This is a genomic window from Cobetia sp. MM1IDA2H-1 (assembly GCF_002916775.2).
Lineage (GTDB): Bacteria > Pseudomonadota > Gammaproteobacteria > Pseudomonadales > Halomonadaceae > Cobetia > Cobetia marina.
Genome location: NZ_CM133225.1, coordinates 1,321,867 through 1,378,041 on the forward strand (window position 1 = coordinate 1,321,867; position 56,175 = coordinate 1,378,041).

A 56,175-nucleotide genomic window follows, 5' to 3' on the forward strand; every position below is an offset into this window, starting at 1 on the left:
AGCGCCTGCGCGGCCTGACGCCGAGCTGACCCCCTGTCCTTGAATGCTGAGTGCTGAGTGTTAGGTGCTTGGTAGCGGTAAGAAATGTGAGTCGTGTGAAACGCCCGTGCCCCCGCAGAGTCTGTCTGCGGGGGCACGGGCGTTTCAGGGCCGGGGCTTGAGGAGAAGCCTGCTGCGTCAGGCCGCGCCGAGTCGCTTGTAGAGCGTGGTGCGACTGATGCCCAGCTCCCGAGCGAGACGCGAGACGTTGCCGCCCAGCGCGTCCAGCGCGCTCTGCAGCTCCTCGGCACTGGAGAGGTCATGCAGCGGGGGCAGGGGAGGCTTCTCGGGCGGCAGCATGGCGCAATGTTGTGCATGCGATGCGCTGCTGAATTCGCCCGACAGCATCACGTGGCACGCTTCAAGAGACGGCCCATCGCACAGCGCCAGTGCCAGACGCAACACATTGTCCAGCTCACGCACGTTGCCCGGCCAATCATGCTGCATGAGACGGTTCAGGAAATCAGGGGTGATGCGTGGCAGCTCGCGTTGCTGCTCCCGGCACAGCCGTGTCAGCAGGGCATGGCTCAATCCAGCCATGTCCTGGCGATCGCGCAGTGGCGGCAGGGCGATGCTGGCGCCACACAGTCGGTAGTAGAGGTCCGCCCGGAAGTGACCTGCCTTGACCAGCTCGCTGAGAGGCTGATGGGTGGCGGCCACCAGTTCGAAGTCGACTCGCTGCGGCTTGCCGCCGCCCAGCGGGGTGACTTCACGCTCCTGCAGCACGCGCAGCAGACGCGCCTGGACATGCAGTGGCATATCGCCGATCTCATCCAGAAACAGGCGTCCGCCATTGGCCTCGATCAGTCGGCCCTCGCGCCCCGCAGGGTCGGCACCGGTAAAGGCGCCGCGCCGATACCCGAACAGCTCAGCCTCGACCAGCTCATCGGGCAATGCCGCGCAATTGATGGCGACCAGCGGCTGATGGGCGCGATGACTGGCCTGATGCAGCGCCTTGACCACCTCTTCCTTGCCGACACCTGTCTCGCCCTGCAGCAGCAGTGGCAGCCGAGCGTTCACCAGCCGTGCCAGCAGCTCGCAGACTCGGGCCCAGCCGGCATCGCCATGATGCAGGCGCGCAAGGCTCGGATGGCAGGCAGCGGCCTGAGTGGCCAGCGGGCCAGTTCGCTCATCGGTGGGGTGAGTGGCTGGCGCGCGTGCCTGAATGCGTGGCCTGGGCAGGACACCGCACAAGGCGTAGCCCGTGAAATGCGGGTGTTGCGTGAGCGTCAGGCACTCCGCGTCGTCAAGCTGGGCCAGCGGTGCCCAGTCCAGCTGCCAGCGAGCCAGGGGCTGGCCCAGCAACAGATGGAGGTCATCGCGCGTGGCGCAGCTGTCGTTGTCCGCCGGGTGTTCCGCGCAATCTGGCGATGGCGTGAGCTCAAGGTGCGCTGCCAGAAGTTGCAGTCCTCTGCGACTGGCGGCCGCGACCTGGCCCTGCGGCGTGATGGCCAGCAGGGCGGCGCTGGGCGAGTCCAGCTGAGAACGGTTGAGATGCAGGCGCAACAGATGATGATCATGCCCGAGCGCCTCGCCCAGACGGCGTTGTTCGATGTCATCCGCCAGTACGCCGAGCATGCCGAGACTGTACTGGCGGACGCGATAGGGATCACAGATCAGTCCCAGGCAGCCCTCGCAGGCACCGGGGGTCAGCCCGCGGCGGCTGCTCCAGCTCGCGGGCGCCAGCAGGGCGGCACTGGCACTGGCCAGCCCCTTGAGGCATTCGGCGTCATGCGCGTCGAGCGCGATGCGTGCCAGGCGATTGGCGCGCGGCGCATTCAGCGTCTCGGCGATGGCGTTATGCCCCAGCGATTCCTCGCGCCAGCGCGCGCCAGGGCGCAGCAGGGTGGCGTCATTGCCCAGCAGCTGTTGATGGCCGTAGCTTGCCAGCACCACGCCGTCGCGGTCGGTCAGCACCAGACACGCCTGCCAGTGATCGAGCAGGTTAAGGGTATGACCGGCCACCGCTGACGCCACCGTCGCCATCAGGCTGGCGGCCTGACGCTGACGCCAGACGAGCTCTTCCGGCGGACACACCAGTGAGGAATGCTGAAGTGCCACGGGAGCAACGGCGGGATGGGGCGTGGAGTGAGCTGGGGTGGCGGCGGTGTGGTTATCGACGTGGTTATCGACGTGGCTGGCGGAATGATGGCGTGCTGTCATGAGACATCCCTTGTGCGGCGGGCCTTTCAGGCCTCTGTTGTTATTGATGCTGTTATCGGTACTGTTATCGGTGCTGTCATCGATGCTGTTTTCGGTCTTGGGGAGTGTTCACGGCAATGTTCACTTGTGCGTGGCGAGTGTTCAGTTCCGAGGACTCCAGTGTTCAGACACTGTTCATCAGAGTAGCGGCAGACGGGGTGGTTGACGGGCTAGACCATGGTCTGCCCCTGCCTTGGTCGCATCTGGCAAGTGACTGAATGATCAACGAAAGAGGGCGATCTGGCGGTATGCGAGGGCTGGCAGAGGGTGTCGGTGGGCACGGGGTTGCGCGCGGCTGGCACAGGGTTCGCTAGATGAGAGTCACCAGGTGGGTATGAACACTCGGCAGTGGTTGGCCGTGTCCCTGCCCCGATGACTTTCACCAGACGAGACAGCGCCATGTCCTTGAGCCTTGAGGCGGTCACCCGCCGGGTTGGCCGCGAGACCCATATCGACAGGGTGGACCTGACCTTCGAGCCCGGCTCCTTCAATGTGCTGCTGGGACGCACCTTGTCCGGCAAGACCTCACTGATGCGCCTGATGGCAGGCCTCGATGCGCCCAGTGATGGGCGAATCGTGATGAACGGCGAGGACGTGACCGGCCGCCCGGTGCGCGAGCGCAACATCTCGATGGTCTATCAGCAGTTCATCAACTACCCGAGTCTGAGCGTCTACGACAACATCGCCTCGCCGCTGAAGCTGGCGCGCATGGCGCCGGAGGAAATCCGTCGCCGCGTGCACGAGATCGCCGAGATGCTGCATATCGAGCAGTTCCTCGCGCGTCAGCCGGCGGAGCTCTCCGGCGGTCAGCAGCAGCGTACGGCCATGGCGCGGGCGCTGGTCAAGGATGCTGACCTGGTGCTGTTCGATGAGCCGCTGGTCAATCTTGATTACAAGCTGCGCGAAGAGCTGCGCCACGAGATGCGCAGCCTGTTCGCGACCCGCAACACCATCGCCGTCTACGCCACCACCGAACCCGGTGAGGCGCTGGCGCTCGGTGGCACCACCACCCTGATGCATGAAGGGCGGGTGTTGCAGTCCGGGCCTACCGAGGCCGTCTACCATCATCCGGTGAGTGTCGAGGCGGCGAAGCTCTACTCTGAGCCGCAGATCAATCTGTTCGAGGCCGAGGTGCGTGGGCGTGAACTGGCGTTCTCCGGTGCCGCCAGTGCCGGCGAGCAGGGCAGCCGGTTCGTGCTGCCCACACCACTGGTGGGGCTCGAGAGCGGGGCCTATCGCTTCGGTATCCGTCCCAGTCATCTGGGGTTGGCGCCGCTGGCCGACGATGATCTCGAGTTCGCCGTCACGGTGGATATCGCCGAGATCTCCGGCTCCGAAACCTTCCTGCATGTCAGCAATGACGATCACTCCCTGGTGCTGCACCTGTCCGGTATCCACGACTTCGCCGTGGATGATGCCATCCGGGTCTATGCCCCCGCGCACAAGTTGTTCGTCTTCGCGGATGACAAGGGCCGCGCTGGCGGTGAAGTGGCAGGCCCGGGCGGCGACGGGGCACTGATCCGCTCGCCCGAGCGATCCACCACGACTGGCGGAGGGCTGGCCTGATGGCGGAAATACACCTCAATGATCTGGCGCACAGCTACCTGGCGGCGCCTGCGGCTGACAGTGACTACGCCATCCGGCGCATGAACCATGTCTGGCAGCAGGGCGGTGCCTATGCACTGCTCGGCCCGTCGGGCTGTGGCAAGAGCACGCTGCTCAACATCATCTCCGGGCTGCTGGCCCCCTCCGAGGGCGAGGTGCGCTTCGATGATCGCGTGGTCAATCGGCTGCCGCCGGAAGAGCGCAACATCGCTCAGGTGTTCCAGTTCCCGGTGGTCTACGACACCATGACGGTCTTCGACAATCTGGCCTTTCCGCTGCGCAATCAGCGCCAGCCGGAGCACAAGGTGCAGTCTCGGGTACGTGAGATCGCCCAGGTGCTGGAGCTGGAAGACCTGCTGACGCGGCGTGCCAGCAACCTGACGGCTGACGAGAAGCAGAAGGTCTCGATGGGCCGCGGGCTGGTCCGCGATGACGTGGCCGCCATCCTGTTCGATGAACCGCTGACGGTCATCGACCCCCACCTCAAGTGGAAGCTGCGGCGCAAGCTCAAGCAGATCCATGAGCAGTTCAACATCACCATGGTCTACGTCACCCATGATCAGCTGGAGGCCTCGACCTTCGCCGACAAGATCGCGGTGATGTATGAAGGCCGCATCGTGCAGTTCGGTACCCCGCGCGAGCTGTTCGAGGACCCCGCTCACACCTTCGTGGGCTACTTCATCGGCTCGCCGGGCATGAATCTGGCCAGCATCACGCTGGAATCAGAGGGCGTGCGGCTCGGGACGGGGGAGGACGCGCCCTTGCTGCACCTTCCACGGGCGCTGCTGGCGACGCTTGAGGAGCGCAAGGGCGAGCTGAAGCTGGGCATTCGCCCCGAATTCATCGAGCTCGAGGCCAGCGACAGCTCACCCGCTGCGGCGGTTTCCGACATCCGCGAGCATTGGCTCAGTGGTCAGGTCACGCTGGTGCAGGATCTTGGCACCTACAAGGTGGTGGATCTCGACATCGGCGGTGGCTGCATCTTCAAGGCACGTATCGAGGAAGATGCGCCTATCCCTGTCGGGGGTGTGCGGCTGCGGCTACCGGCCCGCTGGCAGCGCTTCTATCTCGATGAGCATCTGCTGGACCTGTCACAGGCCGGCGCGCCCGACAGCGGCGAGGCGGACAGCTTTGCCAGAGGGGAAAGTGGAGAGCAGCCGGGAGGAAACGCCTGATGCAACGCACACACAACAATCGCGCCTGGTGGCTGGTGCTGCCGGTGGTCATCGTGGTGGCGTTCTCGGCCATCATCCCGATGATGACGGTGGTCAACTACTCGGTGCAGGACATCTTCGATCCCTCCACACGCTTCTTCGTGGGGACCGAATGGTATCGCGAGATCCTGCGCGACGAGCGCCTGCACGACTCGCTGGTTCGCCAGTTCGTCTATTCCTTCGCGGTTCTCGCCATCGAGATTCCGCTGGGGATCGCCGTGGCGCTCTCGATGCCGCGCAAGGGCTTCATGGTCTCGCTGTGCATGATCCTGCTGGCCCTGCCGCTGCTGATTCCCTGGAACGTGGTCGGCACCATCTGGCAGATTATCGGGCGTGAGGACATCGGGCTCTACGGCTGGGCGCTGGGGCAACTGGGCATCGATTACAACTACGCCTCCAATCCGGCCGACGCCTGGGTGACGGTGCTGGTAATGGATGTCTGGCACTGGACGTCGCTGGTGGCACTGCTGTGCTACTCGGGGCTGCGCGCCATTCCCGATGTCTACTATCAGGCCGCGCGCATCGACCGTGCCTCACCCTGGGCCGTGTTCCGCTACATCCAGCTGCCCAAGCTCAAGAGCGTGCTGCTGATCGGCATCATGCTGCGCTTCATGGACAGTTTCATGATCTACACCGAGCCCTTCGTCCTCACCGGTGGCGGGCCGGGGACCACCACGACCTTCCTGTCCCAGACCTTGACCCAGATGGCGATCGGCCAGTTCGATCTCGGACGCGCCGCTGCCTTCTCGCTGATCTACTTCCTCATCATCCTGCTGGTCTCGTGGCTGTTCTATACCGCCATGACCCATCAGGACAGTGACGACGCCTGAGGAGACGAGTGATGAAAACACGCAAGCGTCTGGTAATGACGATCTACCTGCTGTTCCTGCTGGTGCCGATCTACTGGCTGTTGATCATGTCGTTCAAGTCGAATCAGGAGATTCTCGGCGGCCTGACCCTGTGGCCCGAGAACTTCACCTTCGACAACTACCGGGTGATCTTCACTGACCCCAGCTGGTACATGGGCTATGTGAACTCGATGAGCTATGTGGTGCTCAACATGGCCATCTCGCTGACGGTGGCACTGCCGGCGGCCTATGCCTTCTCGCGCTATCGCTTCCTGGGTGACAAGCATCTGTTCTTCTGGCTCTTGACCAATCGCATGGCACCGCCGGCGGTCTTCCTGCTGCCGTTCTTCCAGCTCTACTCCTCGGTGGGACTGTTCGATACTCCGCTGGCGGTGGCACTCGCGCACTGTCTGTTCAACGTGCCGCTGGCGGTCTGGATTCTGGAAGGCTTCATGTCCGGCGTGCCCAAGGAGATCGATGAGACGGCCTATATCGATGGCTACAGTTTTCCGCGCTTCTTCCTGACGCTGTTCATTCCGATGATTCGCCCGGGCATCGGGGTGACCGCCTTCTTCTGCTTCATGTTCTCGTGGGTGGAGCTGTTGCTGGCGCGAACCCTGACCTCGACGGAGGCGAAGCCGATCGCGGCGGTGATGACGCGAACGGTCTCGGCCTCGGGCATCGACTGGGGCGTGCTGGCCGCCGCCGGCGCCCTGACGCTGATTCCCGGCATCCTGGTGATCTACTTCGTGCGCAATCACGTCGCCAAGGGCTTCGCCCTGGGTCGGGTGTGAGCGGCGGCCAGACGAGCGCCGCTGTCATTGCCGCCAGCGAGTCGCTGCTGACGGCCTACAAGAGGACATGATGATGGAATGGATGGCCTGGACACTGCCCACGTCACTCTTCTTTGCCGGTATCGGCACCTTGCTGCTGGGCATGACCGCCTGGCAGTTCGTGACCCCGACGCTGAGTCGTCAGGGCTTTCTGCCCATCGCGACCACGCGTGGCGACAGACTGTTCATCGGCCTGCTCTCCAGCGGCTGGCTGCATCTGCTGTGGCTGGGCTTCACTGATCAGGTGCTGTGGATGATCAGCATCGTCTGTGTCGTCTGGATGCTGGTGTTGATGAAGTGGGGATGAAGTGGGGATGAGGTGAGGGTGAAGTGAGGGGGATGTGGGGATGAGAAGAAGCGAGAAGTGAAGAAACGAGAGGTGAAGTGAGATGTGGGAATGGGGTGTGAGCGTTGACGACGGGCAGCGTCGCCTTGTGGCAACAGGGAACCCGAGGTGCTGACAGGAGTCCCAAGCGGTTCTGACTGGCCAAGCCAGTGTCATCTGTCATCGCTCTGGAACCCTGCTGCATGTCGTCTACCGAATCCTCGCGTCATTCGTCTACCACTGACTCTGTTTCTTCCGGCAGGAAAAGCCGTCGTGTCATTCGTGCCGGGCTGACAGGACTGGGCCTCGTCTGTGTCGTTGCCATCGGCTGGTGGGTCACGACCCCCGTGTCGGTAGAGGATCAGCAGGGCGGGGCTGGCGAGGGCCATTCTTCAGAGGGCCATTCTGCAAGTGGCGGGCAGCAGGACAAAGGGCAACCCCCCTTGTGGCAGGCGTATCAGCGGGTGTGGCAGGCCAATCAGGCGCTGCCGGCAGACAAGCGCGAGCCGCTGCCCTTGCCGGACTTCTCGCAAGCTGGCTATCACCAGGGAGAGGCTCTCCCGGCGGCGTTGGCGACGGGAGCCAATGCACAAGAGGCGCGGAAGCGGGAATCAGAGTCTCGCAGCGTCAGGCGCTTCGATGTCACGGATTATGGCGCTGATGGCACGGACGACGTGAGTGACCGAGAGGCGGTACTGCGCGCCCATGCCGCGATGCGTCGTTGGCAGCAGCAGGGGGAGCATGATGGGGACAGCCCTCAGCGGCACGGGGTGCTCTATTTTCCTGCCGGTGACTATGTGTTGTTCGGCCCCGCGGAGCGCGACTGGTTCTATGCACGGATGATCGCGCTCAAGGCGGCAGTCCCGGATGAGGCGCGCCAGCAGACGCTGCGCGAGGCATTGCTCAAGATGCAGGGGCTGAGCCTGGCCGGCAGTCATTGGACACTGGCGGGAGACGGAAGCGACAGGACCCGTCTCAAGCAGACCCGGCCGATGCTGCCGTTGCACGCCAGCTGGTACTGGAGCACGCCCTGGTTGCTGCATCTTGGCAATCTGGAGGAAGGCAGGACGCTGGCCGAGGGCGGGAGTCAGGAAGCCTGGCAGCCCATCGCCGCGACGGCTCGCGTGCAGCCTGCCGATACGCAGGACACGGTGACACTGGCGGGCGTGGCACAGGCGTCATCGCTCAAGGCGGGGGATGAGGTATTGCTGGAGAGCATCGACAAGCGCCCGCAAGCGGTAGCACGTGCTCTGGTACCCTATCAGATGGAAAAGGAGGCCAGAACCGGCAAGTCGCGCTGGCTGATCGAGCGGGATGGGGTGGTCAAGCGCGCTCGCTACCGTGTGCTGGCACGAGAAGGCAATCGGCTGACCTTGTCGCTGCCGGTGGTGCACGAGCGCTTCCCCGGTGAGCAGTGGCGTATCGCGCGCATCCATCCGGCGCATGAGGTCGGGGTCGAAGGCATCACGCTCAAGGGCAACTGGCGAGGGCACTTCAAGCATCATCGCAGCGCCGAGGACGACAGCGGCTTCGGCCTGCTGGATCTCGATGGCATCACCGATGGCTGGGTGCGTGATGTCCGGCTCGACAGTTTCAATCAGGGAGTGAAGGTGCGCCACAGCTCCCAGGTGACGCTCGAGGACGTGAGGATGACCGGCAAGCCGGGGCATATCGCGATGACGATCAGTGACAGCAATCAGGTGCTGGCAAGGCAGGTGGTCGACCAAAGTCATGCATGGCATGCGCCCGGCGTGGCCCGCTACGCGACCCATAACGTCTACCTTGAACTGGAGCATGGCGGTGACAGTGGGATCGAACTGCATGGTCAGCAGCCGCGGGACAATCTCTTCGACCGCAAGCGAGGCGGCCATGTACGCGACCGCTGGGGCGCCAGTGTCGGCCATCAGCCCAATCATCTGCGCGGGCTGGTGCTGTGGAATCCGGTCAATACCGGCAAGCCGCACGATGCCTGGCCCTTCATGCGCGCCGACTCACACTTCGGCAAGGTGATCATGCCGACGGTAGTGGGCGCCACCGGCCGCGCGCTGGGCATCGCCAGTCGCCATGATTACGAGCGGGTGATGAACGCCAAGGGCGTGACGGACTACCCGCAGCTTGAGGCGCTGGACAAGCTGCAGGCGCGAGTGGAATCCCCCGGCGAGGCCGTTGAGCCAGCTTCGCTCTATCGTGCTCAACGCGCGCTGCTTCGCGAGACGCACCCGTGACCCGGAAAGCTTGAATCCGTCGGGCATCTGGCAGACGGACTGACAGTCAGATGCCCGGCCAGCCGAGCAGCAACGCAGCAAAGGCAAGACAGCGTACCCGGAACGACAGGAGGACAAGCAGTACCGGCAGGAGACACGCGCGGCATATCGCGCCGCGTGATACGTGATTGACGGAAGTGGTTGTTGGACGACGCGACACAACAATAACGCCAATGAAGGGACATCCCATGAGTCAGCACATCATTCGACCCGCACGCCTGCGTTACGCCATCGCCTTCGCCACGGCGGCGGGGCTCGCGGGTCTTTCCAGTCAGGCCATGGCCGATCAGTATCAGGATGCGGCAAGGAAGTGGATCGACCAGGAATTCTCACCCTCCACGCTGAGCAAGGACGAGCAGATGTCCGAGCTCGAGTGGTTCATCAAGGCCGCCGAGCCGCTGCGCGGCATGGAAATCAAGGTGGCCTCGGAAACCCTGACCACCCATGAATACGAGTCCAAGGTGCTGGCCAAGGCCTTCAGCGAGATCACCGGCATCAAGCTGACCCACGACTTGATCCAGGAAGGCGATGTCATCGAGAAACTGCAGACCCAGATGCAGTCCGGGCGCAACATCTACGATGGCTACGTCAATGACTCCGACCTGATCGGCACGCACTTCCGCTATGGCAAGGTCGTGCCGATCAGCGACATGATGGAAGGCGACGGCAAGGCCTTCACCTCGCCGACCCTGGATCTGGATGACTTCATCGGACTGGATTTCACCACCGGCCCGGATGACAAGCTCTATCAGCTGCCGGACCAGCAGTTTGCCAACCTGTACTGGTTCCGCGCCGACTGGTTCGAGCGTGAAGACTTGAAGAAGCAGTTCAAGGACAAGTACGGCTACGAGCTGGGCGTACCGGTCAACTGGTCAGCCTATGAAGACATCGCCGATTTCTTCACCAATGACGTCAAGGAAATCGACGGCAAGCGGGTCTATGGCCACATGGATTACGGCAAGAAGGACCCGTCACTCGGCTGGCGCTTCACCGATGCCTGGTTCTCCATGGCGGGTGCCGGCGACAAGGGCTTGCCCAACGGCCTGCCGGTGGATGAGTGGGGCATTCGTGTCGAGGAATGTCAGCCGGTGGGCTCCTCGGTGACGCGTGGCGGCGCGGCCAATGGCCCGGCGGCCGTCTATGCCACCACCAAGTATGTCGACTGGTTGGGCAAGTACGCACCGCCGGAAGCTCAGGGCATGACCTTCTCCGAGTCCGGCCCGGTGCCGTCCCAGGGCAACATCGCCCAGCAGATCTTCTGGTACACCGCCTTCACGGCTGACATGACGCGGGATGGCCTGCCGGTGGTCAACGACGACGGCACGCCTAAGTGGCGCATGGCGCCGTCACCGCATGGCCCGTACTGGGAAGAGGGCATGAAGCTTGGCTATCAGGACGTGGGTGCCTGGACCTTCTTCGACTCCACGCCGGAGAAGAATCGTCACGCCGCCTGGCTGTATGCGCAGTTCGTGACCGCCAAGACCGTCTCGCTCAAGAAGACCCTGGAAGGCCTGACGCCGATCCGCGAGTCGGATATCCAGTCCCAGGCGATGACCGATGCCGCGCCGAAGCTGGGCGGTCTGGTCGAGTTCTATCGCAGCCCGGCGCGGGTGCAGTGGTCGCCGACCGGCACCAACGTGCCGGATTATCCGAAACTGGCCCAGCTGTGGTGGCAGTACATCTCCCAGGCTGCCAGTGGTGAAGCCACGCCGCAGGAAGCGCTTGATGGCCTGGCCAAGGCGCAGGACCGCATTCTCGAGCGTCTCGAGCGCGCCAAGGTGATGGACAACTGTGGGCCGAAGCTCAACGAGGAACGTGATGCGGAGTACTGGTTCGCCCAGCCGGGTGCGCCGAAGGCCAAGCTGGACAACGAGAAGCCCAAGGGCGAGACCATCGCCTATGACGAGCTGCTCAAGAGCTGGAAGGAGTGATCTCGGCTGGCGCGTCATTGCGCCACTGAGCAGGCTCCTGAATGACCGCTGCAACGACAACGCCCCTGCCGGTTACCCGGCAGGGGCGTTTTTTTGCCAGAGCGATCAGCGACAGCGTTTCATCACTGCCTCATTGCTGGCTCTCAATCGAGACTCTCAATCGCGGTAGAGGTCGATGCTCGGGCAGGAGCAGATCAACTGGCGATCGCCGTGCACGTTGTCGACCCGGTTGACGGCCGGCCACTGCTTGGCCGCCTTGACGTGTTCACTCGGGAAGGCACCGATCTCGCGGGAATACCCACGATTCCATTCGGCGTCCATCAGGTCCGCCTGGGTGTGCGGCGCGTGCACCAGCGGATTGTCTTCCAGGGTCCACTCGCCTTGCTCGACACGGGCGATCTCGGCGCGAATCGCGATCATCGCCTCACAGAAACGGTCGATCTCGTAGAGCGACTCGGACTCGGTGGGCTCGACCATCAGCGTGCCCGCCACCGGGAACGACATGGTCGGGGCGTGGAAGCCGTAGTCGATCAGGCGCTTGGCGATGTCTTCCTCGCTGATGCCGGAAGCGGCCTTCAGCGGGCGGATATCGATGATGCACTCATGCGCCACGGTGCCGTTCTTGCCGCGATAGAGCACCGGATAGTGCCCATCGAGACGCGTGGCGATGTAGTTGGCGTTGAGGATCGCAAGCTCGGTGGCCTCACGCAGCCCCTGCGCACCCATCATCTTGATGTAGGCCCAGGAGATCGGCAGGATCGCCGCGGAACCGAAGGCGGCGGCGGAGACGGCGGTACATTCCGGCTTCACGCCTTCCAGCGGGGTGACCACGTGGTTGGAGACGAAGGGTGCCAGGTGTGACTTGACGCCGATGGGGCCCATGCCCGGTCCGCCGCCACCGTGGGGAATGCAGAAGGTCTTGTGCAGGTTGAGGTGAGAAACGTCGCCGCCGAAGTCACCCGGACGGCAGATACCGACCTGGGCGTTCATGTTGGCGCCGTCGATGTAGACCTGACCGCCGTGATCGTGGACGACCTGACAGGCCTCACGCACGGTTTCCTCGAACACGCCGTGGGTGGACGGGTAGGTGATCATGATCGCGGACAGCTTGTCGCTGTGCTGCTCGGCCTTGGCGCGCAGGTCATTGATGTCGATGTTGCCGCTGGCATCACACTCGACCACCACCACCTTCATGGCGGCCATCGCGGCGGAGGCCGGATTGGTGCCGTGGGCGGAGCTGGGGATCAGGCAGATGTCGCGCGCGCCCTCGCCGATGGAGGCCTGGTAGCGACGGATCGCGACCAGTCCCGCATATTCCCCCTGAGCGCCGGAGTTCGGCTGCATGGAGATGGCGTCGTAGCCGGTGATCTCGACCAGGAAGGCCGACAGCTCGTCGATCATCTGCTTGTAGCCGACCACCTGATCCGAGGGCGCAAACGGGTGGACGTTGGCGAATTCGGGCCAGGTGACCGGAATCATCTCGGTGGTGGCGTTGAGTTTCATGGTGCAGCTGCCCAGCGGAATCATCGCGTGGGTCAGCGACAGGTCCTTGTTCTCCAGGCGCTTCAGGTAGCGCAGCATCTCGGTTTCCGAGTGATAGCGGCTGAAGGTCGGGTGAGTCAGGAAGTCGCTGTCACGCTGACAGGCCGCCGGGATCGCGCTTGCGCCCTTGGCCAGCAGGTCCTGGTCCAGCGCGGCGACGGACAGGCCGTGCTCCTCGCCGAGCAGCACGTCGAACAGCACGCCGACGTCAGCGGCGGTAGTGGTCTCGTCGAGATTGATGGTGATGCGGCCGTCGCCGTGGTGGCGCAGGTTGATCTCGTGGGTCAGCTCGCGACCATGGATCTTGCCGGCATCCACGCCGGTGACGGTGATGGCATCGAACCAGCTGTCGTGGGCCAGTGTCATGCCGCAGCGCGTGACGCCCTCGGCGAGAATGCTGGTCAGGCGATGCACCCGGGTGGCGATGCGCTTGAGGCCCTCGGCACCGTGATAGACGGCGTAGAAGCCGGCTATGTTGGCCAGCAGCGCCTGGGCGGTGCAGATGTTGGAGGTCGCCTTCTCGCGGCGGATGTGCTGCTCGCGGGTCTGCATCGCCATGCGCAGCGCCGGATTGCCGCGCGAGTCCTTGGAGACCCCGATGATGCGGCCCGGAATCGAGCGCTTGAGCTTGTCGGTGGTGGCGAAGAAGGCGGCGTGCGGGCCGCCGAAGCCCATCGGCACGCCGAAGCGCTGGGAGGTGCCGACGACGATGTCGGCGCCGAGGCTGCCCGGCGACTTGAGCAGCACCAGGCTCAGCAGGTCGGCGGCCACCACGGTCATCGCGCCATTGGCGCCTGCCGCGTCCAGCAGCGGTGCGAGATCGCGCACCTGACCGGTATTGCCCGGATACTGGAACAGGGCGCCGAAGATGTCGTGCTCACCGACCTTCTCGGCAGCATCGATGACCAGCTCGAAGCCGAAGTAATCGGCACGCGTGCGCATGACGTCCAGCGTCTGGGGCAGGACATCGTCGGCGATGAAGAAGCGATTGCTCTTGTTCTTCTTGTTGCCACGCTGACACAGCGCCATGGCTTCGGCCGCGGCGGTGGCCTCATCCAGCAGGCTGGCATTGGCCAGTTCCATGCCGGTCAGGTCCATCACCGCCTGCTGGAAGTTGAGCAGCCCTTCGAGACGGCCCTGGGCGATTTCCGGCTGGTACGGCGTATACGCGGTATACCAGCCCGGATTCTCCAGCACGTTGCGCTGGATGACCGCCGGCAGGTGGGTGTTGTGATATCCCTGGCCGATATAGGTCTTGAATACCTTGTTCTGACGCGCCAGGCGCTTGAGATAGTCCAGTGCCTCGGATTCCGTGCGCGGCCCTTCGAGGTCCAGCTCGCGTCCCAGACGAATGGCCGCCGGCACGGTGCGGTCAATCAGCGTCTCGATGCTGTCTTCACCCAGTGTCGCCAGCATGCGCGTGACATTGGCGGCAGTCGGGCCATTGTGACGGGAAATGAAATCATCGTGCCCGGCCAGCTGGGCCAGGGTAAGCGTCTCGTGAGCCATGCAAGGAATCCTGTGCTGCAACGGGAACTGCAAGTGACAGTCCGCGGGAGGAACATCGCCTTGCCGGCGCAGGAGGGCGGGCAGGGCGTCGGGAATCGTGAAGCCTCGGCTGGGGGCGCCGAGCCAGCGTACTACCGGGTGAGACGGGCAAGCGGCCTCCAGCCATGTGACAGCGCTGTCTCGGACAGCGGCTGGAGGCCAACTGTGATCAGGCTTCGCTTTCCACCAGCTGGGTGTAGGCGTCCGCGTCGAGCAGCTTTTCCAGCTCGGCGCTGTCAGCGACCTTCATCTTCAGAATCCAGGCATCGTCATAGGGGCTTTCGTTGACGGATTCCGGCGCGTCTTCGAGGCTCTCGTTGACGGCGATGACTTCGCCGGCCAGCGGCGCGTACAGATCAGAGGCCGCCTTGACGGACTCGATGACACCGAACTCTTCTTCCAGCGCCAGTTCGCGACCGATTTCCGGCAATTCGACGAAGACGACGTCGCCCAGCGCTTCCTGAGCGTGGTCGGTGATGCCGATGGTCACGGTACCGTCACCGTTGTCCTGAACCCACTCGTGACTCTCGGTGTACTTAAGCGTGGCAGGAATGTTGCTCATGAGTGTTTTCCTATGTGAAAAGATTTTCTGATTCAGGGAATCGTTGCGCCATTATGCACGAAGGTCTCGACACGTGGCAGTAGCTGAGCGCGGCGTGCCTCTACGACTTTTGGCGAGTGGCAAGCGAGTTGCCCTCTTCATCGTGGTCCGTCGTGCTCCGGGCGTCCAGTGTCTCGCCTTGCCACGCCCGGTCTATCTACGCCATGGCGCGAAGGTATCAGCGCACAAGGCCCATGAGTGCAGGGTACTGACCGTTTTTTCACCGCTGGAAGTCAGTTCTCCAGGTCCTCATCCTCTGATGGGAGGTGGGTTTCCAGCGAGAATCCGATGCCACTTTCCTGCGCTTGCGAGCCCTGTTGAGTCGAGGTAGAGTGTCGCCTGTTTCGTATTGGAAACTTGTTTCCCATGTTGTGTCCAGATTCACGTGCTGTCAATGGTGTCGCAGGCAGCGACACCCATATTCGCTGAGGGAAGCTCCTTCACGCTCTGATGATCAGGCGTGTCCTGATGGCAGGTATCCCCGAGGAGAGCCCGCCGGAGCCTGCCTGTCGTCACGGGACTGCCCGCGAGAGGTGTGGGGGAAGACGCGGGAGAGGCTCAGGTTGCCGGCACAAGGGAAAGAGATATCCACTGAGTGACGCCCATCAACGGGCTGAATCCCTCAGGCGATTGACACATTTTCATGATTTTTGCGTGACGTTTTGCTCACATTCCAGCGTAAAGCCCTGTTGGGGTAGTGAAGACTGGAAGCTTCCGCTAATGTGAGCTGTCCGTTTGGCGTGCTGGCCGGTTGACCGGCTGGCCAGACGGGATTTCCGATGTGTCTCTCCTCGCATCGAGTCATAACAACAATTCAGCGGAGGAAATCTGCGTGGAAATGATCAGTTCTCTCTTTACCGCCATCAATGGCGTGGTGTGGGGCCCGGTGATGTTGATCCTGCTGCTCGGGGTCGGCTTCTATCTTCAGGCGGGCCTCAAGGGCATGCCGATCCGCAAGTTGGGTACCGGCTTCAAGCTGCTGTGGAGCGGGCGCGCGCCCGGCAAGGATGGCGATGGTGAAATGTCGCCGTTCAATGCCCTCATGACATCACTCTCCGCTACCATCGGTACCGGCAACATCGCGGGTGTGGCGACGGCGATCGCGCTGGGTGGACCGGGGGCGATCTTCTGGATGTGGATCACGGCGCTGGTCGGCATGGCGACCAAGTACGCCGAGGCCGTCTGTGCGGTGCGTTATCGCGAAGTGGATGACAACGGCAACCACGTCGGTGGTCCGATGTACTACATCCGCAACGGACTGGGGGCCAAGTGGGGATGGCTGGGGGGCGCCTTTGCCTTCTTCGGCTGCTTCGCGGCCTTTGGCATCGGCAATACCGTGCAGTCCAACTCCGTGGCGGATGCCCTGGAAACCTCGTTTGCCATTCCGCACTGGGCCTCCGGTGTCGTGATGATGGTGCTGGCAGGTGCGGTCATTCTGGGTGGCATCAAGCGCATCTCCAGCGTGGCGGGCAAGCTGGTGCCGTTCATGGCGATTGCCTACTTCCTGTCGGGCATCGTCATTCTGGTGATCAATGCTGACCAGATCGGTCACGCCTTCGGCCTCATCTTCACCTACGCCTTCAATCCAGTCGCGGCGACTGGCGGCTTTGCCGGTGCGGCGGTGATGGCGGCCATCCGTTTCGGTGTGGCGCGCGGTATCTTCTCCAATGAAGCCGGCCTGGGCAGTGCGCCCATCGCCCACGCTGCCGCGCAGACCAAGAACCCGGTACGTCAGGGGCTGGTCGCCATGCTGGGCACCTTCATCGATACCATCGTCATCTGCACCATCACCGCGCTGGCCATCATCACCTCCGGCCTGTGGTCTTCTGGTGAGACGGGGGCGGCGCTGACCTCCATGTCCTTTGATCAGGCCCTGCCGGGTGTCGGCAACCATCTGGTCGCGATCGCGCTGGCCGTGTTTGCCTTCACCACCATCCTTGGCTGGTCCTTCTATGGCGAGAAGTGCTTCCAGTACCTGTTCGGTACGCGCGCCATCATGCTGTATCGCATCGTGTTCGTGATCGCGATTCCGGTGGGCGCGATGGCCAAGCTGGATCTCATCTGGCTGATGGCGGATACCTTCAATGCCTTGATGGCGATTCCGAACCTGATTGGTCTGGCGCTGCTGTCGCCCGTGGTCTTCAAGCTGACCCGCGACTACTTTGACGGCAAGGAAGTGCTGGCGGGCGAAGACCGCTGATCGCATCAGGAGTCCCCCGTCGCTGGCAGGCGCGGCGGGGTGAGCCCCCTCAGATTGTCCTATCTCGATCACTAGCCTCCGGCAGCACAGGGCCAGATTCACCTGGCTGTCGGAGAGATGTTGCATGCCACTCTGGAGAATGATGATGTCCGATTCCGCCGCTGTCACCGGTCTCAAGCAGACCGCGCTTCATGACCTGCACGTCGAGCAGGGAGCGAAGATGGTCGAGTTTGCAGGCTATTCCATGCCCGTCCAGTATCCGCTGGGCGTCAAGAAGGAGCACGAGCATACGCGTGCCAAGGCGGGGCTGTTCGATGTCTCGCACATGGGGCAGCTGATCCTGCGCGGAGAGAACGTGCAGGCGGCGCTGGAGACGCTGGTACCGACGGACATCGTCGATCTTCCGGTGGGCATGCAGCGTTACGGACTCTTTACCAGTGATACCGGCGGTATCCTCGATGACCTGATGATCGTCAATGGTGGCGATCACCTCTATGTGGTGGTGAATGCTGCCTGCAAGGATCAGGACGTCGCGCATCTGCGTGTGGGGCTGCCGATGGAGATCGAGCTTGAGGTGCTGGAGGATCGGGCACTGCTCGCCCTGCAGGGGCCGCTGGCTCACGCGGTCATGCAGCGTCTGTCGCCCGAGGCCTGCGAGCTGACCTTCATGCATCATGCCCATGTCACCATCGATGGCATCGAGTGTTGGGTCAGTCGCAGCGGGTATACCGGTGAAGATGGTTTCGAGATCTCCGTCCCCGATGCTGAGGCGGAGCGCTTCGCGCGTCTGCTGCTGGCGGCGGAAGAGGTGGAGTTCATCGGTCTCGGGGCGCGGGATTCACTGCGTCTCGAGGCTGGACTGTGCCTGTATGGTCATGATCTGGATACCACGACGTCGCCGGTGGAAGCCAGCCTGATCTGGGCGCTGGGCAAGGTGCGTCGTCAGGGCGGTGCACGTGAAGGCGGCTTCCCGGGGGCGGACGTCATCCTGACCCAGATCGCCAACAAGGATCACACCCGCAAGCGAGTCGGTCTGGTGGCTGAAGGGCGTGCTCCGATTCGCGAAGGTGCCGAGCTCTTCGACGGCGAGGGCAACCGCATCGGTGTCGTGACTTCGGGCAGCTTCGGCCCGAGCTACGGCAAGCCGGTCGCCATGGGCTATGTGGCGATCGCGCACAGCGTGCTGGACACTCAGGTCTTCGCGGACGTACGCGGCAAGCGACTGCCGATGACCGTGACGAAGATGCCCTTCGTCGAGCAGCGCTATTACCGCGGCTGATGATGGGCTGAAGACAGGCAAGGCTGGACGGGAAAGGGGCTGCTTCGGCGGTCCCTTTTTTCGTTGCCTGTGACAGGCGTCAGGCGTCAGGCGTCAGGCAGCAGGCTCGGCTCTGGTCCGGGAGAACTGGATCGTGTCGTGGGTTGCAGGCAAGTGGCGCTGAGGCACGACGGAACTGGCTGGCAGGGGAGGGGCCGTCACGGCTTTCGAGGCAATCTCCAGACGCAGAAAAGCCCGCCGAAGCGGGCTTTTCCGTGGAAAGAGAGGTTAGTCTCTTTCAGCTAACTCATGATCAGTCGATGATCTTGATGTTAGCGGCCTGGAGGCCTTTCTTGCCCTGGGTGACGTCGAAGGAAACCTTCTGACCGTCTTGCAGAGACTTGAAGCCTTCAGCCTGGATTTCGGAGAAGTGTGCGAACAGGTCGTCACCGTTGTCGTCCGGAGAAATGAAGCCGAAACCTTTGGTGTCGTTGAACCACTTGACTGTACCAGTTGCCATGATCGTAATTCCTTACTGATGATATTGCCGGGAGTTACCCGATATACGTGGGTAAAACAAGGAGGATATGCACCAGGTACCGAAGTGTTTCGATCACGACTGACGATATACGACTTGCTAACCAACGAGATCAATACTGCGCTGCCGCGCCTCCAAGGTCAAATGAAATATCAAAAACTTCGCCTTTGGTCGGGTGTCTCGTGAGCAGATTCTTCTCGAATGGGCGTCATTGCGCCAGTCAGTTTTTCAGATTTCGCAAGGATTGACAGTGACTTGCTTTTATCCCGTTATCCTGGTTTCTGGTCGGTATAAAACCTCGCCGTATATTGTTCCGCTTGAGAGGTTGCCAAGGTGAGTCATCGTCGTGGGGATGGGGCGTGCGTGCGGGCTTTCAAGGCAGTGGGCAGCTCCTCGCGAAGGATCCGCCAGGTCGTCATGCTTGGTGAGGGAAAGAGATAAAAAAACCGGCAGCGATGGCAGCGCTGCCGGTGGATGGTCTTGCAACCATCAAGACTCTCGGAGAGCGGCGATGATGCGCCCATCATCGCCGGAGAGATGGAGTGTCAAGCGATGCATCTGGGCCGTCTCAGGCGTCCAGCTGCATCTCGGGGACATTGTCGGGCACGATGAGCTTGCCTGCGGTCAGGCGCTGTATCTCCTCGACACTGACGCCTGGCGCGCGTTCCAGCAGGTGGAAGGCACCGTCCTTGATCTCGAGGAAGGCCAGGTCGGTCAGGACACGGCGAATACAGCCGGCACCGGTCAGTGGCAGCTCACACTGGCTGAGCAGCTTGGACTCACCATGCTTGGAGGCGTGGGTCATGGTGCAGATGATGTTCTCGGCACCCGCCACCAGATCCATGGCGCCGCCCATGCCTTTCACCAGCTTGCCGGGGATCATCCAGCTGGCGATGTTGCCGTTCACGTCCACCTCGAAGGCGCCGAGTACCGTCAGATCGACGTGCCCGCCGCGAATCATCGCGAAGGATTCGGCGGAGTCGAAGATGGCGGCGCCATCGATGGCGGTCACGGTTTCCTTGCCGGCATTGATCATGTCGGCGTCGACCTCGTCGTCATAGGGATAGCGTCCCATGCCAAGCAGGCCGTTCTCGGACTGCAGCATCACGTCGATGCCAACCGGGATGTAGTTGGCGACCAGGGTCGGAATGCCGATGCCCAGATTGACGTAGGAGCCGTCCTGGATTTCCTGTGCCACTCGCTGGGCCATCTGTTCGCGTGTCAAAGCCATGATGTATTCCTTGTCTGAAGCGCCATCGAGGTGACGCCTTGCCGTGTCGGGGAGTGTCGTCGCGAGAAAACGGATGCAGGCGGAGCCTAGGCTCAACGCGAGCGAACGGTCCGTTTCTCGATGCGCTTCTCGAAGCTGCCCTTGATGACGCGGTCGACATAGATGCCCGGAGTGTGGATCTCGGCCGGGTCCAGCTCGCCGGGTTCCACCAGCTCTTCGACTTCGACCACGGTGATCTTGCCTGCGGTTGCGGCCAGCGGGTTGAAGTTGCGTGCCGTGTGACGGTAGACGACATTGCCGTAGCGGTCGGCCTTCCACGCCTTGACGATCGCGAAGTCACCCTTGATGGCTTCCTCGAGAATATAAGGGCGACCGTCGAATTCGCGGACTTCCTTGCCTTCTCCGATGGGCGTTCCGTAGCCGGTCGCGGTGAAGAAGGCGGGGATGCCGGCCCCGGCGGCGCGCATCTTCTCGGCCAGCGTGCCCTGGGGGGTCAGGATGACCTCGAGCTCTCCGTCCAGCAGCTGGCGCTCGAACAGGGCGTTCTCGCCGACGTAGGAGGCGATCATGGTCTTGATCTGGCGATCTTCCAGCAAGATGCCCAACCCGAAGCCGTCCACGCCGCAGTTGTTGGAGACGACGGTCAGGTCCTTCACGCCACGACGCTTGATCTCCTGGATCAGGTTCTCGGGAATACCGCAGAGTCCGAATCCGCCGGCGATCACCGTCATGCCGTCTTCCAGGCCCGCCATGGCATCGGCGTAGCGGGTCACTACCTTGTTGAATCCTGCCATGAAGTTCTCCTTGAGCATCTTGTGTTGTCGTTTTGACGGTGATGAGTCGCTGCTCATCTTCCGTGGCCGGCGCCTGAGGCAGGCGTCTGGCAAAGGCTTGAGTGCATCATTGCCGACAATCTGGTGGCTGTATATATTTGATAAGTTTGTTTTTTCTATCCATTGATAAGTTTTCATGAAGAGTCTTGGGGCAGTACGATATCGCCTTGCCCGCTCGTTTCCTGCACAGATCCGCCTGTGGTGCGGGTCAGCGGCGGATATGCACGACAGGGCTGGACGACTCGCGGTGCAAGGCTGCGCAAGCGGCTCTGGCCACCTTGGACCAATGGTGTAGAGGCCGACGGGTCTCCCGGCGACGGGTTGAGCCTGTTTCCCCGAATGTCATCTCAAGGCGCGTCCCCCAGGGACCCCACAGGAAGGATGCCGCATGACCTTGAAACAGTTGAAAGCCTTTGTCGCAGTGGCCAGAACCCTGTCCTTCGTGGAAGCGGGCACATTGGTGCATCTTTCCCAGCCGGCATTGTCGCTGGCCGTCAAGAATCTGGAGGAGTCGTTGGGTGGGCGTCTGTTCCAGCGTTCCACTCGACAGGTCAGCCTGACGCCGGAAGGACGGGCCTTCTTCCCACTGGCTCGCAGGATACTGTCGGATTGGGAGCATGCTGAGGACGAGATGCGCCAGCGATTCAGTCTCGGACGCGGGCGTGTGGCATTGGCTGCCATGCCGACCTTCGCCGGGAATCTGCTGCCAGGAGTACTGGCGGATTTTCGACGGCAGTTCCCGGAGATCACCATCGAGGTCAATGACGTGATCGCCGAGGAAGTCGTGGAGCGTGTCACCGATGGGCGCGTGGAACTGGGGATCTGTTTCGATCCCGGGGTGCGCGAGGACCTTGTCTTCGAATCACTCTTCGAGGATCGCTACATCGCGATCATTCCCGAGGGGCACGGCCTGTTGCAGGGCGCTCCCGAGACCATCCATTGGGATCAGCTGCTGGAAGAGGATTTCATCACCCTGCAACGTCCCTCGGGCGTGCGACACATGCTGGAGCGGCGCCTGGCAGAGGCGGGACTCAAGCTCACCGTCGCCTTCGAGACCCATCAGCTGGTGACCTGCGGACGCATGGTGGCAGAGGGACTTGGCGTCAGCGCGGTACCGGCGATGAGCGCCGATCAGATGTCAGCGCTGGGATGTCGGTGCCTGGGGCTGGAAGGGCCGGTCATCGAGCAACGGGTCGGCGTGATTCGCCGCGGCCGTCATGAGCTGTCGGTCGCGGTCCAGGCGATGCTGGACACCCTGCGGGCCCGCTATCCCGTCTCGCCGACGCCCGTGCCTGATGAGGATCTAGCGTGACGCCGTCAATAGCTGTCGGTAGGTCAGGCTGATGCGCACGCCCTCGAGCTTGCGTGGCGGCAGGGCATGATGCAGTCGGTCCTGACAGCCGCGCCCCATCACCAGCAATGAGCCATGGGGCAGCCACAGGTTGAAGGCGGGGTCCTGTGCGTAGGGGCTGCGGGGATGTCCCTTGAAGCGCAGGGGCCGCTCTTGTCCCAGTGACAGGGCCAGCACGATGGGGCGGTCGCCAAGCTCCGGTTCATTGTCACTATGCCAGCCCATGCGGTCATTGCCATCGGCGTAGCGATTGGCCAGCAGGCTGTTGAAGTGCTGGTCGATATGGCGTTCCTGCCCCGGCTGCGCGCTCAGCTCGCGGTTGATGGCGTGACGGGCAAGCTCCCCCAGATGCCAGGCCATCGGACGCCAGGGTGCTGGCTCGAACAGGCTGCCGGAATAGCGATAGCGAGCCCCGGCGTCCCCCATCCATACCTGACGGCGAGGGATGGGATGCGTCTTGCCATGCACGCTCAAGCTCGGCCGCTGCCAGTCGAGCGTGGTATCCAGCGTGACCAGTGCCTGGTCGGCCTGCAGGGGAGTCAGAGCGGCTGGCTTGAGATAGAGCGGGTGCAGCGGATGGCGATACCAGCCATGGGCCAGTGTCTGCCAGTCGTCCGGCAGGCCGGCCGGTCGCTGTCCGCTTGGCGGGGTGCGGGAAGGGGCGTGTTGAGGATGCGTGGCGAACAGGTCGCCGGCCTCGGAGGATATCGTCATGAGACGAGCTTGCCAGAGCGAATTGACTGTCGGCAAGTCGAAGGTGGCCTGCCGCCGACAGAGCGTGCACCGGGCTCAGAGTCCTGTCAGGGACTCAAGACTCAGAATGGCCACTTCAGCCAGCCCGAGTCCCAGCAGCGCCCCCGCCAGTACGTCACTGACGTAATGCAGTCCCAGGATCACGCGGGATAGCGCGATCAACATGGCAAGCGGCGTGACGAGAATGGCCAGTTCCGGCAGCTGCTGAGCCGTCAGGCTGGCAAACAGCACCGCATGCAGTGTATGGCCACTTGGAAAGCTGTAGCGATCCAGCGGTGGCATGGTGCATTGGATGGTCGTGAAGGTGATGAAGGGGCGCTCACGGCACAGCCGGGTCTTGAGGGCGCGATACAAAAGGGCGCCGGCCCCCGCCGCCAGTCCGAATTCCAGCATCAACCAGCCACCTTGCACGTGATGGAAGGGCAGGCTGAGTGTCAGCAGCAACCAGACGGGCCAGTCACCGAGGCGCGAGACCACGCGAAAGAGGGTCAGGATCGGCCGATACAGCGCCAGACGTGCCACCTGGCGACACAGCCGCCACTCCAGCAGGTCGAGTCGCTCAAAGACGGGAAGGCTGCGATCGTGCACCGGGCTTCTCCTCGGCGAGGCGTAGACAGGCAAGAAAATGCTCGGCGACCTGGCTCCAGGCCATGGGCTCGACGCGTACACGGGCCGCTCTTCCGAGACGTGCGATACGCGCTGGTCGCTGGCAGACTTCCACTGCCTGTTCGATGAATCTGTCCGGCTGGGTGCAGGGGGCCAGCAACCCCTGGTGGTCATCGCGGATCACTTCCGCAGCGGCCGCGTAGTCGAAGGCCACTACGGCCAATCCACTGGCCATGGCTTCCAGCACCACGTTGCCGAAGGTCTCCGACAGCGAGGGGAACAGGAACAGGTCGGCACTGGCGTAATGGGCAGCCAGCGCCTCGCCGGTCTGGAAGCCGGCGAAGATCGCCTCCGGCAGGCGTTGCTCAAGGCGTTCGCGCAGCGGGCCATCGCCCACCAGTACCAGCGCGATATCCGGCTGCACGGCCTGCATGGCCTCGTAGCTGCGAATCAACAGCTCGATGTTCTTTTCCGCCGCCAGACGGCCGACATGCAGCGCGACGGGCTGCTGAAGGCCGACGCCCCACTGGCGACGCAGCGCTTCACTGCGATGAACGGGCGAGAAGCGCTGACAATCCAGCCCGCGTCCCACGACCCGGACATGCTTGAAACCCTGTTGCGCGAGAGTGGCGGCCTGGGTGCGTGTCGGGACCAGTGTCAGGTTGGCGGCATTGTGGAAGTGCTTCAGCCCCTGACGTACCAGGGGGCGTAATGCCCTGAGATGATAGTGGGTGCTGTACTGGTCGAAATTGGTATGAAAGCCTGCCACCACGGGCACGCCGAGGCGACGCGCGACCATCAGGGCACTGACCCCCAGCGGTCCTTCGGTGGCGATGTAAATGACGGAGGGCGGATGCTGGCGCCACAGCGCCGTCAGCCGTCTCAGGGCAGGGGCGCCGATCTGAACGGTGTCATAGCCCGGAAGACGGAAGCCGCGTACCTGTAGCTCCTGCGCGACTCGTGGTTCATGGCTGCCGTCGCGGGGTGCGGGCCGCACGAGCTGCAGCTCGCAGCCACGCGTGATGAGTTGATCGCACAGATGGCTCAGCGTGTGAGCCACGCCATTGATTTCCGGGTGCCAGGTTTCACTGACAAAGGCGATACGCTCCATGACGGCTCCTGATGACCTTTGAACGAAGTATTGGCCATGGGAGTGACGCCTGCATAACAGCGAGGTGACGAAGTGATGACACCCCACGCAGGTGTCGTTGCAGCCGCGGTCACTCCAGCGGGCAATCTCCAGCAGGCAATGCTGCCAGGAGGCAGCGGATTCAAGGCGGTCACAGGTCACAGTTCGCAGCTCAAAGACCAATCACGCTGGCCGAAACTGACACGGGGGCGACAGGCGCGGCATGAAGGACGCCGTGGGCGAGGCATGCCCGACGCTCGTTTGGCAAGGCGAGCCCCTGAAGGGCTCGCCAGTGAGGCCGGCAGCCCCAGTTTCAGCGTTTCTCGAGCAGCTCGCGTGGATTGATCGGCTTGCCGCCATGGCGCACGTCGAAGAGCAGCTCAGGCTGGCCGTCATTGCGACGTGCCACGCGACACAGCGGGGTGCCCGGCGTGACCTGCTGACCGACCTTGACCAGTATCTCTCCGCACTGCGCCAATACGCTCTGCAGATTGCCTGAATGGTGGAGGATGACCACATTGCCCAATTGCCGCATGTTGTCGGCAAAGCGGACTTCCCCGCTGGCCGGCGCGCTGGCGACCCCATTGCTGGCCGTGCGAATCCGCATCGGGGCCAGTTGGCCATTGCGGTTGGTGCCGAATTCGCTGATGACTTCGCCGGCGGCAGGCCAGCGCCACGATTGACGCGGTTTCTTCAGCGGACCCGGATCCGGGCGTGCCACGAGACTGCCGCCGCTGGCACGCGCATTGGAAGCGCTTCGGCTGGGGCCACCATTGAGGGGAACCGAGATCAGGGTGCCGACTTTCAGGTCATTGGGGGGAAGCCCCGGGTTGGCGGTCTGGATGCGCTGAGGATTGGCACCGAAGTAACGGCCTATCTTCGAGTAGGTGTCCCCGGGGCGCAGCTGATAGCGATAGGGGCCACCGGAGGGGGCACGCTCACGCGCGGTGGGCACCAGGATGCGCTGCCCGACCTTGAGGTCACGGATCTTGACGCCGGGGTTGAAGCGGGTGAGGCGCAACAGGGGAATGTCAGCGTCGCGTGCGATCTGCCCCAGGGTGTCGCCCTTCTGGATCGTTATCCATTGGCCTGCCGGTGAGCCGGAGTAGCTGCCGGTGGCGCAGCCTGTCAGCCACAGTGCCAGGCTCAGCCACGCCAGTAGCCGCAGCGGCGCGCGAGATGTCCTGTGGAGAAATGTCGAGATGGCGCCCACGGCCAGGCGCACAGCGCCCAGCGGCTCGTGGGGCATGTCAGAGTTGTTCAATGTCGTGTCCTGCACGTGACAGTCGGGCATCCTTGTCCTTCCAGACCTGATTGAGCCATTGCTGAAACCGTTCGCGGTAGGCAGTGTCCGCGTGATAATCCCCGTTCAGCATCCAGGGTTCCACCGGGCGTTGCACGATATCCAGATGGATATCTCCCCCCTTGCCACACAGAAACTCCCAGAAGCTCGCGCTGGCGTGACGATAGTCCAGCGTGGCGTCGAGTATGCCTGACAGGCGGTCGCCGAGAATGCTGATCACCTGAGCGCTGCCGCCGGCGCGCGGCCTGAGCAGATGAGTGTACGGGCTTTGCTGTTGATCATGCTTGCCTGACGTGAAGCGCGTGCCTTCCACGAAGTTGAAGATCGACATGGGCGACTGGCCCGCTCGCTCACAGATGCGGCGTGTCGCGGCACGGTCGCGTTCCGCCAGGCGCGGGTCATTGGCCAGTCGTTCCCGGCTGTAGCGGCGCATGAAGGGGAATTCCAGCGCCCACCAGGCCAGGCCGATGACGGGGACCCAGATCAACTCGCGCTTGAGAAAGAACTTGGGCATGGGCGTGCGATGATGCAATGCATACTGCAGCACGAAGATATCCGTCCAGCTGCGGTGGTTGGAGATCACCAGCCACCAGCGTCGCCTGGCGGAGCCATCCTTCAGGGCGTCCGGCACGTTGACCTGCCAATGGGGGCGTATCCAGGCGCGAATCCACAGATTGTTGGTGCCGATCCACCCCATGGCGAGACGGTTCAGCCCTTCGAGAAGATGAAGCTGCAGACGACGGGACGGGCTGAGCAGCTTGAGCAATGCCAGCAGGTACAGCGGTACCGACCAGAACAGGGTATTGATGATCAGAAACAACAGGCTGATGACGCCTCTGATACTCGACATGAACGACTCCTTCAGCAGATCGCGCCATCCTAATTCACCCGTGACAGGAAACCCACCCCGCTTGCGTGGAGGACAGCAACTCGACGTTGCGCAAACCGTACGCATCTGATGTCGAATGGTGGCGGTTCGTGAGCTGTGGTGTCATTCGCGCGCCGACTTTCCTGTCGGCCGGTGCAAGGGAAGGCCGGACATGGCACTCGGCCATCGTCGTGAGCATGCACCGCCACTCGACGTCCTCTCACGAGATGGACGCCCTTTCAGGGAGCAGAGCGACATGTGGTTGCAGGGAGTGTTGGTGGGGCTGGCGATCGGGGCCTTCGTGTTGATCGCCATCGAGGACGTGATTCATCTCAACAAGGCCAAGACGACCTTGTTGCTGGGGACGTTCAGCTGGTTGCTGCTGTTCATCTTCGGCCCCGGCGCGTTGGGAGTCGATGACGTCGGTGAGTCGCTCAACGAGAATCTGCTGGAAATCGCCACCTTGTGGCTGTTTCTGATGGCGGCGATGACCTTCGTGGCGTTTCTCAATGCCAAGGGACTGATCGCCAATCTCATCTATCGATTGCTGCCGGGCCGCATCGGTGAGCGAGGCCTGCTGTATCTGACCGGCACCTTCGCCTTTGCCTTCTCCTCTCTGGCCGACAACATCACCGCTACGCTGGTGTCGTTGACGCTGGTGCTGTCCCTGGGATTGCCGCCGAAGAAGACGCTGCGTTTCGCGGTGCTGGCGGTGTTTGCCGTCAATTCCGGCGGGGTGGCGTTGATCACCGGTGATGTGACCACACTGATGATCTTCCTCGCCGACAAGGTGCGTATCAGTGAGCTGATGCTGCTGGCCATCCCGGCCTTCGTCAGCGTGATGCTGCTGGCGACGCTGCTGCTGCCCGGGCTTGGGGGAGAAGTCCATCTGTCGCGTGAACGCCGTCCCACCCGGCGGCTGGATCGCTTCGTGGCCTGGCTGTTTCTCGCCACCATCCTCTCCACGCTGGGCCTGAACGTGCTGTTCGGTATCCCGCCCTTGCTGACCTTCCTGTTCGGGATGTCGATCATGTTCCTGCTCGGGCATGTGGCCGAGCGACGCAGTGACAGCGAAGAGCGCAGAATTCTTGATTACATCAGGATAATTGAATTCGACACTCTGCTATTCTTCCTCGGTATCCTGCTGATGGTGGGAGCGCTCAAGGAAGCCCGCCTGCTGGAAGGGCTGGCACAGCTCTATGACGTGATGCCTGCCATGCAGGCCAATTATCTGATCGGCCTGTTGTCGGCATTGGTCGACAACGTGCCGTTGACGGCTGCGGTGCTCAAGGCGGATGTCGGCATGAACGATGCTGAGTGGTTGGCGCTGACCTACGCCGCTGGCGTGGGCGGATCACTGCTGATCATCGGGTCGGCCGCTGGAGTGATTGCGCTCTCCAAGGTGCGCGAGGTGACCTTCATGAGCTACCTGCGCTTCTTCCCGGCGCTGCTGCTGGCGTACAGCGTCGGATACGTCGGCGCCTACTGGCTGGGGGGACAGGTCACCGACACGCCGATGGACCTGGGAGTGGCGCTCACGTCACTGGGCTCATTGCTGCGCTAGGCGAGGTGGTTTCGGAGGCTTTTTTCGTGACAGTCAGGCGCTCAGCGGTGAAGTGGTGAATTTTTGATCAATCTGACATCGGTCGCCAGATCGCGAAGCCGATGAGTGGATGTACAGAGATTCTTCACAGCTTTTTCCACAGCTTCTGTTGATAACCTGCTTGCGACCAACGTATTACGGCTCTGAGCCACCAGCAGACCTCATGGGGCACCCGAGCATGGCGCACGACAGCCAGTGGCTCGCGAGGGGAGCTCATGGCGGTGAGTCATGACATGGCTTGCCAATGAAAACGCCCCTGGCGCCAGAGGCGTCAGGGGCGTTGCGGCACTACTGCTTGCGAATCTGGCTCGTGAATCTTGTCCGTCAGGCACTCAGCTGGCAGAGCGTGTGCTCTGGCAGCAGTTGCTCGGCGGCGCGCTGATGCTGGCCACTGTCGGCCGTTGCCAGCAGGGCCAGCCCTCCCAGCACCACCATGTGCTCATCACCTTCGGCGAATACCATGCGTTGTGCGTGCGCGGGATAGTAGTGGTATTGCAGCTTGGGGTTGATGGGGAGTACGGCATGGTGGCGCCCGCTCTGCGGCGACATGCCGTGCATCAGCATGCCTTCGCAGACAGCTTCAAGCGTTTCTCCCAGCTCGTCGGCGTTGAAGCCCACGTGATGCAGGCGCGGGCCCATCACCGATAGCCATGCCGCCAGCGGGTTGGCTTCCAGCAGACGCTCGAAGGTGGGCCAGTCCGGCATGTCCCATGGGCGGCACGGCGCCAGCAGGTTCTGTCCCTTGCAGTCGTCACGGTGACTCTGGCTGATGAGCGTCTTCAGCAGGTCTCGGTGAAGGGGAGGCAGGCTATTGGCCTGAAGTTCGGCCAGCATGACTGCCGAGCCACCATCCGGCGGCAGCAGCAGATCCACCAGTAGGCCACGGTCGGCCATGGCGTACTGCTTCACGCGTCGATAGCCCTGATGATAGAGGCTGGGACGCAGTTTCTCGCTGCGAAATGGCCCCTGATCCAGTGTCACGAACATCAGATATTCGGGCCTGATGCCATCCGGCCAGATGTCCAGCGCTCCGATATCCGGATGGCGGTGAACGAAGTCCAGCCATAGCTGTTGTAGAAATTCCTCGCGTTGCATGAAGCCTCCTTGACGGGATATCGGCACCCTGTGCTGGAGCGATTATAGGTACCTGCCAGATAAGGCCATTCAACGACATTGTCCTTTTTTTCTGACCGACTGTTCGGAGTGTGAAAATGCCAGTGCTGGTGGCGTATTGCGTGGTTCTCATGGTGTGGTCAACCACACCGCTGGCGATTTCTTGGAGTGCTTCCGGGTGGCTGCCGGCCTGGTCTGCCATGGGAAGAATGTTAATTGCCGCATGTATCGGTTACCCATTGTTACGCATGCTCGGGCTGAAAATGGATTTCGGTCGCGTGGCAATTCGCAGCTACGTGGCGGCTGCACTGGGGATATGGGGTGGGATGTACTTCGCCTATATTGCTGCCGGTTGGTTACCAAGCGGTATCATGTCGTTACTTTTCGGCTTAGCTCCTCTGCTATCAGGACTTTACGCGCGCTGGTGGTTGAAAAGTGCGCCTCTTGACAAGCTGCAATGGTTAGGTTTCGCATTGGCATTGGGCGGACTGGCCATCGCCGTCTCGGATTCGCTGGCGCTACCGCCGGGCAGCTGGAAGGGGGTGGTGACCATGTTGCTGGCGGTCAACTGCTTTGCCGCTTCCGGCGTGCTGGTCCAGCGAGAGCGAGCAGGGCTTCATCCGCTGGTGCAGACCGAGGGCGCGCTGCTCGTCTCGCTTCCGCTCTATCTTCTCGCGGCCCTGCTGGTCGATGGTGTGCCGCAGGCATGGCCGACACAGCGCCCGCTGGGGGCGATCGTCTACCTGGGTATCTTCGGCTCGTTGATCGGGTATCTGTGCTATTACTTCGTGCTGGCACGCCTGTCCGCCAGTACCGTGGCATTGGCCACCCTGATCACGCCGATATTCGCCATGAGTCTCGGCGCTGCCCTGAATGGCGAGATAGTCTCCAGCCGCGTGCTGGCGGGGGCGCTCTTCATCGTCGTGGGCCTGTGTGCCTATCTCTTCGGGCCGCAGTGGCGCGCTCGCCTGCGCGGGGGAGCCGTGACTCGCAGCTGAATGGCACGCCAGTGGATGCCAGAACCGAAAACGCCGCCCTCTCGGGGCGGCGTTTTCGGTTCTGGAGCGACAGCAGTTGGCGAGAGTGGACATCAGCCCTTGGTCTGGAACAGGCGCTTGAGCTCTTCCATGGCGCTCTTGGCGCTGGTGACCAGCGCCTCGGGGTCATGGCGGTTCTCGAAATCGCTCTTGAGCATGGTGTCATCCATCTCGCGGAAGGCGCGGACCACTTCGGCGGCACGTGCGCTTGGATAGCCCATGGCAACCAGCAGTTCGTTGCCCATTTCCAGGCTGCTGGCGTAGGTCTCGCGGATCACGTGTTCCACGCCCAGCTCCATCAGCTCCCAGGCATGGTGGCGATTGCGGGCCCGCACGAACAGCTTGAGATGCGGGAACTGTTGTCGAACGGTACGCACGATCTGGGTGGTCATCCTGGCGTCATCGACCGCCACCAGCATGATCTGTGCGTGCTCGGCGCCAGCCGCTCGCAGCAGCTCCGATCGGCTGGCGTCGGCGTAGAAGATGCGCGAGCCGAACTGACGCACGAACTCGACCTGGGTGATGTTGGGGTCGAGGGCGGTGAAGTTGATGCCCTGGGTCTTGAGAATGCGCGCGCTCATCTGACCGAAACGTCCGAAACCGGCAATCAATACCGGCGGCGCTTCCTGGCCAAAGTCTTCATCGTAGGGACGCTTGGCTTCGCGCGCGGCACCGAACTTGCGCGCATAGCGATACAGGAAGGGCGTGGCGGCCATGGACAGTGTCACGGCGCTGATGACCAGACTGGTAAGCGTCTGATCGAAGATGCCGGCGGCCATGCCGGCGGTCAGCAACACGAAGTCGAATTCTCCGCCCTGAGCCAGTACGGCGGCCAGTGGCAGTGCCTCGGCAAGCTTCAGGCGTGCGACGCGGCCCACCAGCGTGATGACCAGCACCTTGCCGACCATCAGCGCCAGTGTCAGGCCCAGCACCGTCAGCGGGCGCTCCATGACCAGCGAGACGTCCACCGACATCCCGACCGCCATGAAGAACAGCCCCAGCAGCAGGCCCTTGAAGGGGTCGATGTTGGCTTCGAGTTCGTGGCGATAGACGGTATCCGCCAGCAGCACCCCGGCGAGGAAGGCCCCCAGTGCCATGGAAAGCCCGACCCATTCCATCAGCAGGGCAGTACTGATCACCACGAACAGTGCCGCGGCAGTGAAGATCTCGTGGATCTCGCTGCGTGCCACCATCTTCAACAGGCGCGGAACGACGAAGCGGCCAACGATGATGACCGCCGCCACCATGCCGATGCCCTTGGCGACACCGGCCCAGCCGGAGCCGGTGGAAGCGTCGAAGTTGTCGGCGAACAGCGGCAGCAGCGCCAGCAGTGGAATCACGGCCAGGTCCTGGAACAGCAGGATGGCGAAGGTTGACTGGCCATGGGGTGTCGCCAGTTGTTGATTCTCGCTGAGCACCTGCAGCGCAAAGGCGGTAGAGGACAGCGCCAGAATCAGGCCCAGCAAGGCGGCGGCCGGCAGTTCAAGGCCCAGCCATAACCCGACGGGCGTCAGCAGCGCTCCGCATAGCAGCATCTGTGCGCTGCCGAGCCCGGCAAGCTTGAGGCGCATGTCCCACAGGCGCTTGGGTTCGAGTTCCAGTCCGATCATGAACAGCAGCATGACCACGCCGAACTCCGCGAAGTGCAGCACCTCGGTCGGTTCCGAGATGAAGCCGATCAATGACGGCCCCAGCAGCACCCCGATCGCCAGATACCCCAGGATGGACCCCAGCCCCAGGCGCTGAAAGAGCGGCACGGCAACCACGGCGCAGCCCAGCAGCACGGCGCCTTCCATCAACATGTTCATGTTTGCTTCCTTGTCCAGCTACGTGCGGAGAAAGGCGAATTGTCGCCGCAGCTTGCAAGCGCCGCAAGCGCTCCGCTGCGCACTTTCCCGTTGCCGTGAGTGGCTGCCCTGAGGGAGGCACGAGTCAAGGCACTGGCGAGAGGTGGGAAGCTGGCCCCTTGATTGACGGCGCGCGTGGCAGGGGCATCAGCTGAGCAACTGGCATGCCGGCTGCAAAAAAAGCCCCCGCCATGGGCGAGGGCTTTTCAGGATCAGACAGAAGTCGAGGCGATGATCAGGCCTGCGGCATCAGTGCCTCGTCCTGAACGTACTGGTTGAACTCGGTGAAGCCACCGATGTGGGTCTGATCGACGAAGATCTGCGGCACGGTTTCCACCGGCTTGCCGATGGTCTTTTCCATGTCGGCCTTGGTGATGCCCTCGGCGTGGATGTCGATGTAACGGAAATCGAAATCATCGCGCTTGGCGGTAAGTTCTTCCGCGAGTTCCTTGGCGCGGACGCAGAACGGGCAACCCGGACGACCGAAGATGACTGCCAGCATGAGATTCTCCTTGGAGGGTACGTGATACTCGTCAAGCCCACCGTGACGTGATGTTCGTGGGCTTCCGGCAGAACCGGTGAGTCAATGGATGGATGCCATTGTGCTTGAGCCTCACCGGGTTTGCCAATTGAGCGGCGCTAATTGGGTGATTGCGACACTCAATCATTGCCGACGTGTATCACCCCATCAACAGCAGGTTGGCCCCGAAACCGCCGACCATGAGCAACACGAACAGGATCAGTGCCAGCAGGAAGGGCTTCATGCCCAGTGAGCGCAGGCGATCCATGCGTGTCTCGACCCCGAGTCCCGCCATCGCCATGGTCAGGGCGACGCTCCCCAGCACGGACAGGTTGGCGTGCAGGGCGGCAGGAATCTCGCCGGTGCTGTTGATCCCGGCCATGGCGATGAAACCGAGGGCGAACCAGGGAATGGTCATGCTGCCGCCGGCATCGCGGTCATCCCCTTCGCTGCGGCTGCGCATGGCCCACAGCTTGGGCAGCAGGAGCAGGAAGGGGACCAGCATCATCACGCGCATCAACTTGACGATCAGGGCATTGGCCAGGGCATCCGGGCCTACCGCCTCACCTGCCGCCACGACCTGAGCGACCTCGTGAATGGTCGAGCCGATGTAGATGCCGAACAGCCCCTCATGCATGCCGGTCAGCGGGTAGAGCAAGGGGTAGGCCAGCATGGCCAGCGAGCCGAACAGTACCACCGTGGCCACGGCCATGGCGGTGGCTGCCGGGCGTGCCTTGATCATGGATTCCGTCGCCAGCACGGCCGCGGCGCCGCAGATGGCAGAGCCGGCACTGGTCAGCAAGGCGGTATCGCGATCCAGACCCAGCCAGCGCGTGCCCAGGAAATAGCCGCAGCTCAACACGGCGGCGATGACGATGACATCCAGCACGACCACGCTCCACCCCAGGCCGAGAATCTGCTGCAAGGTGATCGACAGTCCGAACAAGATGATGCCGAGTCGCAGCAGCTTCTTGGTCGCGACATGCAGCCCTGGTGCCAGTGCCCGGGCATGGCGGCTGGTGACGGGCAGGTTGCCGACCACGATGCCGCACAGCAGCGCGAAGACCAGCGGACTGACGCCGGTCGCGGCGAGGGTCGGAATGGCGTGCAGCCCCAGCCCCGCCAGTGTCAGCCCGCCGCACAGCGCGAGTCCCGGCACCATTCGGCGCAGCCGTTCCGTGACAGGGGGGGCAGTCAGCGTCTGTGCGTCCATTGGCTTTCTCCTTGATAGGCGTGTCGGGTCAGGTCTTGTCGCGTGAAGATCTTGAGTGCTTGTGAGGACGTTGCATGCTTAGTGCTTCTGGTTTGATGAATAGTTTATGCAGGAATATCATTGGGAAGTTAGTCGATTATTCCTTTACCACTTACCGGAAAAACCGATATGCAGATCCATATCACCCTGCGCCAATTACAGGTCTTCGTCGCCGTGACTCGCCAGGGCTCGGTCAGTGGTGCCGCCCGAGAGATAGGGCTTTCGCAATCGGCGGCGAGCCAGGCACTTTCAGAGCTGGAGCGCCATCTTGACGTCGCGCTGTTCGAGCGGCTCGGGCGACGGTTGGCCCTCAATGCCAATGGCCGTCGTCTGCTGGCGCGTGCCGAACAGCTGCTGGAACAGACCCATGCACTGGAGCTGGAGGCCCGTGAGCCCGGGCTGGAGGAGGGGTTCCTGCGAGGCGAGCTGGAAATCGCCGCCAGCGCGACCATCGGGACCTGGCTGTTGCCCGGCCTGGCAGGGGCCTTCATGCGTGAAAACCCCGGGACCGAGCTCAACCTGCGCCTGCGCAATACCCATCAGGTGGTGGAGGCGGTGCTCAACTACGATGCCGAGCTGGGGCTGATCGAAGGGGATTGTCACGCGCCACGCCTGATGAGCCAGACCTGGCGTGAGGATGAACTGGTAGTGGTGGCGCCGCCGTCCCACCCGCTGGCGATACGTGCAACGGCACTCGATGACGAGGATCTGGCCAATGCCGACTGGATTCTGCGCGAGGGAGGGTCGGGCACGCGGGCGGTCTTCGAACGTGCACTGCATGGGCGAATCGAGCGTCTCAAGGTGCGCATGGAGCTGGGGCAGCATGAGGCCATCAAGCAGGCTGTATTTGCCGGCCTCGGGTTGGGCTGCCTTTCGCGCCTGTCTGTGGATGCGGAGCTGTCCCGCGGGGAGCTGGTCGTGCTGGAGACGCCCCAGCTCAACCTCAAGCGGCATTTTTCCATGCTCTGGCATCCGGAGCGCTATCGAAGCCCCCTGTGGCAGGCGGTCAAGGTCTATCTGGAAGCCAGTCCGCGGTGAGCCGCGCGGCGGCTTGATAGTCTGCTAACATGAGCGTTTTCTGACACTCGGCCACGAGGTTGCCGCTTCGCACTGGCGCGTGCCATCGCGGGCGATGCGTGAGGGTTGGGAGCGTCTGAGGGTCTGTCTAGCGTCCATGGAGATGATGATGAGCACTGCGACAAGTACGACGGTCGAGCTTTTCTACAACGAGAGTGATGCCCGTGAAGCCGCACAGGGCAATGAGGCGGGTGAGCAGGATGCGACGCCGCTGGTGATTCTGCATGGTCTGTTCGGGAGCGCGGACAACTGGCGCTCGCATATCAAGTTCTGGTCGCAGTCGCGTCGCGTCATCGCGGTGGATCTGCGCAATCATGGTCGCAGCCCGCATGTGGCGGGCATGAGCTACCCGGAGCAGGCCGCTGACGTGATCGCTCTGCTCGATCAGCTCGATATCCCCACCTGTGATCTCATGGGGCACTCCATGGGGGGCAAGGTGGCCATGCAGGTCGCACTGCAGGCACCTGAACGACTGCGCAGTCTCGTGGTGGCGGATATCGCGCCCATCGCCTACGGACACGGGCACGATGAGATATTCGCGGCCTTCGAGGCCGTGCGTGAGGCGCGTCCTGCCTCGCGCAAGGACGCTGACAACGTGATGGCACGCCATGTGGAAACGCCGGCTATCCGTCAGTTCCTCGCCACCAACCTGGTGCGAGATGAGGACGGCAGTATGGGCTGGCGAGTCGGGCTCGATCACATCGCGGCGGGTTACCCCCAGATCGTCGAGGCGCCTCAGGCACACGGCGAGGTGGAACTGCCGGCCCTGCTGCTGTGGGGCGAACGTTCCAATTACGTGCAAGCCGACGGGCTCCAGGCAATGCGTGAGCGCTTCCCGCGCCTGGAAGATGCCTCGCTGGATGCCGGCCACTGGCTGCATGCCGAGCGAGCGAGCGAGTTCCAGCAGGCCGTCGAGACGTTTCTTGAACGCGTCGCACGCGCTTGAGCGGCTCACGTCATGCGCCTGCGCCGCTGGCGGCGCCCCGCGTGCCTGACGAAGACGGCACGATACCGGTGACGCGTCACGAGCGTCTGGTGATCGCGCTGGTCACGCTGCTGCAGTTCGCCGTCATCATGGGTTTCACCATGGTGATGGCATTGGGGCCGGATTTCGCGCAATCGCTGGGCATTCCGCTGGACCACCTGGGCTACATCGTCGGCAGCTACCCGCTGGCGGCGGCGGTGGGTACCTTGCTGTGGATGCGGCATGCGGATCGTTTCGATCGTCGCTGGGCCGTACTGGGCTTTCTGTTCGGTGCCGCGCTGTGTCATCTGATCGCGAGCTTCGCCACCGGATTCGAGACGCTGCTGGCCGCGCGCATGCTGGGCGGGCTGTTCGGTGGGCCGGCGGCGGCCACGGCACTGGCCATCGTGATCGATGTCGTGCCGGGAATCCGGCGTGGACGCGCCATGGGGATGGTGATGGGGGCCTTCTCGGTGGCCTCGGTGCTGGGGCTGCCCTTCGCGCTGTGGTTGTCCGAAGGCTTTGGCTGGCAGGCGCCGTTCCGGGCCGTCGCGCTGCTGGCGTTGCTGGTCTGCGGGTTGCTGGCCTGGGTGCTGCCGCCGATCCGGGGGCATCTGGACAATCCTCGCAGTCGCGCCGGTACCTCCATCGCCACCATTCTCGCGCAGCCGAATCACCGGCTCGGGCTGGCGCTGATCGCCACCGCGATGTTCAGCAACTTCCTGGTGATTCCCAATCTCTCCAGCTATCTGCTGTTCAATCTCGATCTGCCTCGCGAGGATCTCGGCGGGCTCTACATGATCGGAGGCGGACTGTCGCTGGTGGGCATGCAGCTGACCGGGCGGCTGTGTGATCGCTTCGGCAGTGTCTGGCCCGGCACCATCACCTGTCTGCTGACGGCGCTGGTGGGCTGGGCCTTCCTGCTTCATTCGCCCGGGCCGTCGCTGGTGTGGGTGGGGTTCGGTGCCTACATGCTGTTCTCCTCGGCGCGGCGGGTGGCACAGAACACGCTCAACAGCTTCATTCCTGCCGAGCACGAGCGGGCCGCCTTCACCAGCACCCAGAGCGCCGTTCAGCACCTGAGTTCTGCCGCGGGCAGTTATCTCGGGGCGGCGCTGCTGGTCAGCTCGCCGGGTGGCGCCCTTGAGGGCATGCCACTGCTCGTGGCGGTGCTGGTGGTCGCGCTGGTGATCCAGCCTGTGCTGATGGGGTGGTTGGCGCGGCGTCTGGCCAGGCGGGCATCAGCCGGCAGTCCGGTGGATGGCAGGCGCTGACAGGAAGGTCTCGGGAGGCAAGGGGCGGGGGCATCCTCGCGTCATCTGGCAGAAAGCAAACGACGCCCTGTCGGGAAACCGGCAGGGCGTCGTCGTGTCTGTCATCGGCCGTCTATTCAGGGCGCGTTGACGTCGATGGCCAGGTGGTCGAGTGACTGGCGCTGCTTGATCATGCCGCGCTCGTACAGGAAGTTCTCGAAGTCACGGTAGCGGCCGGCATCCAGTGCGGCCGGACGCAGGGCGAAGCGCGGCAAGGTGGCATACCAGGCTTTCTTGTTGAGCGCGGTATCGAGTGCCGGGTCGGACTCGCGGAACAGCTTCCAGCCCTTGTCAGGGTGGTTGATCATCCAGGCGGTGGCTTCACCGACGGCGGACAGGAAGGCGGCGTACTGCTCGTGCTTGCGAGAATAGCTGTCGCTGTTGGCGACGAAGATCAGTTCGTCATAGGTCGGCACGCCTTCTTCCTCGATGTAGAAGGCGCGGCCCTTGACGCCTTCCTGTGCCATCTGGGCGAGTTCGAAGTTGCGGAATGCCCCGGTGACGGCGTCGACCTTGCGGGTCAGCAGTGACGGCGTCAGCGAGAAGTTGACGTTGGTCAGGGTGATGTCATCCAGTGTCAGGCCGCTGTTCTGGAGCATGGTGGACAGCAGGACTTCCTCCACGCCACCGACGGAATAGCCGACACGCTTGCCCTTGAGGTCGGCCATCGACTGGATGTCACTGTCCGCGCGCACGACCACCACGTTGAGTGGGGTGGCCACCAGCGTGCCGATGCGCACCAGCGGCAGCCCTTGATCCACCTGCAGGTGCAGCTGGGGCTGATAGCTGATGGCGATGTCGACGCGCTCCGCTGCGGCAAGCTTGGGGGGGACGCTGGGGTCTGCCGGAGCGATCAGCTCGACGTCCAGACCATGTTGCTTGAACAGGCCCAGTTCCTGAGCCAGCACCAGCGGCCCGTGGCCGGGATTGGTGTACCAGTCGAGCATGACCTTGAGGTGCGTGAGGGGCTTGGCATCGGTGGCGGCCGCTTGCGGGTCCTGCACATCGTCAGCGGCGGGGCGGGTCTGTTGCTCGGTCTCGGCAGCCTGCTTGGCAGAAGCGTCTGGCTCGAGGGTGGCACCGTCCTGCCCGGTCTTGGTGACCGCTGCCGCTGCACTGTCACTGGCGGTCGGGGCCTGGGGCTCGGCGCTGGCGCCAGTCTCGGCTGACAGGGCGAAGGTGCTCAGGCTGAGGGTTGTCAGCAGCGTCGCGAAGAGGCAGGACAGCTTGCCGGAACGGCGGATCGCCGATGGCGAGAATGGCATGGCGGTATTCCTTGTGGTGTCGAGAATGTGAGGCCGTCAGGGCATCGCCTGACAGCCGGAAGCGCTCAGTTCAAACGGGTCAGGCGATCCCGATGCCAGGGCATCAGGCGACGCAGCAGGGCATCCAGCGTGAAATACAGCAGCAGCGAAAAGGCGACCAGCACCAGCAGGGCGGCGAACATCAGGTCGATTTCCATGCGGGCATTGGCATTGAGCATCAGATAGCCGAGGCCCTGGCTTGCGCCGGCCCACTCACCGATGACGGCCCCGATGGGGGCGGCTGTCGCTGCCATGCGCACGCCGGAAGCCAGTGCCGGCAGCGCGGCGGGCAGTTGGACATGCAGCAGCAGTCGCCACGGGCTGGCACCCAGGGTGTGGGCGAGATCCAGCCAGCCCTGAGGGGTCTGGCGCAGGCCGTCGTAGCCGGTGGAGGCCACGGGGAAATAGATGATCAGCGTGGCCATCACGACCTTGGAGAGCATGTCATAGCCCAGCCACAGCACCAGCAGTGGGGCGATCGCGAACAGCGGGATCACCTGGCTGATCAGCAGCAATGGCAGCAGGGTGCGCCGCAGACGAGGGATGAACGCCAGTGCCAGCGCGGTGCTCAGTCCGAGAAGGACCCCCAGTACCAGCCCGCCAAGAATCTCGGCGAAGGTGATGCCGGCGTGGTGTGCCAGCATCGGGGCCTGACGGACCAGCACCTCCGCGACTGCCAGTGGCGCTGGCAGGATGTAGGGCGGCACGGCCGTGGTGATGATCACCAGTTGCCAGAGTCCCAGCAGGACGGCGGCGCTGATGGCGAGATGACGCAGGGCATGCAGGCGTTTCATGGCGTCTCCTCGCCGTCGCGCAGGCGTGTGATCAATTCGGACTGGGCCTGCTGCAGGGCGGGCAGGTCCAGCGGCACCGGGCGAGGCGGCGAGAGCCCGGGCAGGCAGTCGAGCACTGCCCCCTGCTGGCTGTCGCGGCCCGGGCGCAGTACCAGCAGTTGGTCGGCCAGGCGCAGCGCCTCGAGCGGGTCATGCGTGACCATCAACACGGTGCGTCCGTCCAGCAGCCGGCTGGCGAGATCATGCAGTTCGAGTCGCGTGATGGCGTCCACTGCGGAGAAGGGCTCATCCATCATCACCACCGGAGCCTGCTGGTAGAGCGTTCGCGCCAATGCGACGCGTTGGCGTTGCCCGCCGGAGAGGGCGTCTGGCCAGGCCTGCTCGCGCCCCTCCAGACCCACCGCTGCCAGCAGTTCGCGGGCCCGCTCGGTATCGCGAGGGCGACGATGGAGGTCATCTCCCAGACACAGGTTGTCCAGCACCCGGCGCCAGGGCAGCAGCAGGTCCTGCTGCGCCATCCAGGCGACGCGACCCGCCAGTGGCTTGCCATCATCGGTGGTGAGTTCCAGCGTGTGATGGTCGGGCATCTCGAGGCCGGCCAGCAGGCGCAGCAGTGAGCTCTTGCCGCAGCCCGAGCGGCCCAGCAGGGCCGTCCAGCTTCCGGCATCCAGACGCGCCGACAGATCACGAAACAGCGTATGGCTGGCGTAATCGATGCGGGCGTTGTTGAGGGAGAGTCCCAGCGACACAGTGTCATCCGTGGTCAGGCGGCATGCCGAGGGGAGGAAGCACGCAGGGCGCCTGACGCTTGGGCAGGTGACCGGAATTCCCTCCGCCGGTATCAACCGGATCAGGTTCCAGGGGTTGCCATGCGACGTGACGCATCGGCTCTCAGCCCACTTTCGGGCACCCCCATCCAGGCCGACAGTGTACCGTCACCTGCCCGCCGGTTGCATCCCTGCCATCGTCGGGGTGGCTGTCGTGTGGCTATCCTGCATGGCCCGGTGTTGGGTATGCTATCGAGGTATCGCAGCCTCAAGGAGATCAACATGCCTGATACCCCGGATCTCTCGACCTGCTCCAGCGGTTATCCCGTGCCACCGCGGCGACCCGTGATGCCAGACGCGACATCCGTGCCCAATGGCTGGCCGGAGGATGCGCTGACTCGCCGTCTTTCCACCTATCTGGGGCATGCGCTGGAGCCGCTGGCACTTGCCTGGCCGGATAGTGCCAACTGGTTGTGGCGACAGCGTGGCGGCACCCCCGGCCTGATCAAGCTGGCGCGGACCGGCCCGGATCACGACCCCTTCTGGCGAGCGATGCGCGGTGTCTTCGGCGCCGATCGCTGGGCGCAACCTGAGGCCCTGACACGGCTGGCGGGCGCGTTGCCGGCGCGTTTGCCCATCCCTCCGCTGCCGCTGACCTATCTGGGGCGTCTCGATGGCGCGCCCGTCTGGCATCTGCCGTGGTCCAGCGGTCAGCCCAGTGATCTCAGTGACACCTTCTGTGAGATGCTGGGAGATCAGGTCGGGCGGCTGCATCAGGACACCGTGTCCGGCTTTGGTCAGCCCCTTGCCCAGCCCATGCCGCTGCTGCATTGGAATGCCCGCGTGACGCGTTTTCTCGCGCGCCATCCCCTGTCCCACGAGCTGGGGGACCTGCCATCACGCACCTTCTCGCATCCCGCTCGCGCCGTCTGGAGTCTGCCGGACCTGCGCGCGGACCAATATCTGTGCGCCGCCACCGGCTGGGTATGGAGCGACTGGGAGGCTCTGGTGTGGGCCCCGATCGAGTTCGACTGGGCACTGATCGAGTTGTTGCTGGAGACGCCGAGTCAGCGTGAGGCCTTCCTCGCCGGTTATTCGCGTCATGGGCGCATGGTCGATATCGACGGTCAGCGTGAGCTGTGCCGAGCCCTGTTGTGGGCGATGGAAGCCTTCGGTCCGACCCGCTACGCCGAGCTGGCGGCAGCCCCGGCCTGGGTGTCGCCGAGAAGCCTGACATGTTGATCGCAAGTCCATGAATATTTGAGAAATTTCTCTGCAGCCTCGTCGCTGACATGGAATACTGTCTCTGGGCCGTCGCAGACGTGATTCGAGACTTGGTGCCGGGAATGGCGGGGGAGCACACGTGGTAGAGAATCTGAACTATTACTTCTTGCTGGCGGGCATGCTCATCGCCTTGAGCGTGCTGGCAAGTCGGGTCTCGGCTCGTCTCGGCATGCCCCTGCTGTTGCTGTTCCTGGGACTCGGCATGCTGGCGGGGGAGGATGGCGTGCTCGGCATCCAGTTCGATGATGCCTCTACCGCGTACCTGATCGGCAACCTGGCGTTGGCACTCATTCTGCTCGATGGGGGGCTGCGCACCCGCCTCTCGACCTTCCGTGCGGGTCTCAAGCCGGCATTGGTGCTGGCGACCGTCGGGGTCTTCATGACCAGCGGGCTGGTGGGACTGCTGGCCATGTGGCTGTTTGATCTGACCTTGATCGAAGGCCTGCTGGTCGGGGCCATCGTCGGCTCCACCGATGCCGCCGCCGTGTTCTCGCTGCTGGGCGGGCAGGGGGTGCACCTCAACGAGCGGGTCGGGGCGACGCTGGAGATCGAGTCCGGTACCAACGACCCGATGGCCATCTTCCTCACCATCACCCTGGCCGAGATACTGACCGGACAGCTGTCGGGGGTCGCCGCCGGACTCATGAGCTTCGCGCTGCAGTTCGGGGTCGGCGCGGGCATGGGGATCGCCGGTGGCTGGTTGATCGCCCGTCTGATGCGCTATCTGGATCTGGCGCCCGGCCTCTATTCCCTGCTGGCGCTGGCGCTGGGCCTGAGTCTGTTCGCGACGACCAATGAGCTCGGTGGCAGTGGCTTCCTGGCCATCTATCTGTGTGGCCTGATGATCGGCAATCATCCGGGGCGCCACCTCGAACACATCCTGCCGGTGCATGACGGACTGGCCCACCTGTCCCAGATCGTGCTGTTCCTGATGCTGGGTCTGCTGGTCTCACCCTCCACGATGCTGCAGTTCGCGCTGCCAGCCGCCATTCTGAGCGTGGCGCTGATCCTGTTCGTGCGACCCCTGGCCGTGATCCTGTGTCTCAAGCCTTTCTTCCGCTTCCGCTGGCGAGAGCTGTGGTTCATCAGCTGGGTCGGGTTGAGGGGGGCGGTGCCGATCGTGCTGGCGATCTTCCCGGTGATCACCGGGGTCGAGAATGCCGGCGTCTACTTCAATGTCGCCTTCTTCGTGGTGATCATCTCGCTGCTGGTGCAGGGCTCGTCGCTGGCTCCCATGGCGCGCAAGCTCAGGGTGGTGGTGCCGCCGGGCGCACAGCCCAGCCGCCGCAATCTGCTGGGCATCATGCCCGTCAACGATTACGAGATGCTGGTCTACCGGGTCGACAACACGGCGCTGGAAGGCGTGGCATTGCGCATGCTGCGCTTCCCCTCCGGGGCCAAGGTCGGGGCGCTGTTCCGCAACAAGGTGCTGATCCATCCCAAGGGCAGCACCTGTCTGCATCAGAAGGACGTGCTGTGCGTCGTCGGGCGCTCCTGCGATGTGCCAAGCCTCAATCGCATGTTCAATGGCGAGAGTCTGCAGCATGAACAGCGCGCCTTCTTCGGCACCTTCACCCTGGAAGGGGATGCCAACATGCAGGATATCGCCGATGTCTACGGACTGACGCTCTCTCAGGGCGAGCAGCACCTGACCATCGCCGAGTTCATCACCCGCAGAGTCGGCGGGGTGCCGGTGGTCGGGGATGATGTCGACTGGCATGGCATTCACTGGGTGGTGAATGAGGTCGAGGGCAATCGCATCACCAAGGTGGGGCTGCGCCTGCATTGACGCGGTTCTTTGCGTCGTGACCCGGTTCTGCCTGTCGTGACGCCAGGCTGGCTCGGCGCTTGGTGGCGGGTTTATGCATTGCGTGTAATGTGCTGATCTCCTTTCGACTGAGGGATGACGTACCCTTGGCTCGTCAGGCCTTTACCCGCCTGGTCTGGCTGGCCACGAATGGTGGTCAGCAGCCAAGGAGATAGTCTCATGGGCAGTCCACATCCACACCTTGCGCGCTGGCTGTTGCGATTCGAGGATTTCCCACCAGGCCTCACCGAGGACGAGAAGACCTTCCACGCCACCTTCAATGTGGTGTATGTGCTCGCGATAGCGAGTCACCTGCTGTATGCCGGTCTGATGCTCTGGCTGGGAGAGATGGGCATTCTGGCGCTGGATCTGGGCATGCTGGTGGTGGACCTTGTCTGTCTGCAGCTGCATCGCGCGCGCCGAGAGGTGCTGGCCGCCAACCTGCTGGCATTGGGTACCTGTGCCCAGATAAGTCTGTCCCTGGGCTATTTCGGTCCAGCCCCCGGTTTCGATTATTTCTATTTCGGTGCGCTGCTGTGCATCTACTGCATTCGCATGCCCTTCACGCGCCGCCTGCTGCTGTGTCTCATCTGCCTGAGCATGCCGCTGCTGGCCTATGTCGTGCTGATGTTCCAGGGGGTGGCCAATCCGCTGCCGCCCGGGTGGGCATTCGCGTTCCGACTGATCAATCTCTGCGTTCTGACCGTGTTCTTCACCCTCGTGCTGGTACAGATGGGGTGGTCGGCGGATCGCTTGCGCCAGCGTTTCGAGTCACGCGAGCGGTTCGATGAGTTGACCGGGGCGCTGAGTCGCTCGGAACTGATCGACAAGGGGCGTGAGATGTTGATGGGGGCACAGCCCATCAGCGTGATGATGGTGGATGTCGACCACCTGGGGCTGATCAACGAGACCTGGGGGCGCGCGGCGGGCGACCAGGTGCTCAAGGAGCTGGTGAAGCGCATGCGCAGTATCCTGCGCGGAGAGGATCTGATCGGTCGCTATGGCGGGGAGGAGTTCGTGCTGCTGAGTCCGCGGCTGCATGGTGAGCGCGCCGACCAGGTGGCGGAGCGTCTGTGCAAGGGGGCCTCGGCATTGCCCTTCGTCATCAATGACGGCATCAACAGTCTCGATGTCAGTCTCTCGATCGGCGTCGCCCAGCGCCAGTCCGGGGACAAGGATCTGGAAAGCCTGATTGCCAAGGCGGACGTCAACCTGTTCCGCGCCAAGCGCGAAGGCTGCAATCGTTTCGTCAGCGACAACCAGCTGGGGCCGGTATCGCGCAGCAGCGAATCTCACGGCAGCAGGTCGTGAGGCGGTGATCAGCAGTGAGAGCGACAGTGGAGGAGGTTCCACTGTCGCGATGTCGTGGGCGGTGCGCGAATGGCTCAGCGCTTGCCGGCAGGTCGGCGGCGAGCGCGGACCGGCTTGCGTGGCAGCGGGTCCATCGTCGAGGCGGGCACGGCGAGTCCGGGCTCGAACCCTTCGATCACCACACGCTCGATGAAGTTGCCCAGATGCTGCTCGATGGCGCACAGGTTGCGGAAATCATCACGCGATACCAGTGAGATGGCTTCACCGCTTGCCCCGGCGCGTCCGGTGCGTCCGATACGGTGCACATAGTTCTCTGCCTCATCCGGCAGGTCATAGTTGACCACCCGCTGCAGGTCATCGATGTCGATGCCGCGCGCCGCGACGCCCGTCGCCACCAGAAATGGCACCTTGCCTGCCTTGAAGTCTGCCAGCAGCTGCTCGCGGACCGCCTGGCTGCGTCCGCTGTGGAAGGATTCAGCGCCAATGCCGCGCTTCTCCAGCTGGCTGACCAGCTTGGCCGCACCGCGCTTGGTCTCGATGAAGATCAGCGCCTGCTGCCACTCGCCACTCTGGATCAGGTGGCTGAGCAACGCGGATTTGAATTCCTTGTCGACCGTGATCAGGCTCTGGGTGATCTCGGGAGCGCTGGTGTTTTCCGGCGCGATGGAAATCTCCACGGCGTCCGTCACCGCCGTTCTGGCCAGCATGCGTACCTGGGTCGACAGAGTGGCGGAGAACAGCAGATTCTGACGTTGGCTGGGCAGTTTCTCGACGATCTTGTTGATGTCGGCGATGAAGCCCATGTCGAGCATGCGGTCAGCTTCATCGATGACGAGGGTGCGTGTCTCGTCGAGATGGATCGCGCGTCGGGTCAACATGTCGAGAAGACGCCCTGGCGTCGCGACCAGAATGTCCACGCCTTCGATCAGGCGCTGTTGCTGCGGGGCGATGTCCACGCCGCCATACATCGCCATGGAGCTGAGCGTGAGATGTGCGGCATATTGGCGGATGTTGTCTTCCACCTGGATGGCCAGCTCACGCGTCGGCGTCAGGATGACGGCATGCACTCGCTTGGCGCGAACCTCGGGGGCGTCTATCAGTTGTTGCAGCAGGGGCAGCACGAAGCTTGCCGTCTTGCCGGTGCCGGTCTGCGCGGCGGCAATCAGGTTGTCGCCGGCCAGCACGACGGGAATCGCCTGCGCCTGAATCGGGGTCGGGGTCTGATAACCCTGCTCGGTAACAGCCTTGACGATGGGGTCGCTCAATCCAAGGGCGGAAAATGGCATGGTGTCTCGATTTTTCAAGGGAGGAGGGATTGTACGACCACGGGGTGTCGCAAGGCGTTGAGTGATCCATTGTACCTCCCCGGGAGGATGCCATGAGGAATGGCCACTGCAGGCAGGTGTGCAATGAAAAAGCCCCGTCTACCTGAAGTAGACGGGGCTTTCGGAATTCAAGGTGGTGGAGGGACAGGGATTCGAACCCTGGGTAGGCTATTAACCTACGCCGGTTTTCAAGACCGGTGCATTCAACCGCTCTGCCATCCCTCCGACTCACGGAGCGAAATACTACCGAAACTGATGAGAATAGCAAGAGGTGGGCGAAGAAAAATCTTCGGAAAAGCCATCGCGGACAATCACTTGCGGTGATCATCAAACGCCCTTGAGCGCTGCCGGCTGCCAGGCGACAGGGCGAGCACGAAAAAGCCCCGCCTACCTGAAGTAGACGGGGCTTTCGGAATCAAGGTGGTGGAGGGACAGGGATTCGAACCCTGGGTAGGCTATTAACCTACGCCGGTTTTCAAGACCGGTGCATTCAACCGCTCTGCCATCCCTCCGACTCACGGGATGAAATACTACGGATTTCTCTGGCCGCGTCAAGGACTTGGGGTAAATTTCCTTTCCGTTCAGATGCTTGAAAGGTAGCGAGTGCCACACTGTGCGGGGAGAGCGAGGATGAGGTTGCCTTTTGCGCGCTGGATAGTTGCATGAAACGGGCTTTTCATCGTCCTGTCTCTTGATTAGGGAAACCCCGACGGGCATGCTGGGGTCAATTCGATGCATCCATCGTAGCAACCTGAGGATAGACACCATGGCTAACAGCTCCTGGCAGGTCTCGCAGGATACCGCGAGCCGCTCACTCAGTACCCACCGGGTACTGCGCAACACTTACATGATGCTGGCGATGACGCTGCTGTTCTCTGCGCTCACCGCTGGCGTGGCGATGAGCATGGGCGTGGGCCGCATGAACATCTTCGTGCTGCTGATCGGTGCCTACGGTCTGATGTTCCTGGTCCACAAGACCGCGAATTCCACCGCCGGCATCTTCGCGACCTTCGCCTTCACCGGCTTCATGGGCTTCACGCTCGGCCCGGTGCTCAATGCCTACCTGAGCATGCCCAACGGCGCTCAGCTGGTGATGACGGCACTCGGCATGACAGGCATCACCTTTGCCGGTCTGTCCGCGGTCGCACTGGTGACGCGCAAGGACTTCTCGTTCCTTGGCAACTTCCTGTTCGCGGGTGCCATCGTGCTGATTCTGGCGATGCTGGCGGCGATGATCTTCAACATCAGTGGTCTGGCGCTGGCAGTATCGGCCGGCTTCGTGCTGTTCGCCTCCGCGGCGATCCTGTTCGAGACCAGCCAGATCATCCATGGCGGGCAGACCAACTATCTGCTGGCGACGGTCAGCCTGTACGTCTCCATCTACAACATGTTCGTCAGCCTGCTGGCGCTGCTGGGCTTTGCATCCGACGATTGATCGTCAGACGCTACCCCACAACGCAACGACCCCGCCTCGGCGGGGTCGTTGCGTTGTGGGGCATGGACACGGCGCGGCGGCAGGGAACGGCGGTACGTCGCGGCGGCGGTGGTGGCGATGCGGGGCTCTGACAGATGCCACCACTCGCGCTAGAATGTCGCCCTCAATGCGCAGCCGACTCGAGGTTCACATGCGTTACGCTCTGGCCGTCTACGGCGGTCCCTACAGTCAGCAGGCCAGTCATTCGGCCCTGCGCTTCGCCGAGGCGTTGCTGGCCCGCGGGCATCGTCTGAGCACGGTGTTCTTCTATCACGACGGCGTCTACAACGCGGCGACGATGATGGCACCTCCTCAGGATGAGCCACATCTGCGGGACCGCTGGATCGCGCTGGCGGAGCAGGGCGAGACCCGTCTGCAGGTGTGCGTGGCAGCAGGGCTCAGGCGTGGCATGCTCGATGAGCGTGAAGCCGCGCGACACGGCAAGCAGGGGGCGACCCTCGAGGCGCCCTTCGAGTTGACCGGACTCGGGCAGCTGGTGGAAGCCACGCTCGAGAATGACCACCTGATCACCTTCGCCTGAGGAGAGCACCATGAGTGATGCGATGTCACAGACAGCGACGCACGCTGCCGACCTTGGGCAGGTGAGCGATGACCTCGCGCCGGGCGATCTGTTGATCCTGTTGCGTCACGCGCCGCATGGCAGCAGCTGGCTGCGCGAGGGGCTGGAGGCGGCGATGGTCGCGGCGGCCTTCGGGCGCGAGGTCGGGTTGCTGTTCAGTGGGGATGGCGTATTGGCCCTGCTGGAAGGCCAGCAACCGGGCGCGCTGGGGCAGAAGGGCAGTGACAATCTCCTGGCAGCGCTGGACATGTACGATGTCCAGCGCTGTTATGTGGATGCCGCCGCCCTGCGCGCACGGGGCCTGAGCGTCGAGGATATCGCCTTGTTGCCGGTGACCCTGATGGAGCACGACGATATCGTGGCGCTGACCGGCGCCTTCTCGCGGGTCTTGAGCTTCTGAGGTCTGCCTGACGCTCGGGCGTGCGGCTGGTATGCTCCGCCATCATCACTCTCGCGCTCTCGCTTCGGGCGCAAGATCGCACTGGCGGGCGTGCGGCTCACGCCTTTCGCAGGCGCGTCTCTGTCCCGCGCACTCCTGCCTCCCTTGACTGGATAATTGCATGAATCTTCATCTTCTCAATCGCTCGCCATTTTCCAGTCGCACTCTGGATGATGCGCTCAACGCCATGGGGCCCGAGGACCAGCTGCTGCTGATCGAGGATGGTGTCAACGGCGCATTGGCTGGCGCGGAGCACTATTTCGTCGGCCTGGAGGGGCGTCTGTTCGCCTTGCGTGAGGATCTCGAGTCACGTGGCCTGTCGGGCCGTTGTAGCGCGAGCGTGATCGTGGTGGACGTGGATGGCTTCGTCGCGCTGACCGAGGCCGCGGACAAGACGATCTCCTGGTTCTGAGCGGCGCGGCGCGAGGTGTCACACCAGCCGGACAGGCATGTCGCATGTCATTTCTTGAGTGGAACGAAACATCAGGATGAGCAATGGCCAGCAGTGAAACGGTACGTACGCTTTCTCTCGACGGACGTGAGATCGGTCTGGATGCCGAGGGGTATCTGGTGGATCTCGAGGACTGGAGCCCTGCGCTTGCCGAGCGGCTGGCGGCGGAAGAAGGCCGTGAGTTGACCCCCGAACACTGGGAGGTCATCGAGGTATTGCGGGATTTCTATCAGCGTTTCTCGCTTTCCCCGGCCATGCGGCCGCTGACCAAGGCGATGACCCAGCGCTTCGGGCCGGAAAAGGGGCGCTCGCTGCATCTGATGCGCCTGTTTCCAGACAGCCCCCCCAAGGTGGGCGCGCGCCTGGCAGGACTGCCCAAGCCGACCAACTGCCTGTGAGGCAGTGCCTTGCCGCGCCGACAATCGCGCCGGGCACATGCACACAACCCTCAAGTCCGCGCCGAGCAGGGCGGCGCGATGGCGACGCAGAGCGCGGTCTGCGTTACTATTCCCTGCAGCAATGCATCGCGGCCAGGTGGCGGCGGTGCATCAGGTCCCGCGACACGATCGCAAGGGCATTTGAATTCAGGCGGACAAGAGTCGACTTGCATGGGAAGAGCATTCCAGAACCGTAAAGAGTCAATGGCGCGTACTTCACTCAACAAGGCGCGCGTATATTCACGCTACGGACGCGAGATCTACGTCTCGGCCAAGAGCGGTGGTGTCGACCCCAACGGTAACCTGAGCCTGCGTCGTCTGATCGAGAAGGCCAAGAAGGATCAGGTGCCGACTCACGTCATCGACAAGGCCATCGACAAGGCCAAGGGCGCCGGCGGTGAAGATTTCGCGCTGGCCCGCTATGAAGGTTTCGGTCCGGGCAATGTCATGGTCATCGTCGATTGCCTGACCGACAACAACAACCGTACCTTCGGTGAAGTGCGTACCTGCTTCAACAAGGGCAAGGGCAAGCTGGGCGCCCAGGGTTCGGTCTCGCACATGTTCGATCACCGCGCCATCCTGTCCTTCAAGGGCGCGGAAGACGACGAGGAGAAGGTGCTCGAGGCACTGATGGAAGCTGACGTCGATGTCAGCGACATCGAGCTGGATGACGGCATCATCACCGTGTTGACGCCGACCACCGAGCACTTCAAGGCCAAGGGCGCACTGACCGATCTCTTCGGGGAAGACCTTGATTTCGAAGTCGACGAGATCAGCTTCATCCCGCAGATCCACACCGAGGTCAGCGGTGACGACGCCGAGCTGCTCAACAAGATGCTCGAGATGCTGGACGATTGCGAAGACGTGCAGCAGGTCCATCACAATGGCGAGTTCGTCTGATCGAGCTATGCATCAAGGCAGGTCCCGTGGCATGAGCCATTGAGACGATAGCCCGCAAGGCCCCGCCGGTTTCCCCGGCGGGGCCTTTTCCTGTCTGCTCTTTCAAGAAGGCGGTACGTTCAAGGAAGCGGTACGTTCAAGAGAGCGAGGCGAGATCGTCGCAAGAGCAGCATGAGGAAAGCGTGAGGGCAGTGCAGACCAAGCCACCATCACGGCGACTGGCTCAGCAGTGAGCGTGATGCTGGGCATGCGGGTCCGTCTCGCGTGGGTCGGCCATGCCTCCCTTGATGCCACGCTTCACCAGCCAGACATTGACGGGCCAGGCGGCGAGCAGGCCAAGGCTCAGCGAGATGACCATCGAATTCCAGAACAGGGCGTCATGCATGCCTGATCTGCCTCCCAGCCACAGGTCGACCGAGATGGCCACCAGCTCCATGACGAAGATCGAGGCGGTCTCGCTTCTGAACGCATCCTGGATGACCTTGCGCTTGTCATCGCTGCCGGCCTGAAGCATCGGGCCGACGGTCAGCAGGAAGCCGAACAGGTAGGCGAAGAGGAAGGTGATGATCGCCGTCGCGAAGTTGCCCAGTGCCAGAAGACCCACCGCCAGCACAACCCCCACGAACTCCCCGAGTCCACAGCCCGAATAGCAGTGCGCGACGCTTCTCAGTCCCTTGCGTGCATCACGGTTGTCCGCGATCTGGCGGCGCCCGGCAAAGCGATAGACGAGAAGGCCCACTATTCCGGAGTACAGCGTGGTCAGCCCCCAGACCCACTTCATCATCGGCGCCAGATGGGCATTGCTGATCGTCAGGTCACGCAGGACCCAGACCAGTGACGGCAGCATGAGCAGTAACCAGCCGAGAAACAGGCTCCAGTCGGAAAGTAGATCACGTAGCGCGGATTGCATGGGACCTCCTGTCGTATCGGGCATTCTGATGGGATGGCGCGATGGCCCGGTACCGGTGTTCCTGCAGTGATGACATGGCGCTGATGTCAGCGGGGCGATCTCAGCGAGGCGATCTCAGCGAGGCAATGTCCGGGCACTCAGTGATACCTGATGGACAAGGCGCGCGAGATCAAGGGAGCACAAACGCAACGTAGCGGCGCGATGACATGTCATGTGGTGCTCTCATGGCTTGTTAACCTTGGTGCAAACCTCCATGGTGAAAGATGTTGGACGTTGCGCTGGCAATGTCGCCACCTTTATCAGGAGTCACGATGTCGAGACACGCTGCTACCTTTCTTTCACGTTCTCTTTCACGCTCTCTTTCACGCGTCACCCGTCAATTTGCCGGGGCTGCCGGGCTCGGGCTGATCGCCACGCTGGCATTGCCAACGGCGGCTCAGGCCGAGGAGGACAAGGTCTTCGGCTGGGTGGAGAAGGCGACCATCGAGCCCTGGGGCGTGCTGGTCAAGGCCAAGCTGGACAGCGGCGCGCTGACGTCCTCGATGCACGCCGAGAACATCGAGACGTTCACGCGTGACGACGAGGAATGGGTGCGCTTTGACGTGGAGGTCGAGGATGAGGCCAGCGGCGACATGGTCGAGAATTCCTTCGAGCGCCCGCTCTATCGTGACCTGACCGTCTCCGGCGCCGGCGGACGTGATACGCGCCCGGTGGTCCTGATGACCCTGTGCATGGGGGGCGAACGTTACGAGGAGCAGTTCAGTCTGCGGGATCGTGATGGCATGAATTACCCGGTACTGCTGGGGCGTCGCACCATCCAGAGCCTGGGCGTGCTCGACGTGCGCAAGACCTTCCAGACCACGCCGGACTGTGGCGAGGATGCGCCGCTGCATCGCTATGAAGACAAGCAGTATTCCGAGCGGATCGGCGCGGCTTCCTGAGCCGTGGCCCTGCGCCAGCCCCGATCGCCAGCCCTGATCGCCAGCTCTGATCAGCAGCCCTGATGGCCAGACGCTGACATTCATCCCCCGGAGAGCCAGAGCATGTCGGATTCCGCCCGGCCGCCGTCTCGGGCGGCCCTCAAGGTCTACTACGATGCACGCTGTCCCGTATGTCGGCGTGAGCGTGCACGCTATGAGCGACTGTCGCGCCACGATGCTGGCGTCGAGTGGTGGGATGCGACGGAGCATGCCGAGCGTCTCGCCGCGCGGGGCATTCCCCTGCAGCGCGCGCTGCTGTCATTGCATGTCGAGACGGCCGATGAGCGGATCTGCGATGGCATGCCGGCGTACCGTCTGCTGCTGGCCCGCCTCCCCGGCCTTGCCTGGCTGGGGTGGTTGATCACTCGTCCGCTGATCGAGCCGACCTTGACCCGTCTCTATGACGCCTGGGTCAGGCGTCGGCTATGCCGGGATGGCAGGCTCTGACGGGCGGCAGGCTTGGCGAGAGAGGGAAGACACGCCTGAGGTCCATCACGCTTTTTTGATATGCAAATGCTAATAGTTTTCGTTAGTATGTGAGGCACCGTCCGTCTCCTCATGTCTGCGAGCCTACCGATGATCGACGCGCTTTCCCCGCTCTTTGCCGGTCCGATGGTTGCCTATCGGGACCTGATCACTACCAGCGCTCAGGCGCAGGCAGGTGGCGAGTCATCGCTGGACCGTGTCGTGCCGGCACGTGATGTGCTCAGCCCCGGCTGGCTTTCGGCCTGCATCGCCGCACATGGCATGCAGTACGAGGGGCAGCAGGGCGCGGAGGCACCGGATGAGCGGGCACTGCTTTCCCAGTGGTCCAAGTACCTGTTGTCCTCGATGGTATCGCTGCCGCTGGCGGCCAATCTGCTGCTTGATCATCAACTGCCGCTGGAGCTGCGCCATCTCTCGCTGCGCCTTGGCGAGCATGGTGTGGTCACCCAGCTGATACTCGATGACGCGGCAGGTCAGGGCGTCAGCCTCACGGCGGATATCGCGGCGGCTGATGAGGAGGCGCGGCTGCAGGTGCGCTTCCAGGGCTATCTGGCGCATCTCGAGGCCGTCATTGAGCGCCTCGTGCCGCATACCCCGCTGGGCCCCAAGGTCTTCTGGAGCAACGCGGCACATTACTTCGTGTACATCGTCGGCATGCTGGAGGAGCAGGGGTGGGTCGCGCAGGCCGCGCCGGCACGCCAGCTGATGGCGACCAGGGTGCTGGCGGACGGGCGGCGCAATCCGCTGTATCAGCCGGTCAGCGAGGTGATGGACCGCCATGGCGAACGGCATGTGCCACGCAAGGTATGCTGCGTGCGTTACCGTATCGAATGCCTTGGCTATTGCAGCAATTGCCCGCTGGCCATCGAGCGTTCCACGGCACGCCGGGCCCAGGCGCGCCGAGTCGACCAGCGTGCCAACGCGCGTGGGGCACTGATCGGCAGTGACCTTGGTTGAGCAGTGTCCTTGGTTGAGCAAAGCCTTGGCTGAGCCGCGTCTCGTCTGGCGGGCCCTCGCTTATCGCACTTGCGGCTCTCGTGGCTCTCGCGGCTCCCGCCGGATGGAGGTGAATTCTCGCCGTGGACGTCCTCCCATGGGCGTTTTCCAAGCACGGGACGTCTGCGGTGGGCAAAGTTGCCCGAGGGTAGCCGCCTGTCACTGCGCCCTCTGGTAAGATGGCGGGCCCCGTCATTGCCTGGTATGTCGTCATGTCCTCCTCTTCGCGCCGCCCACGCGGTGCTTCCCCGTCCAAGTCCGATGCCTCTTCCCGACACGATTCGCCCGCCAGGCGGCAGCCGGCCTCCCGAGGGAAGCCCGCCACCTCCAACGCGGCGCCCGTCAAGGTGATGCCGGCCCGCAAGGGAGAGCTGCACCCGCGCAATCCCCATCGGGGGCGTTATGACATGTCGGCGCTGACTCGGGTCAGCCCGGAACTGGCGGCCTTTCTCATCACGACACCGGGCGGCAACGCCTCGATCGATTTCTCGGACCCGCTGGCCGTCAAGGCCCTCAATCGCGCCTTGCTCCGTCATCACTACGGGGTGAGCGACTGGGACATTCCCGCGGGCTATCTATGTCCGCCGATTCCCGGCCGGGCCGACTATCTGCACTATCTGGCGGACCTGCTGGTCGAGGCCAACGGGCGGGGGCAGTTGCCCCCGGGGGAGCGAGTCAGGGCGCTGGATGTCGGTGTCGGTGCGAATGTCATCTATCCGTTGCTGGCCAATCGCAGCTTCGGCTGGCAGATGGTCGGCAGTGACATCAGCGCCACGGCGCTAAAATCGGCCCACCGCAACGTGATGGCCAATGCGGTGCTGCATGGTCAGATCGAGCTGCGTCTGCAACGGGATCGGCGTGCGCTCTTCGCCGGGCTCTGGGGGCAGGCGGAACGCTTCGATCTGGTGCTGTGCAATCCACCATTCCATGCCAGCGAAGCTGACATGGCGCGTGAGGCGCAGCGCAAATGGCGGGGGCTGGACAAGTCGCGCCAGCAGCGCGGCAATGCCTCGCGCAAGGGCAGGACTCGCCAGGAGCGGGCTGGTGACCACAGATCCAGGGTCGACAGGTCTCGCCGACACAGCGCCCAGTCGGCACCCGCACTGAATTTCGCAGGTCAGGCGGCCGAACTCTGGTGCCCGGGAGGAGAGGAAGCCTTCGTGACGCGCATGGTCAGCGAGAGTCGTGACGTGGCGTCACGCTGTCTGTGGTTCAGCTCGCTGGTGGCGCATGCCAGCAGTCTGCCGGGGATCAAGCAGGCATTGGCGGCAAGCGGTGCCAGCGAGGTGCGGGTGATCGAGATGTCCCAGGGACAGAAGATCAGTCGCTGTGTGGTCTGGTCATTCTTGACGCCTGCCGAGCGCCGGCAGTGGGGGCGGGACCACTGGCAGAATCACGACTGACCTTGACGCCGGCTCTCGCCGAGGCCTTTGCAGCATAGTCTCCGGCAGCATCATGGACCCTTGAGGAAGCCCTCGTCGCCCCGCGCGACGGGGGTTTTCTGCATTGGCGGGTGTCATCTGAGCCTCACTTAATGCTGTCTTAATGGTTCGCGCGCAGTCTCTGCTGCAACGCGCGGCCTGCCTGCCCTGATCAACAGGGGCATCGGCAACTGGCCGTCATGTTCTCCGCCCCATCCTCGCCAGGAGCCGTTCCATGCCGTCCTCAACCGCAATGCCCACCCCCAGCTCACCGCATGTGTCAGCGCAGGAGGATTCCTCGAGCGAGGGGATTTCGGTGCTGATACCCGGGCGTGATGAGCGAGACAACCTGCCGAAGCTGATCGCCGAGGTGCATGCGGCACTCGCCGGTCGGCGTTACGAGATCATCGTGGTCGATGACGGCTCCAGCGATGACAGCTGGCGCTGGCTCACGCAGGCAGCCCTGGAAGATTCGCGGCTGCGTCCCTATCACCATGACACCAGTTTCGGGCAGAGCACCTCTTTGTGGCAGGCCGCACGCCTGGCGCGTGGCGAATGGCTGGCGACTCTGGATGGCGATGGCCAGAACGACCCGGCAGACCTGCCGGACATGCTGTCACTGGCCAGTCTCGAGGGACTGGACATGGTGGCGGGGCATCGCACCGAACGCCGCGATGACGCCGTCAAGCGCGTGTCCTCCCGACTGGCCAATGCCATCCGCCAGGCGCTGCTGCATGACGATACGCCGGATACCGGCTGCG

The 56,175-nt window shown here is 63.2% G+C and carries 50 protein-coding genes, 2 tRNA genes and 1 riboswitch (2 of these 53 cut by a window edge); of the genes, 30 read left to right on the forward strand and 22 right to left on the reverse strand.

What is annotated here, in order from left to right; translation table 11 throughout:
• On the forward strand, positions 1-29 hold the final stretch of the coding sequence (locus BOH68_RS05675; protein WP_077372706.1) for an ABC transporter permease. It extends 823 nt beyond the left edge of the window; only the last 29 of its 852 coding nucleotides appear in the window; its start codon lies off the left edge, out of view; the stop codon is at positions 27-29.
• Between the two features lie 148 nt (positions 30-177).
• Here BOH68_RS05675 and BOH68_RS05680 read toward each other — a convergent pair whose 3' ends face one another.
• Positions 178-2,202, reverse strand: a complete 2,025-nt coding sequence (locus tag BOH68_RS05680; protein WP_077373237.1) for a sigma-54-dependent Fis family transcriptional regulator — start codon at positions 2,200-2,202, stop codon at positions 178-180.
• A gap of 438 nt (positions 2,203-2,640) precedes the next feature.
• Here BOH68_RS05680 and BOH68_RS05685 point away from each other — a divergent pair, with 438 nt between their 5' ends.
• From BOH68_RS05685 to BOH68_RS05715, 7 genes are all read left to right on the forward strand, one after another.
• Positions 2,641-3,807: an ABC transporter ATP-binding protein gene (locus BOH68_RS05685; protein ID WP_077372709.1), complete on the forward strand. Its 1,167-nt coding sequence runs from the start codon at positions 2,641-2,643 to the stop codon at positions 3,805-3,807.
• Positions 3,807-5,021, forward strand: coding sequence for an ABC transporter ATP-binding protein (locus tag BOH68_RS05690; RefSeq protein WP_077372712.1), 1,215 nt, complete (start codon positions 3,807-3,809; stop codon positions 5,019-5,021). Before BOH68_RS05685 ends, BOH68_RS05690 begins: the two co-directional genes overlap by 1 nt.
• The gene (locus BOH68_RS05695) at positions 5,021-5,890 is read left to right on the forward strand and encodes a carbohydrate ABC transporter permease (RefSeq protein WP_077372715.1); all 870 of its coding nucleotides are present in this window, start codon (positions 5,021-5,023) and stop codon (positions 5,888-5,890) included. Before BOH68_RS05690 ends, BOH68_RS05695 begins: the two co-directional genes overlap by 1 nt.
• A gap of 11 nt (positions 5,891-5,901) precedes the next feature.
• Positions 5,902-6,702: a carbohydrate ABC transporter permease gene (locus BOH68_RS05700; RefSeq protein ID WP_077372718.1), complete on the forward strand. Its 801-nt coding sequence runs from the start codon at positions 5,902-5,904 to the stop codon at positions 6,700-6,702.
• 73 nt (positions 6,703-6,775) lie between these two features.
• Positions 6,776-7,048 (forward strand): DUF2160 domain-containing protein, encoded by a 273-nt coding sequence (locus BOH68_RS05705; protein WP_043334560.1) that lies wholly within the window; start codon positions 6,776-6,778, stop codon positions 7,046-7,048.
• A gap of 221 nt (positions 7,049-7,269) precedes the next feature.
• Positions 7,270-9,291 (forward strand): DUF4955 domain-containing protein, encoded by a 2,022-nt coding sequence (locus BOH68_RS05710; protein ID WP_077372721.1) that lies wholly within the window; start codon positions 7,270-7,272, stop codon positions 9,289-9,291.
• Between the two features lie 317 nt (positions 9,292-9,608).
• Positions 9,609-11,261, forward strand: a complete 1,653-nt coding sequence (locus tag BOH68_RS05715; protein ID WP_240499748.1) for an ABC transporter substrate-binding protein — start codon at positions 9,609-9,611, stop codon at positions 11,259-11,261.
• Between the two features lie 156 nt (positions 11,262-11,417).
• Here the strand turns inward: BOH68_RS05715 and gcvP are convergent, their stop codons facing one another.
• Entirely contained in the window at positions 11,418-14,312 is a 2,895-nt protein-coding gene (gene gcvP / locus BOH68_RS05720; RefSeq protein WP_077372726.1) for an aminomethyl-transferring glycine dehydrogenase, read from the reverse strand.
• A gap of 208 nt (positions 14,313-14,520) precedes the next feature.
• A complete protein-coding gene (gcvH, locus tag BOH68_RS05725; protein WP_077372729.1) occupies positions 14,521-14,913 on the reverse strand; it encodes a glycine cleavage system protein GcvH in 393 nt (130 codons plus the stop codon).
• Between the two features lie 877 nt (positions 14,914-15,790).
• On the opposite strand from gcvH, the gene BOH68_RS05730 reads away from it, so the two are divergent.
• The gene (locus BOH68_RS05730) at positions 15,791-17,152 is read left to right on the forward strand and encodes an alanine/glycine:cation symporter family protein (protein WP_373996116.1); all 1,362 of its coding nucleotides are present in this window, start codon (positions 15,791-15,793) and stop codon (positions 17,150-17,152) included.
• A gap of 145 nt (positions 17,153-17,297) precedes the next feature.
• Positions 17,298-18,431 (forward strand): glycine cleavage system aminomethyltransferase GcvT, encoded by a 1,134-nt coding sequence (gcvT, locus tag BOH68_RS05735; protein ID WP_077372734.1) that lies wholly within the window; start codon positions 17,298-17,300, stop codon positions 18,429-18,431.
• Positions 18,432-18,723: 292 nt separating this feature from the next.
• Here the strand turns inward: gcvT and BOH68_RS05740 are convergent, their stop codons facing one another.
• The 3 genes from BOH68_RS05740 to BOH68_RS05750 form a co-directional block, all read right to left on the reverse strand.
• Positions 18,724-18,930 (reverse strand): cold-shock protein, encoded by a 207-nt coding sequence (locus BOH68_RS05740; RefSeq protein WP_077372737.1) that lies wholly within the window; start codon positions 18,928-18,930, stop codon positions 18,724-18,726.
• Between the two features lie 586 nt (positions 18,931-19,516).
• Complete coding sequence (locus BOH68_RS05745; RefSeq protein ID WP_077372740.1) at positions 19,517-20,179, reverse strand: 3-oxoacid CoA-transferase subunit B; 663 nt, start codon at positions 20,177-20,179, stop codon at positions 19,517-19,519.
• Between the two features lie 92 nt (positions 20,180-20,271).
• On the reverse strand, positions 20,272-20,973 hold the full coding sequence (locus BOH68_RS05750) for a CoA transferase subunit A (protein WP_077373240.1): 702 nt from the start codon (positions 20,971-20,973) through the stop codon (positions 20,272-20,274).
• A gap of 427 nt (positions 20,974-21,400) precedes the next feature.
• Here BOH68_RS05750 and BOH68_RS05755 point away from each other — a divergent pair, with 427 nt between their 5' ends.
• Entirely contained in the window at positions 21,401-22,324 is a 924-nt protein-coding gene (locus BOH68_RS05755; RefSeq protein ID WP_077372743.1) for a LysR family transcriptional regulator, read from the forward strand.
• Here BOH68_RS05755 and BOH68_RS05760 read toward each other — a convergent pair.
• The 5 genes from BOH68_RS05760 to BOH68_RS05780 form a co-directional block, all read right to left on the reverse strand.
• A complete protein-coding gene (locus BOH68_RS05760) occupies positions 22,316-23,077 on the reverse strand; it encodes an alpha-ketoglutarate-dependent dioxygenase AlkB family protein (protein ID WP_077372746.1) in 762 nt (253 codons plus the stop codon). The two genes, BOH68_RS05755 and BOH68_RS05760, sit on opposite strands and share 9 nt — an antisense overlap.
• Positions 23,078-23,152: 75 nt before the next feature.
• The gene (locus tag BOH68_RS05765; protein ID WP_077372749.1) at positions 23,153-23,704 is read right to left on the reverse strand and encodes a phosphatase PAP2 family protein; all 552 of its coding nucleotides are present in this window, start codon (positions 23,702-23,704) and stop codon (positions 23,153-23,155) included.
• Positions 23,676-24,833, reverse strand: a complete 1,158-nt coding sequence (locus BOH68_RS05770) for a glycosyltransferase family 4 protein (RefSeq protein WP_077372752.1) — start codon at positions 24,831-24,833, stop codon at positions 23,676-23,678. The genes BOH68_RS05765 and BOH68_RS05770 overlap by 29 nt, the downstream gene beginning before the upstream one ends.
• A gap of 331 nt (positions 24,834-25,164) precedes the next feature.
• On the reverse strand, positions 25,165-26,115 hold the full coding sequence (locus BOH68_RS05775) for a LysM peptidoglycan-binding domain-containing protein (RefSeq protein WP_258038165.1): 951 nt from the start codon (positions 26,113-26,115) through the stop codon (positions 25,165-25,167).
• Complete coding sequence (locus BOH68_RS05780; protein ID WP_077372758.1) at positions 26,102-27,004, reverse strand: acyltransferase; 903 nt, start codon at positions 27,002-27,004, stop codon at positions 26,102-26,104. Before BOH68_RS05780 ends, BOH68_RS05775 begins: the two co-directional genes overlap by 14 nt.
• A 274-nt stretch (positions 27,005-27,278) precedes the next feature.
• Here BOH68_RS05780 and nhaD point away from each other — a divergent pair, with 274 nt between their 5' ends.
• Positions 27,279-28,586, forward strand: coding sequence for a sodium:proton antiporter NhaD (nhaD, locus tag BOH68_RS05785; RefSeq protein WP_077373243.1), 1,308 nt, complete (start codon positions 27,279-27,281; stop codon positions 28,584-28,586).
• 363 nt (positions 28,587-28,949) lie between these two features.
• Here the strand turns inward: nhaD and BOH68_RS05790 are convergent, their stop codons facing one another.
• Positions 28,950-29,720, reverse strand: a complete 771-nt coding sequence (locus BOH68_RS05790) for a VOC family protein (protein ID WP_077372760.1) — start codon at positions 29,718-29,720, stop codon at positions 28,950-28,952.
• Positions 29,721-29,836: 116 nt separating this feature from the next.
• Between BOH68_RS05790 and BOH68_RS05795 the strand changes: the two genes are divergently transcribed.
• A complete protein-coding gene (locus tag BOH68_RS05795) occupies positions 29,837-30,736 on the forward strand; it encodes a DMT family transporter (protein WP_077372763.1) in 900 nt (299 codons plus the stop codon).
• Positions 30,737-30,828: 92 nt separating this feature from the next.
• On the opposite strand, the gene BOH68_RS05800 is transcribed toward BOH68_RS05795, so the two are convergent.
• From BOH68_RS05800 to BOH68_RS05810, 3 genes are all read right to left on the reverse strand, one after another.
• Positions 30,829-32,583, reverse strand: coding sequence for a monovalent cation:proton antiporter-2 (CPA2) family protein (locus BOH68_RS05800; RefSeq protein ID WP_077372766.1), 1,755 nt, complete (start codon positions 32,581-32,583; stop codon positions 30,829-30,831).
• Between the two features lie 274 nt (positions 32,584-32,857).
• A complete protein-coding gene (locus tag BOH68_RS05805; protein ID WP_077372769.1) occupies positions 32,858-33,124 on the reverse strand; it encodes a GrxA family glutaredoxin in 267 nt (88 codons plus the stop codon).
• Between the two features lie 178 nt (positions 33,125-33,302).
• Positions 33,303-34,355 carry a YeiH family protein gene (locus BOH68_RS05810; protein ID WP_240499556.1) on the reverse strand — a complete coding sequence of 351 codons (1,053 nt, stop codon included), beginning with the start codon at positions 34,353-34,355 and terminating at the stop codon, positions 33,303-33,305.
• A gap of 168 nt (positions 34,356-34,523) precedes the next feature.
• Between BOH68_RS05810 and BOH68_RS05815 the strand changes: the two genes are divergently transcribed.
• The 3 genes from BOH68_RS05815 (at position 34,524) to BOH68_RS05825 (ending at position 37,709) form a co-directional block, all read left to right on the forward strand.
• A complete protein-coding gene (locus BOH68_RS05815) occupies positions 34,524-35,432 on the forward strand; it encodes a LysR substrate-binding domain-containing protein (RefSeq protein WP_077372772.1) in 909 nt (302 codons plus the stop codon).
• Between the two features lie 148 nt (positions 35,433-35,580).
• Positions 35,581-36,417 (forward strand): alpha/beta fold hydrolase, encoded by an 837-nt coding sequence (locus tag BOH68_RS05820; protein ID WP_077372775.1) that lies wholly within the window; start codon positions 35,581-35,583, stop codon positions 36,415-36,417.
• On the forward strand, positions 36,414-37,709 hold the full coding sequence (locus BOH68_RS05825) for an MFS transporter (RefSeq protein WP_077372778.1): 1,296 nt from the start codon (positions 36,414-36,416) through the stop codon (positions 37,707-37,709). Before BOH68_RS05820 ends, BOH68_RS05825 begins: the two co-directional genes overlap by 4 nt.
• Positions 37,710-37,825: 116 nt before the next feature.
• Here the strand turns inward: BOH68_RS05825 and BOH68_RS05830 are convergent, their stop codons facing one another.
• The 3 genes from BOH68_RS05830 to BOH68_RS05840 all read right to left on the reverse strand — a co-directional run bounded on the left by BOH68_RS05830 (position 37,826) and on the right by BOH68_RS05840 (position 40,595).
• Positions 37,826-39,013, reverse strand: a complete 1,188-nt coding sequence (locus BOH68_RS05830) for an ABC transporter substrate-binding protein (protein WP_258038166.1) — start codon at positions 39,011-39,013, stop codon at positions 37,826-37,828.
• A gap of 65 nt (positions 39,014-39,078) precedes the next feature.
• Positions 39,079-39,846: an ABC transporter permease gene (locus BOH68_RS05835; protein WP_077372781.1), complete on the reverse strand. Its 768-nt coding sequence runs from the start codon at positions 39,844-39,846 to the stop codon at positions 39,079-39,081.
• Positions 39,843-40,595 carry an ABC transporter ATP-binding protein gene (locus BOH68_RS05840; RefSeq protein WP_077372784.1) on the reverse strand — a complete coding sequence of 251 codons (753 nt, stop codon included), beginning with the start codon at positions 40,593-40,595 and terminating at the stop codon, positions 39,843-39,845. The genes BOH68_RS05835 and BOH68_RS05840 overlap by 4 nt, the downstream gene beginning before the upstream one ends.
• 61 nt (positions 40,596-40,656) lie before the next feature.
• Positions 40,657-40,770, reverse strand: a riboswitch (TPP riboswitch).
• A 125-nt stretch (positions 40,771-40,895) separates the two neighbouring features.
• Between BOH68_RS05840 and BOH68_RS05845 the strand changes: the two genes are divergently transcribed.
• From BOH68_RS05845 to BOH68_RS05855, 3 genes are all read left to right on the forward strand, one after another.
• Complete coding sequence (locus tag BOH68_RS05845) at positions 40,896-41,855, forward strand: protein kinase family protein (RefSeq protein ID WP_077372787.1); 960 nt, start codon at positions 40,896-40,898, stop codon at positions 41,853-41,855.
• A 121-nt stretch (positions 41,856-41,976) separates the two neighbouring features.
• Entirely contained in the window at positions 41,977-43,686 is a 1,710-nt protein-coding gene (locus tag BOH68_RS05850) for a potassium/proton antiporter (protein WP_255303023.1), read from the forward strand.
• 198 nt (positions 43,687-43,884) lie between these two features.
• Positions 43,885-45,015, forward strand: a complete 1,131-nt coding sequence (locus BOH68_RS05855; RefSeq protein ID WP_170877356.1) for a GGDEF domain-containing protein — start codon at positions 43,885-43,887, stop codon at positions 45,013-45,015.
• 74 nt (positions 45,016-45,089) lie between these two features.
• Here BOH68_RS05855 and BOH68_RS05860 read toward each other — a convergent pair whose 3' ends face one another.
• The 3 genes from BOH68_RS05860 to BOH68_RS05870 all read right to left on the reverse strand — a co-directional run bounded on the left by BOH68_RS05860 (position 45,090) and on the right by BOH68_RS05870 (position 46,852).
• Positions 45,090-46,301 (reverse strand): DEAD/DEAH box helicase, encoded by a 1,212-nt coding sequence (locus BOH68_RS05860; RefSeq protein ID WP_077372794.1) that lies wholly within the window; start codon positions 46,299-46,301, stop codon positions 45,090-45,092.
• A gap of 173 nt (positions 46,302-46,474) precedes the next feature.
• Positions 46,475-46,565: transfer RNA gene (locus tag BOH68_RS05865), tRNA-Ser, on the reverse strand.
• Positions 46,566-46,761: 196 nt separating this feature from the next.
• Positions 46,762-46,852, reverse strand: a tRNA-Ser gene (locus BOH68_RS05870).
• Positions 46,853-47,106: 254 nt separating this feature from the next.
• On the opposite strand from BOH68_RS05870, the gene BOH68_RS05875 reads away from it, so the two are divergent.
• From BOH68_RS05875 to BOH68_RS05900, 6 genes are all read left to right on the forward strand, one after another.
• Complete coding sequence (locus tag BOH68_RS05875; RefSeq protein ID WP_065392578.1) at positions 47,107-47,775, forward strand: Bax inhibitor-1/YccA family protein; 669 nt, start codon at positions 47,107-47,109, stop codon at positions 47,773-47,775.
• A 190-nt stretch (positions 47,776-47,965) separates the two neighbouring features.
• The gene (gene tusD, locus BOH68_RS05880; RefSeq protein WP_077372797.1) at positions 47,966-48,355 is read left to right on the forward strand and encodes a sulfurtransferase complex subunit TusD; all 390 of its coding nucleotides are present in this window, start codon (positions 47,966-47,968) and stop codon (positions 48,353-48,355) included.
• A 10-nt stretch (positions 48,356-48,365) separates the two neighbouring features.
• Positions 48,366-48,794, forward strand: a complete 429-nt coding sequence (tusC, locus tag BOH68_RS05885) for a sulfurtransferase complex subunit TusC (protein ID WP_255317648.1) — start codon at positions 48,366-48,368, stop codon at positions 48,792-48,794.
• A 160-nt stretch (positions 48,795-48,954) separates the two neighbouring features.
• Positions 48,955-49,245, forward strand: a complete 291-nt coding sequence (gene tusB / locus BOH68_RS05890) for a sulfurtransferase complex subunit TusB (protein ID WP_077372800.1) — start codon at positions 48,955-48,957, stop codon at positions 49,243-49,245.
• 83 nt (positions 49,246-49,328) lie between these two features.
• Positions 49,329-49,682 (forward strand): TusE/DsrC/DsvC family sulfur relay protein, encoded by a 354-nt coding sequence (locus BOH68_RS05895; RefSeq protein ID WP_077372803.1) that lies wholly within the window; start codon positions 49,329-49,331, stop codon positions 49,680-49,682.
• Positions 49,683-49,892: 210 nt separating this feature from the next.
• Positions 49,893-50,621 carry a YebC/PmpR family DNA-binding transcriptional regulator gene (locus BOH68_RS05900; protein ID WP_077372806.1) on the forward strand — a complete coding sequence of 243 codons (729 nt, stop codon included), beginning with the start codon at positions 49,893-49,895 and terminating at the stop codon, positions 50,619-50,621.
• Positions 50,622-50,844: 223 nt separating this feature from the next.
• Here BOH68_RS05900 and BOH68_RS05905 read toward each other — a convergent pair whose 3' ends face one another.
• Positions 50,845-51,531 carry a DUF4396 domain-containing protein gene (locus BOH68_RS05905; protein ID WP_077372809.1) on the reverse strand — a complete coding sequence of 229 codons (687 nt, stop codon included), beginning with the start codon at positions 51,529-51,531 and terminating at the stop codon, positions 50,845-50,847.
• A gap of 311 nt (positions 51,532-51,842) precedes the next feature.
• Here BOH68_RS05905 and rloA3 point away from each other — a divergent pair, with 311 nt between their 5' ends.
• The 5 genes from rloA3 to BOH68_RS05930 form a co-directional block, all read left to right on the forward strand.
• Positions 51,843-52,472, forward strand: a complete 630-nt coding sequence (gene rloA3, locus BOH68_RS05910) for a retropepsin-like aspartic peptidase RloA3 (protein WP_077372812.1) — start codon at positions 51,843-51,845, stop codon at positions 52,470-52,472.
• Positions 52,473-52,574: 102 nt separating this feature from the next.
• Entirely contained in the window at positions 52,575-52,958 is a 384-nt protein-coding gene (locus tag BOH68_RS05915; protein WP_077372815.1) for a thiol-disulfide oxidoreductase DCC family protein, read from the forward strand.
• A 129-nt stretch (positions 52,959-53,087) separates the two neighbouring features.
• Positions 53,088-53,954, forward strand: coding sequence for a siderophore-iron reductase FhuF (gene fhuF / locus BOH68_RS05920; RefSeq protein ID WP_170877357.1), 867 nt, complete (start codon positions 53,088-53,090; stop codon positions 53,952-53,954).
• A 251-nt stretch (positions 53,955-54,205) separates the two neighbouring features.
• Positions 54,206-55,396 carry a 23S rRNA (adenine(1618)-N(6))-methyltransferase RlmF gene (gene rlmF / locus BOH68_RS05925; protein WP_077373258.1) on the forward strand — a complete coding sequence of 397 codons (1,191 nt, stop codon included), beginning with the start codon at positions 54,206-54,208 and terminating at the stop codon, positions 55,394-55,396.
• 253 nt (positions 55,397-55,649) lie between these two features.
• Positions 55,650-56,175: the 5' portion of a glycosyltransferase family 2 protein gene (locus BOH68_RS05930; protein ID WP_255303021.1), read on the forward strand. 446 nt of this gene lie beyond the right edge of the window; the window shows 526 of its 972 coding nt (coding positions 1-526); its start codon is at positions 55,650-55,652; the stop codon falls past the right edge of the window.

What these genes read in the sequence shown, in the direction of transcription:
- BOH68_RS05680 (WP_077373237.1), bottom strand. Translation starts at nt 2,202, where the DNA reads ATGACAGCACGCCATCATTCCGCCAGCCACGTCGATAACCACGTCGAT.
- BOH68_RS05685 (WP_077372709.1), top strand. Translation starts at nt 2,641, where the DNA reads ATGTCCTTGAGCCTTGAGGCGGTCACCCGCCGGGTTGGCCGCGAGACC.
- BOH68_RS05690 (WP_077372712.1), top strand. Translation starts at nt 3,807, where the DNA reads ATGGCGGAAATACACCTCAATGATCTGGCGCACAGCTACCTGGCGGCG.
- BOH68_RS05695 (WP_077372715.1), top strand. Translation starts at nt 5,021, where the DNA reads ATGCAACGCACACACAACAATCGCGCCTGGTGGCTGGTGCTGCCGGTG.
- BOH68_RS05700 (WP_077372718.1), top strand. Translation starts at nt 5,902, where the DNA reads ATGAAAACACGCAAGCGTCTGGTAATGACGATCTACCTGCTGTTCCTG.
- BOH68_RS05705 (WP_043334560.1), top strand. Translation starts at nt 6,776, where the DNA reads ATGGAATGGATGGCCTGGACACTGCCCACGTCACTCTTCTTTGCCGGT.
- BOH68_RS05710 (WP_077372721.1), top strand. Translation starts at nt 7,270, where the DNA reads ATGTCGTCTACCGAATCCTCGCGTCATTCGTCTACCACTGACTCTGTT.
- BOH68_RS05715 (WP_240499748.1), top strand. Translation starts at nt 9,609, where the DNA reads ATGGCCGATCAGTATCAGGATGCGGCAAGGAAGTGGATCGACCAGGAA.
- gcvP (WP_077372726.1), bottom strand. Translation starts at nt 14,312, where the DNA reads ATGGCTCACGAGACGCTTACCCTGGCCCAGCTGGCCGGGCACGATGAT.
- gcvH (WP_077372729.1), bottom strand. Translation starts at nt 14,913, where the DNA reads ATGAGCAACATTCCTGCCACGCTTAAGTACACCGAGAGTCACGAGTGG.
- BOH68_RS05730 (WP_373996116.1), top strand. Translation starts at nt 15,791, where the DNA reads ATGATCAGTTCTCTCTTTACCGCCATCAATGGCGTGGTGTGGGGCCCG.
- gcvT (WP_077372734.1), top strand. Translation starts at nt 17,298, where the DNA reads ATGTCCGATTCCGCCGCTGTCACCGGTCTCAAGCAGACCGCGCTTCAT.
- BOH68_RS05740 (WP_077372737.1), bottom strand. Translation starts at nt 18,930, where the DNA reads ATGGCAACTGGTACAGTCAAGTGGTTCAACGACACCAAAGGTTTCGGC.
- BOH68_RS05745 (WP_077372740.1), bottom strand. Translation starts at nt 20,179, where the DNA reads ATGGCTTTGACACGCGAACAGATGGCCCAGCGAGTGGCACAGGAAATC.
- BOH68_RS05750 (WP_077373240.1), bottom strand. Translation starts at nt 20,973, where the DNA reads ATGGCAGGATTCAACAAGGTAGTGACCCGCTACGCCGATGCCATGGCG.
- BOH68_RS05755 (WP_077372743.1), top strand. Translation starts at nt 21,401, where the DNA reads ATGACCTTGAAACAGTTGAAAGCCTTTGTCGCAGTGGCCAGAACCCTG.
- BOH68_RS05760 (WP_077372746.1), bottom strand. Translation starts at nt 23,077, where the DNA reads ATGACGATATCCTCCGAGGCCGGCGACCTGTTCGCCACGCATCCTCAA.
- BOH68_RS05770 (WP_077372752.1), bottom strand. Translation starts at nt 24,833, where the DNA reads ATGGAGCGTATCGCCTTTGTCAGTGAAACCTGGCACCCGGAAATCAAT.
- BOH68_RS05780 (WP_077372758.1), bottom strand. Translation starts at nt 27,004, where the DNA reads ATGTCGAGTATCAGAGGCGTCATCAGCCTGTTGTTTCTGATCATCAAT.
- nhaD (WP_077373243.1), top strand. Translation starts at nt 27,279, where the DNA reads ATGTGGTTGCAGGGAGTGTTGGTGGGGCTGGCGATCGGGGCCTTCGTG.
- BOH68_RS05790 (WP_077372760.1), bottom strand. Translation starts at nt 29,720, where the DNA reads ATGCAACGCGAGGAATTTCTACAACAGCTATGGCTGGACTTCGTTCAC.
- BOH68_RS05795 (WP_077372763.1), top strand. Translation starts at nt 29,837, where the DNA reads ATGCCAGTGCTGGTGGCGTATTGCGTGGTTCTCATGGTGTGGTCAACC.
- BOH68_RS05800 (WP_077372766.1), bottom strand. Translation starts at nt 32,583, where the DNA reads ATGAACATGTTGATGGAAGGCGCCGTGCTGCTGGGCTGCGCCGTGGTT.
- BOH68_RS05805 (WP_077372769.1), bottom strand. Translation starts at nt 33,124, where the DNA reads ATGCTGGCAGTCATCTTCGGTCGTCCGGGTTGCCCGTTCTGCGTCCGC.
- BOH68_RS05810 (WP_240499556.1), bottom strand. Translation starts at nt 34,355, where the DNA reads ATGGACGCACAGACGCTGACTGCCCCCCCTGTCACGGAACGGCTGCGC.
- BOH68_RS05815 (WP_077372772.1), top strand. Translation starts at nt 34,524, where the DNA reads ATGCAGATCCATATCACCCTGCGCCAATTACAGGTCTTCGTCGCCGTG.
- BOH68_RS05820 (WP_077372775.1), top strand. Translation starts at nt 35,581, where the DNA reads ATGAGCACTGCGACAAGTACGACGGTCGAGCTTTTCTACAACGAGAGT.
- BOH68_RS05830 (WP_258038166.1), bottom strand. Translation starts at nt 39,013, where the DNA reads ATGCCATTCTCGCCATCGGCGATCCGCCGTTCCGGCAAGCTGTCCTGC.
- BOH68_RS05835 (WP_077372781.1), bottom strand. Translation starts at nt 39,846, where the DNA reads ATGAAACGCCTGCATGCCCTGCGTCATCTCGCCATCAGCGCCGCCGTC.
- BOH68_RS05845 (WP_077372787.1), top strand. Translation starts at nt 40,896, where the DNA reads ATGCCTGATACCCCGGATCTCTCGACCTGCTCCAGCGGTTATCCCGTG.
- BOH68_RS05855 (WP_170877356.1), top strand. Translation starts at nt 43,885, where the DNA reads ATGGGCAGTCCACATCCACACCTTGCGCGCTGGCTGTTGCGATTCGAG.
- BOH68_RS05860 (WP_077372794.1), bottom strand. Translation starts at nt 46,301, where the DNA reads ATGCCATTTTCCGCCCTTGGATTGAGCGACCCCATCGTCAAGGCTGTT.
- BOH68_RS05875 (WP_065392578.1), top strand. Translation starts at nt 47,107, where the DNA reads ATGGCTAACAGCTCCTGGCAGGTCTCGCAGGATACCGCGAGCCGCTCA.
- tusD (WP_077372797.1), top strand. Translation starts at nt 47,966, where the DNA reads ATGCGTTACGCTCTGGCCGTCTACGGCGGTCCCTACAGTCAGCAGGCC.
- tusC (WP_255317648.1), top strand. Translation starts at nt 48,366, where the DNA reads ATGAGTGATGCGATGTCACAGACAGCGACGCACGCTGCCGACCTTGGG.
- tusB (WP_077372800.1), top strand. Translation starts at nt 48,955, where the DNA reads ATGAATCTTCATCTTCTCAATCGCTCGCCATTTTCCAGTCGCACTCTG.
- BOH68_RS05895 (WP_077372803.1), top strand. Translation starts at nt 49,329, where the DNA reads ATGGCCAGCAGTGAAACGGTACGTACGCTTTCTCTCGACGGACGTGAG.
- BOH68_RS05900 (WP_077372806.1), top strand. Translation starts at nt 49,893, where the DNA reads ATGGGAAGAGCATTCCAGAACCGTAAAGAGTCAATGGCGCGTACTTCA.
- BOH68_RS05905 (WP_077372809.1), bottom strand. Translation starts at nt 51,531, where the DNA reads ATGCAATCCGCGCTACGTGATCTACTTTCCGACTGGAGCCTGTTTCTC.
- rloA3 (WP_077372812.1), top strand. Translation starts at nt 51,843, where the DNA reads ATGTCGAGACACGCTGCTACCTTTCTTTCACGTTCTCTTTCACGCTCT.
- BOH68_RS05915 (WP_077372815.1), top strand. Translation starts at nt 52,575, where the DNA reads ATGTCGGATTCCGCCCGGCCGCCGTCTCGGGCGGCCCTCAAGGTCTAC.
- fhuF (WP_170877357.1), top strand. Translation starts at nt 53,088, where the DNA reads ATGATCGACGCGCTTTCCCCGCTCTTTGCCGGTCCGATGGTTGCCTAT.
- rlmF (WP_077373258.1), top strand. Translation starts at nt 54,206, where the DNA reads ATGTCCTCCTCTTCGCGCCGCCCACGCGGTGCTTCCCCGTCCAAGTCC.